Below are 57,671 nucleotides of genomic sequence, written 5' to 3' on the forward strand. Positions count from 1 at the left end.
CCGCGATAAACGGACCGCGTGACCCGCACGGCTATGCCGCCTGTCTGGGTCAGTTGCAGATCCCCTGCCCGCACACACAGCTTTGCGTTTGCCCGCGGCATTTCGGTGCCACTGCAACGCACCTGCGCCCGGCTTCCCAATATCAGCGCCTCGCAATGGCCGCGCTCGGAAAAGGAAAGCACTTCGGCAGGCAACACCATGCCATGCGCGATAAAGGATGCGACCATTTCGCTGGCGGGTTCTTCATAAAGCCTGCGCGGCGTGTCGAACTGTTGCAGCTTGCCGTGGTCAAGCACCGCGATACGATCTGCCAGCGCCATGGCCTCGGCCTGATCATGGGTGATATAGATGATGGTCGTGCCGGTGCGCTTGTGAAAAGCGGCGAATTCATTTTCCATTGATGCGCGCAAATGCACATCGAGATTGGCCAAGGGCTCATCGAACAGCACCAGCGACGGTGCTGCGACGAGGCAGCGCGCGAGCGCCACACGCTGCCGCTGCCCGCCTGAAAGATTGGCCGGGCGGCGATCACCAAAGCCTTCAAGATCGACCAGCGCCAGGGCTTCGTTCACACGGCGTTCGCGTTCGGCCTTGGCTACTTTGGCGACCTTGAGACTATAGCCGATATTTTCCGCCACCGTCATATGCGGCCAGAGCGCGTAATTCTGGAACACTATGCCTACATGCCGCTTTTCCGGCGGCACATTGTCATTACGATCCGACACGCGCGCGTCGCCAATATGAATTTCCCCGCCATCGACTTCTTCAAAACCCGCGATCATGCGCAAAAGCGTGGTCTTTCCGCAGCCGGAAGGGCCGAGAATCGCGATGAATTCGCCATCCTTCACATCCAGCGACACACTCGACAATGCCTGAAAGCCGTTGAAGTTTTTGGAAACACTCTCGATTTTCAGTCGCGCCATGGCAGGACCCCATTTGGCAGACGCCGTGCAAACAGATTTGTAGCAAGCATCAATATGAATGTCACGGCAACGACCAGAACGGAAATGGCCGCCGCATAGGCGGAATCTCCCGCCTGTTCGAACGAAAACATGACTACGCCCAGCGTTTCCGAACCCGAAGCCCATAACAGGGCCGAAACCGTAAGTTCGCAGAACGCGGTCATGAAAATCAGGACCCCGCCTGCAAGTGTCGCCGGAGCCACCAATGGAAATATAATGGTGCGCAGCCGATAAAAAAGCCCTGCCCCCGCAATACGTGCCGCCTCCTCCATGGCCCGGTCAACCTGATGCAGCCCGGCAATGGTCGGGCGCAAGGCCAGCACGAAGAAGCGCGCCAGATAGGCGAACAGGATGATCCAGATCGTATTGTAAAGGCTGACGCCAATGATCGGCAACGGCTTGAGAAATATCAGGAGACACGCAATCGCCAGCACCACGCCGGGCAAGGCATAAGGCATTTCGGCGGCATAATTGAGGATCGGCGTCCAGCGTTTCTTGCGCCAGGCGAGCATATAGGCGAGCGGCACAGCAAGCAGAACCGCAAACAGCGCAGCCGCCAGCGATAATATGATGCTGTTGCTGAAAGCCCGCGCAGCACCCCCATGTTCCAGCAGGACGAAGCGGAAATTCTCAAATGTCGCCGTGGCGAAATTCAGTGGCACGCCGTAGGCGGGAACCAGCGCCGACAGCGTCAGGCCAATGATTGGCAGGACCAGAACGACCACGATCAGCAGCCACGCGATGAATTCCGCAACCACGCGCCAACGGCCCAGCTTGAAGGGAGCAGCAGGAAGAGATGTCGAAACAATACGAAAATCACGCCTGCGTGCAATGAAATCCTGCGTGGCGATGCCTGCCATGGCGATCAGGCCGATCAGCACCGACAATACGGCGACGCTCGAAAGAACGCTTGGTCCCCCGGTGGCAAGCCGCTGGTAGATCAATGTCGGCAGAACCAGATAATTCGACGGAATACCAAGAAAGGCGGGAATACCGAAATTGCCGACGCATGAAACAAAAGCAAGTGCTGCCGCCCCGATGATCGAAGGCGTCATCAAAGGCAGAATGATCGTATGCAATACGGTCCACTTGCTGGCGCCTGAACTCAAGCCTGCTTCAACCAGTTCACGCGGCAGCTTGCGCAGACCCGCGCGCACGATCAGGAAGACCAGCGGGCCATATTGCACGCCTAAAAGCAGAATAATGCCCCAGACCGAATAAAGCGGATTTCGGCTGCCAAGCGGCGGCGCCATGCCAAGCAGCTTCAGAAACTGGCTTGAGGGGCCGAACAGCTGAAGCCAGGCCAGCGCCGTCACCTGCGGCGCGATCATGAGCGGCGCCACATAAAGCAGAACAAAGGCATTACGCCCGCGCATGTCCGACAGGCCGACAAGCAATGCTGCCGAAATACCGAATGCGAGCGCAAGCAGGGTGCCGCCAATGCCGATCTGGAGAGAGTGCCACGTCGCCACCCATGTCGAACGGCTGGCCAGCGTTTCGATCAGGACCGAAACGGATGGCTTGCCTTGCGGGGCCACAAGCTCAATGAGCAGCCGCAGCATCGGCAACAGCGACAACACCGCCACGATCAGGGCCACACCAGCAATCAGGGCCGCATCGCGGCCCTGAATATCTCGGAACATGCGCATCGAGACGCCTTGCATTATCCGCCAAAGAGTTCAGAAAACTGCTTCTTGTCCGCATCGGTTTGCTGCAAGACCTTCTGCGTGTCAATCGACATGATCTTGATCTTCGCATCTTCCGGCAGCCATGCCGGACGGCCTACGCCTTCCTTGGCAGGCAGATAGCCCTGTTCAAGCGCCAGCTTCTGGCCATCGTCGGAAAGAATGAAATCGACGAATTTCTTCGCACCTTCCACGTTCTTGGCCGTCGCCATGATAGCAACCGGTTCGGTAACGGCAGGCACGCCTTCAGGCGGGAAAACAAACTCAACCGGCGAACCCTTGGCCTTGGCGTTGAGCGCCATGAAGTCCACGAGAATGCCATAAGGCTTTTCGCCGCTGGCCACCGATTTCAGCACTGCGCCATTGCCCTTGACGCTGGCAAGCTCGTTTTCTTTCAATTTATTGAAATAGTCCCAGCCCAGATTCTCATTGAGCGCAAAGCCGGTCAGGAGATAGGCCGCAGCACCCGAATAAAGCGGGCTTGGCATGACGACCTGCCCCTTATATTCAGCCTTGCCAAGATCGGCCCAATTTTCAGGCTTTTGTTCGGCAGCCGTATTATAGGCAATGCCGGTGGTGATGAGCTTGGAGCCAAAATAGGTCTTGTCGGCATCATAGGAATCGGCTGCAAAACCATCCAGCTTTGCTTCCGGATAAGCAAGCAGGCGATCGTCCTTCTTGAGTCCTTCCATCGTCACCGCATCGGCGATGAGAAGCACGTCCGGCTGGGGTGCGCCTGCTGCGAATTCAGCCGCAAGCTTGGTGAGGAGATCGCTGGTGCCGGAGCGGAAAATCTGCACTTCCGTATCGGGGTTGGCCTTGCGGAAAGCCTCGACCGTCTTGGTCGCGTCGGCTTCGGGCTGCGAGGTGTAAAGCATAAGCGTATCAGCCTGCGCCACGACAACAGACAGGGCAAGCAGGGCCGAAACGGCGCCAGCGCGCTTGAGCATCTTATTCATGGGATTAACTCCTCGTACATCTTGTTGATTGCGCGCGACCTGTTCGGCAGCGCCGGCATGACCGTGCTGCATACGAACAGAGACCCTGCAAATGCTGTCATAACGAGAAGCGCAATGATTCCTGTTCATAGTTCACCTGTCAAACATCTCTTGTGAAACGCCCTTCCGGCAGAATCACTCTTCCACGGAAAGGCGACTTTCAACCAAGGGATGAGTGACGACCTGCCGCATCCCTTCTTTATACGGAAGAGATGCGGATGCCATATCCGAACTGCACTTCAATTATATGACAGAACGCGCGTCCTCAGACGATAATCTCGGCAACATGCGCAATCTGTGCGCCCGCCTCGTAATAGGCTTCGCGCAAACCGCGCAAATTCTGCTCTTTCGGGTCACTCACCGGCAGAGGAAGATCGGCTTCCGTGATCTCACCCGAAACGACCTGCGCCAGATATTTGCCGAATACAGTTCCCGGTGCGATGCCGCGGCCATTATAGCCCGAAAAGCCCACCACATTGCGCGCCAGACGGTGATATTTGGGCAGGCTGTCATTGGTCATGCCGATCTTGCCGTACCATTCGGCTTCAAATTCCACATTGCCGATCTGTGGAAACAGGCGCTTGAGTGATTTCTTCGCCCATGCACGATGCACCGCAGCACCCGTATTACGCAGCGCTCCGACGCTTCCGAAAACCATCCGGCCCTGTTGATCGAAACGGAAGGACGAAAGAACTTCCTTGGTATCCCACACACCCTGCCGCTCCGGCAGGATGCTTTTCTTCAAATTATCGGAAAGCGGCTTTGTCGCCATGTTGAAATAGGGCAGATGCACCAGCTCAGCCCGCACCTCCGCCCATGGTGCATTGGTATAGGCATTGGTTGCGACGATGACCCAATCGGCGCGCACACTCCCCTTGGCGGTCTTCACCACCCATTTGCCATTTTCCTCGCTTGCGCCGATGACCGGACTGCCCGTAAACACCTGCGCGCCCGCTGCGATGGCCGCATGGGCCAGACCGCGTACATAGGCCAACGGCTGGATTGTACCCGCGCGCAGATCGAGAAGCGAGCCCGCATAGGCTTTCGTTCCCATTTTGGCTTCGGTTTCCTTCGCATCGAGCAGCTTCACATTGGCGCCGCGCCGCACCCATTGCTCATAGCGGTTCTCAATATCCTTCAGGCCCTTCCTGCCGACCGCGCAATGCAGCGTGCCCTGCTTTTCAACCTCACAGGCGATCTTGTGCTTTTCGATAAGCTCGAAAACCAGCTTTGGGGCATTACCCAGCGCTTCGAGCAGCCGGTCGCCATATTTCTGGCCCAGTACGCCCGGCAGATCATCCGGCATGACCCACATGCCCGCATTGACAAGGCCGACATTGCGTCCCGATCCGCCATAGCCGATTTCCACACCTTCCAGAACGACCGCCCTTACACCCTTTTCCGCCAGATGCAGCGCGCTTGAAAGGCCGGTAAACCCGCCGCCGACAATCACCACATCCGCCGTCAGATCGCCTTGCAGCGCGATGGTCTGTGGAGCGGCGGGGGCAGTCTTTTCCCATAGGCCGTGAGAACGTGGATCATTCAGCATGGTAGCAATCACTTCATATAATATTGGCAAAGGCCGATCACACCGGCACCATATCTATGGCATGCGGCACCCATAGCTTGGACAACGATATTTGCGCAAGAGTTCATACCCGTTCGGAATGAACCAGCCCGGAATAATCGGTGTCGCCCACCTGACCGGCAATCCACTGGCAAAACACCTGCGTGAGCGGGTTCTCAAGCTTTCCTTCCGGCACGACCAGATAATAGTCGTTCTCGGTACGCATCGGCTTTTCGAACAACAGCACCAGTTCACCGCTGCGCAATTCCTGCTCGATCAGATAAAGCGGCAAAAGAGCATAACCAAGCCCGGCAGCCGTTGCGCCGATAACCATCGAAAACTGTTCGAAGCGATGGCCGTGATAGGCGGATTTCCCCTCGACCCCGCAGCTTTCAAACCATTGCGCCCACATTTTCGGGCGCGTCGCCAGATGCAGCAGCGGCTCATCCTCCAGTTCTTCGGGAGCCGATGGATGGTGCTTCTGCAACAGGGCCGGACTGGCCACAGGCACAATGACCTCACTGCATAAGAATGTGCAGGTCGCATGGGCCCAGACCGGTTGCCCATAATGGATAGCAAGGTCGAAAGGCTGTTCCTCGAAATCGAAAACACCCGAACGCGAGGCGACATTCAGTGCGATACCGGGATGCTTGCTCACAAAATCAGGCATACGCGGCATCAGCCAGCGCGTACCGAAGGTCGGCAGGGTCGCAATGCTGAATGATGATGTCGACTGCGCCGAAGCCATGGCGCGCAACATCGTATCTTCAGTCTGGTTGAGCAGACGACGCACTTCCGGCAAAAACTTGCGGCCCGCATCGGACAGGAGAATACGCTGGCGAATCCGCTCGAAAAGCAGCACGCCAAGCTGGCTTTCGAGATCCTTGATCTGACGGCTGACAGCGCTCTGGGTGAGATTGAGCTCATGCGCTGCCTGCGTGAAGCTGCCATGCCGTGCAGCACATTCAAACGCCTGTAGCGTCGCAATGTCGGGGATCAATCTCCTGCTTAGCTTCATTCCATTCTCGCATTAACATAGTTGCGTTCGTCGCGATCATAACCGCAAAACCGCTGATATGATACATTTTCATCATAATCCAGGCATGTTCCTCCCACAATTGACATGGCCACCCCAAGATGAACCAAGTTCTACGGAAACCTTCGCAATGAACGCGCACAAATTCGTTTCGCCAGACGTCATCCGCTCTGCTTTTTCGGCAGCAATGTCGGCCATGTACAAACAGGAAGTGCCCGCCTATGGCACATTGATGGATCTCGTGGCAGACGTAAATGCCAAGGTGCTGAAAGATGACAGCCACCTGCATGAGCGCCTGACGCAAACCGACTCGCTTGAGCGTATCTCCGAGGAACGCCATGGCGCGATCCGTCTGGGTACGGCAGCCGAACTTGCCATGATGCGCCGTGTGTTTGCCGTCATGGGCATGTTCCCGGTCGGCTATTACGATCTGAGCGCCGCAGGCGTTCCGGTTCATTCCACCGCATTTCGTCCGATTGACGATGCGGCGCTGAAAATCAATCCGTTCCGCGTTTTCACCTCTTTGCTGCGTCTTGATCTGATCGCCGATGAAACGCTGCGCGCGGAAGCCGAAGAAGTTCTGTCAAAGCGCAATATCTTCACGCCGGGCGCGATTGCACTTGTCGAGAAGGCGGAAGCCGAAGGCGGTCTGGGCGATGAAGACGCCAGAAGCTTCGTCGCGGAAGTTCTCGAAACATTCCGCTGGCATGACCGCGCCAATGTCAGCACTGAACTTTATCATCGCCTGCATGATGCACATCGCCTGATTGCGGACGTGGTTTCGTTCAAAGGCCCGCACATCAATCACCTCACGCCGCGCACCCTCGACATTGACGCCGTACAGGCACAAATGCCGGAACGCGGCATCAATCCCAAGGCTGTCGTCGAAGGCCCGCCGACCCGCAAATGCCCGATCCTCCTGCGCCAGACTTCATTCAAGGCGCTGGAAGAGGAAGTCTCCTTCATCGGCGAAGATGGTGAGTGGACCCCCGGCTCCCATACGGCCCGCTTCGGCGAGATCGAGCAGCGCGGCATAGCCCTCACACCCAAGGGTCGTGCACTTTACGACAAGCTGCTCAACGATACGCGTGCCATTATTCGCCCCGCTCCCGATGGCTCCAATGCGAGCCAATATGTGAAGGCGCTTGGCGACACTTTCACTGCATTCCCGGATAATTGGGCCGATATTCGCGCACAGGGCCTTGGCTATTTTGCCTATTCGGTGAAAAATGCAGCCATGCTTGCAGCTTTCAAGCCGGATACCGATATTGAAACTCTGGTAGAAGCGGGCGCAGTCCAGTTCGATCCCGTAACCTATGAAGACTTTCTGCCGGTCAGCGCTGCCGGTATATTCCAGTCCAATCTGGGCGATGACGACGCGCAGGAATTTGTCGAAAGTCCCAACCAGAAGCGCTTCGAGGAGGATCTTGGCGCAAAGGTGCTCAATGAATTCGAGCATTATGCCCGCATCGAACGCGAATCGATCGAAGCCGTAAAGCTGCATATGCGCGGTCTTGAAGCGGCTGAATGAATGAGAGCGCATCCCGAAAAGTGGAAGCAGTTTTCGGAAAAGATGCGCGCTAAATAAAAAGGCAGAGCGTCGATCTGATGCAATCGGATCGATATACGCTCTAAAAGCAGAGAGGAAAGTCATGAACACTGCTGTCAGAAAAATCGATGTGAAAAAGGAAGCCGCAGAGCTTCTTTCCAAACTCGGCGTCGATGCTGCCATCTATACGGGCGGCGACCTTGCCGGTTTCAGCCCGGTTTCCGGCGAGCAGATTGCAGCGATCAAGTCGCACAATAAAGCAGATGCTGAAAAGATCATCGCGAAGGCCGATGAAGCCTTCCGCGAATGGCGCACGGTTCCAGCTCCACGACGCGGCGAACTCATTCGTCTGCTCGGTGAAGAATTGCGCGCCTCCAAGGAAGACCTTGGCCGCCTCGTTTCGCTCGAAGCAGGCAAAATCCCATCCGAAGGTCTCGGCGAAGTGCAGGAAATGATCGACATCTGCGATTTCGCAGTCGGTCTTTCGCGCCAGCTTTACGGCCTCACCATCGCCACCGAACGCCCCGGCCATCGCATGATGGAAACCTGGCATCCGCTCGGCGTGATCGGCGTGATTTCCGCTTTCAACTTCCCCGTCGCCGTCTGGTCGTGGAACACGGCGCTCGCCATCGTCTGTGGCAATACGGTTGTCTGGAAGCCATCCGAAAAGACCCTGCTCACCGCCCTTGCCTGTGACGCGATCTTCAAGCGCGCACTCAAGCGCTTCGGCGATGCGCCGGAAGGCGTTTCGCAGGTTCTGCTTGGCGACCGCGAAATCGGCGAAGTGCTCGTCGACAGCCCGAAAGTGCCGCTGGTTTCCGCCACAGGCTCGACCCGTATGGGCCGCGAAGTCGGCCCGCGTCTTGCAAAGCGTTTCGCTCGCGCGATCCTCGAACTGGGCGGCAACAATGCCGGTATCGTCTGCCCGTCAGCCGATCTCGACATGGCGCTGCGCGCGATTGCTTTTGGTGCCATGGGCACCGCAGGCCAGCGCTGCACCACGCTGCGCCGTCTTTTCGTGCATGAAAGTGTCTATGATGCGCTGGTCCCACGTCTTCAGAAGGCCTATGCCAGCGTTTCCATCGGCTCTCCGCTCGAAACCAGCGCTCTGGTCGGCCCGCTGATCGATAAGCAGGCTTTCGACAACATGCAGAAGGCCCTCAAGGACGCTTCCGCGCATGGCGGCAAGGTTCAGGGCGGCGAACGTGTCGATACCGGTTATGAGAACGCCTATTATGTGCGTCCGGCGATCGTGGAAATGCCAAAGCAGGAAGGCCCGGTTCTCGAAGAAACCTTCGCGCCGATCCTCTATGTGATGAAATATTCCGATTTCGACGACGTTCTGGCAAGCCACAACGCCGTTGGCGCTGGCCTTTCGTCCTCGATCTTCACTCTCGATCTTCAGGAAGCCGAACGTTTCCTTTCGGTCGAAGGTTCGGATTGCGGCATCGCCAATGTCAATATCGGCACGTCCGGCGCTGAAATCGGCGGCGCATTCGGCGGCGAGAAGGAAACCGGCGGTGGCCGTGAATCGGGTTCGGACGCATGGAAAGGCTATATGCGCCGCGCGACCAACACGATCAATTACTCGAAGGCTCTGCCGCTTGCTCAGGGCGTTTCCTTCGATATTGATTGATCTTGATAAAAGACCAAAGAAAAACCCCGCGATCCGCGGGGTTTTTTATTGGTTTTGTCTTCGTATTCGTTCGATGCATCAATCTGCGGAGATCGAAAATTATCCCATACGCTCCGATGCAAACGACCCCGGCGACGCAGGAAACACGACTGTTCGATTACCATTGAGGAACGAGCGGTGGTGGATATGGGCGTGCACGGCGCGCGCCAGCACCTGCGCCTCGACATCACGCCCGATCGAAACATAATCGGCAGCGCTCTGCGCATGGGTGATGCGGGCGACATCCTGCTCGATGATCGGACCTTCATCGAGATCGGCGGTAACGTAATGCGCCGTCGCACCGATCAGCTTCACACCGCGCTCATAGGCCTGCTTGTAGGGATTGGCACCCTTGAAGGACGGCAGGAAAGAGTGATGAATATTGATGATGCGGCCCGACATTTGCTGGCAAAGCTGATCGGACAGGACCTGCATATAACGCGCAAGAACGACAAGCTCGGTGCCTGTGTTCTCAACAATATCCATAAGGCGCTGTTCTGCTTCCGGCTTGTTGGCCTTGGTCACAGCGATATGGTGGAAGGGTATATCGTGGTTCACCACGACTTTCTGATAATCGAAATGGTTGGAAACCACGCCGACAATATCGATGGGCAGCGCGCCGATTTTCCAGCGATAGAGAAGATCGTTCAGGCAGTGACCAAAACGCGAGACCATGAGAAGTGTTTTGGTGCGATGGGCACTGTCATGAAAATCGAAATTCATCTCAAAGGGGGCCGCAACCGGCGTAAAACCTTCGCGCAGGACATCCAGCGCAACGCCTTCTTCGGAAATGAAGCTCACACGCATGAAAAAGCGGCCCGTATCCAGATCGTCAAACTGGGCGCTATCGACAATATTGCAACCTTTTCCCGCCAGATAACCGGAGATGGCGGCAACGATGCCGCGCGTGGATTTACAGGTGACGGTCAGGACAAAGTTATGCATTGGACTTCCTCTGTTTCGCAGGCACAACCACATTACGTCTTTTAAGACATGGCATGATCTCCGCCATGCCAGAATGCGTAATGCACTGACCGGATTGCGCTATCAAGACGAATTGCCAAAAACTTGCTTCATTTTGAAAAAACTCCGCCTAAACCTTAATCCGCATTGGCTTTTTCGCCCATGCGCCATGTGGCTCTGGCAAATAAATTCTCATCGAGATGCACTGCATCCATGCGCATGCCCGGTTGCAGCAAGCCGCGATCGTCAAGGCGCAGATAGCGCGCGGGATAAAGGCTTGCCATGCGCAGGGCTTCCGCGAGCGAAAGCTCAAGTTCCCTGACACCAAAACGGACTGCGGAAGCCATATCGAGGTCGGAACCGGCAAGTGTACCATCTGCCAATATCAGCTTTGAACAAATGCCGCCTGTAACCCGCGTGACCGGTCGGCCATTGATCTCGAAACCGGCCTTTTGCGAACCAACCGGCGCCATCGCATCGGTGACGAAGAAAAGGTGGCCTTCACCCCGCTTCGCCCGCAAAGCAAGGCGCAGCGCCATAGGGTCGACATGATGGCCGTCGGCAATGATGCCGCACCAGACGGCGGAATGGTCGAGTGCCGCACCGGCCAGCCCCGGCGCCCGATGGCCAATCTGGCTCATGGCGTTGAAAAGATGCGTCACGCTGCGCGCGCCCGCATCAAACAGGCCGAATGCCTGCTCCGCCGTAGCATTGCTATGACCGATACTGACGACCACACCGGCATCCGCAAGACGACGGACCTGATCTGCGGTTATTTGTTCGGCGGCAACTGTTATAACAAGCGCACCAATCTGTTCGGCGATGCGAATATAAAGCACCATATCGGCATCGGTAACGGGTCGCATCAGTTCTGCCAGATGCGCACCTTTACGCGCTGGCGCCAGATGCGGCCCTTCCAGATGCAGGCCAATAACGCCCTTATCCGACCTGGTTGCCTCAACCGCTGCTTCAATCGCCCGGTCACGAACCGCGTCCGCGTCGGTGATCAGCGTCGGCAGCAGGCCGGTTGTGCCATATTGGCGATGCGCTTGGGCGATTGCATACATCGTGTCAGGCACCGGCAGATCGTTGAGCATAAGCCCGCCGCCGCCATTGACCTGCACATCGATGAAGCCCGGCGCAAGAATGCCGCCATTCAGCCGTTCGACTACGTGGTTTGCGCCGATAGCCGCTTCAGGCAGGATGGCTTCGATCCGGCCCTCGCCAAACACAAGCGCACTTGCATCATGAAACCGCTCGCCATCAAAAATGCGCGCACCTGTGATTGCCGACTTGCGTTTCATATTGTCATTGTCACCTTGTTGAGAGGGAGCGGCTTGTCAGGGTCAAAGCTCTTGCGGCGCAACAACACCGGCTTCTTCGTCAGGCTCCGTGATGCGGAACCACGCAACGTAGAGCGCAGGCAGAAACAGCAGTGTAATCGCCGTACCGGCAATGATGCCCCCCATCATGGCATAGGCCATCGGCCCCCAGAAAACTTCGCGCGCAATCGGGATCAGCGCCAGACTTGCCGCAGCCGCCGTCAGCGCAATCGGCCTCATGCGATGCTCACTGGCCAGCACGACCGCATCCCAGGGCGTCATTCCTTCTGCGATATGTTCCTCGATCTGGACAATGAGAATAACGGAATTGCGGATCAGGATACCGGCCAGCGCCAGCACGCCCAATATGGCGACGAAGCCAAGCGGCTTGCCGCTGGGCAGAAGGGCCGCCACCACGCCGATCAATCCAAGGGGCGCAACCGCCACCACAAGGAAAAGGCGCTGAAAGCTTTGTAATTGCAGCATGAGTATGGTCATCATGACGAAGAGCATGAACGGAACGACCGCTATGATCGGTCCCTGGCTCTTGCCGCTTTCCTCGACTGTCCCCGCCGCCCTGATGGAATATCCGGCGGGCAATCTGTCGGCAAAAGCCGCCACCGATGATTTCAGATCGTTGACGATCGTGGCTGGCATCGTTTTGTCGATTATGCCCGCGCCGACGGTTATCGTCGGAATCCGCGAGCGGCGGTAAATGACCGGCTGTTCCAGCTCGTAGCGGAAATTGGCAATGGCCGCGAGCGGAACTGAACTGCCATTGCCTGTTGCTATTTGCAGGCTCTGCAATGTGTCGATGGAATCGCGCTCATGCTTTTGCGCGCGCACGATCACGTCGATCAGGTAGATCGAGTCGCGCACCTGTGTGATGGCAATGCCGCCGACAATGCCATTCAGCGTCGTCGCAATATCCTTGGAGGATATGCCGAGCTTGCGCGCCTTGTCCTGCATTACGTCGACACGGATCACCCGTTCCGGTTCATTCCAGTCATAGCTCACTACGCCAAGACGCGCATCTGCGCTCATAATACCAGCAAAATCCTGCGCAATGCCGCGCAAATTCTGAATATCAGGCCCGGAAATACGATATTGCACCGGACGTCCTACCGGCGGCCCGAGTTCAAGGAATTTCATATAGACATCGGTGCCGACATAATCCTTGCGCAAGACAGTCTCGAATTGTTGCTTCAGCCGATCACGCGCCGCGACATCCCTGGCCACCACCACCATCTGTCCGAAATAAGGATTGGCTGGCTGAATATCGAGGGAAAGAACGAAGCGGATAGTGCCCTGCCCGATATAGCTGCTCCAGTGCCGCACATCCGGATTGTCCTTGAGCACCGTTTCTTCAAAGCGCTCCATCTGCGCTTTGGTTTCGGCAATCGAGCTATTTTGCGGCAGGGTCCAGTCGAGCAAAAGCTCCGGCCGGTCCGATTGGGGGAAAAACTGCTGCTCGATAAAGCCCAGCCCGAAAACCGAAACCGCAAACAGCGCGATTGTCGTGGTGATCGTGATCCATTTGCGCCGCATCGAAACAAGCAGCACGCGCGAGAACAGTTCAAAGGAACGACTGCGTTTTTCTGTATGGTGCTTCATCGTCCGGGGCAGGAATGTCACCCCGAGCAAGGGGGCAAACAAGACGGCCACCACCCACGATACAATCAGCGATACGGCAATAACGACAAAGAGCGTATAGGTATATTCGCCGGCCTGACTTGAATTCAGGCCGATCGGAATAAAGCCTGCGATGGTGACGAGCGTTCCGGTCAGCATGGGAAAGGCGGTATGCGAATAGACATAGGTCGCCGCTGTGTTGATCGGATCGCCCCGCTCCAGCCGCGCGACCATCATTTCCACTGCAATCATCGCATCGTCCACCAGAAGCCCCAGCGCGATAATGAGCGCGCCAAGCGAGACGCGTTGCAGCGAAATATCCATCAGGGACATGGCAAGGAAAGTGATTGCCAGCACCAATGGAATCGAGAGCGAGACGACAAAACCCGCCCGCAGCCCAAGGCTGATGAAGCTCACGGCCAGAACGATGGCAACCGCTTCAAACAAGGCCCTGGTGAAGCCTGAAACGGCTTCCTGCACCACTTCGGGCTGATCCGCTACCTTGAACAGGCCAATGCCGACCGGCAGTTCGGTCATTACCTGCTGCATCAGATCGTCCAGCGCCTTCCCGAAATCGAGCAGATTGCCATTCGGCTTCATGCCGATGCCAAGGCCGATGGCATCAAGCCCGTTGGCGCGGAATATCGACACTGGCGGGTCTGCGTAGCCGCGCGTGATAGAGGCTACATCGGAAAGACGAAAAAAGCGGTCGTTCACGCGCAGGTTGACCGCGCGCAGATCGTCTTCGGAATTGAACTGCCCGCTGACACGCACGCTGATACGTTCCGGTCCGGCCTGCACCACGCCTGACGGCGTAATGGCATTCTGATCCTGCAAGGCCTGAAGAATCGCCTGCTGGTCCAGTCCGAGTGCAGCGATCTGGCGGGTCGAGAATTCCAGATAGATCGCTTCATCCTGCGCACCGATCAATTCCACCTTGCCCGCATCCGCGAGGGTCAGGATTTTGGTGCGCACATCTTCCGCATAGTCGCGAAGCTGCCGCATCGACAGCCCGTCAGCCGTAAAGGCATAAATATTGCCGAAAACATCGCCAAACTTGTCGTTATAAAACGGACCATAGACCCCATCGGGCAGGCTTGGCCGAATATCGTCGAGCATATGGCGCACTTCGGTCCAGGCGTTCGTCACCTCTTTCTTTCGGACGGAATTTTTCAGGTTGACGAAGATGATCGATTTTCCTGCCGTCGTGATGCTCCGCGTATAGTCGAGCACGGCAAGCTCTTCGAGCTTCTTTTCGAGCCGGTCAGTGACCTGATTGATGGTTTCATCGATGGATGCGCCGGGCCAGTTGGCCTGCACCATCATCGTCTTGACGGTAAATTCCGGGTCTTCGGCACGGCCAAGATCAAGATAGGAAAAAAGCCCCGCCACCAGAAAGACCAGCATGAAATACCACACCAGCGAACGATGGTTCAAAGCCCAGTCGGACAGGTTGAAACCCTTTTTCACAGGCCATTTCCTTTCGCATCCAGCCGGACTTTCTGCCCTTGCGAAAGCTCGTGCACCCCGGCCGTCACCACATAGCTGCCAATTCCCACATCGCCAGCGACAAAGCTCTCGCCCCTTTGCTCGACAACCTGAACATCCTGCAGCTTTACAGTCTGCGTTTTGGGGTCGATGACCCAGATCGACGTCTTCCCGTCTTTTTCAAGCAAGGCCTGCATGGGCAGCAGCACATTTTCCTTTTCGGATGTCGCCAATGTGGCCCGGATCGTCGCCCCAAGCCGGAAACCTTCAGGAGGATGATCGAGCGCGACGCGCACACGGCGCGTGCGTGTCCGCGCATCGGCCTGCGGCGCAACCTCGCGCACACGGCCCTGCCCGGTGACGCTCGGGTCGGCCTGCAACTGAACGTTGAACGGCGTTCCGGCTATAAAATATTCCGTCATACTATCGGGTATATCGAGCACCGCCTCACGAATATCCGGCCTTGCAACGCTCATCACCGGCTGGCCTGCGGAAACCACCTGACCGACCTCGGCATTGATCTGGGAAACGACGCCGTCATAATCCGGGCTCAAAATCGCATAGCCACGCTGATTTTGTGCCTTGCGCAATCCGGCCTGCGCTTTTTCCAGATTGGCCTGGGCGCTGTCATGCGCCTGCTTGGCCGCATCATAATTGGCTTGCGAAATGTTTTTCCCTTCCAGCAGGATGCGCTGGCGCTCCTCGCTCGCTGCCGCATTGGCATATTGTGCCTGGGCGCTGGCAAGGTCCGCCTTGGCCGATTGCACCGCAAGGTCGAGCGCGGAAGGATCAAGCATTGCCACCATGTCGCCCTTCTTGACCAGATCGCCGACATCGACCGGGCGGGCAATGATGCGTCCAAGCACACGAAATGCCAGATCAGTCGAATAGCGCGGCTCGATTGTCCCGGCAAAGCCCATAAGCTTTGCCGGTTCAGGCGCGACAATCACATAAAGGACCGGCCTGACTGCCTCTTCATGCCCGGGCCTTTCCTCCTCCTTGCCGCATGCAGCAAGCACGACAAGCACACTCAGAACCACAAACCGGCAAAAGAACCTGATTGCCTGCTTCATGGGCGGTCCGCCTCCTGCAGGCCCTGCACGATTTCGGTCTGCTCACCCGTGCGCAGCAACTGCGCGCCATGCGTTACGATCAATTCACCTTCACCCAGCCCCGCGCCAATAATGACCCGCTCGTTCTCGTAAGCCAGAACCCTTACCGGCACCAGCGTCGCCACATGGGTATCCTTCGTCACCCGCCAGACGGCAGTGCGGCCCGCATCGGACGTCATGGCGCTCCATGGCACGATGATCACTTTGTTCAGGTCCATATGAACCGTACCCGTCACCGTTGCGCCCAGCGCCATGCGCTCGGGCGTTTCGGCAATGGCGACTTTCACCCGGACCGTACCCGTCTGCGCATCGACAACCGGAGAGATTTCGCGAATTCGGCCATCCGCCGTCACGCTTTCATCCGACAGCAGGGCCAATGTCACCCCCATGCCGCTTCTGGCATGGTTGACGAGCGTTTCCTGCATATCGAAAATCGCATCACGCGCGCCGTCTTCCGCAATGGAAAATGCCGTTTGCGCGGCCTGGACGACCTGCCCCGTTTCGATATTGCGTGCGGTGACAACGCCCGATACCGGCGCATGCAGTTCGGTATAGGATAATTCATCACGCGCATTGCCCAACTGGCTTTGGGCATTCACCAGCATGCTCTGCGCCGTGCGAAATACCTGCTCGGCCTGATCATACTGGCTGCGCGTCGTAAAGCCTTGTTCGAGCAAGGTCCGCTGGCGCCTGAAATTGGCCTCGGCCTCTTTAAGCTGTGCGCGCGCCGCATCTTGCGATGCCTGCGCAACCCGTATATTCGCCCGTTGCTCCAGATCGTCGAGCCGCGCGAGCAACTCGCCTTTTTCGACATGCTGGCCGACTTCGACCATGCGTTCCACCACCTGGCCATTGACCCGGAAAGCGACATTGACGAGCGAGCGTGCGGCGATAAAGCCCGATAGCGTCAGCTTGGGCTGATAATCGCCGAATTTGCTCTCCATGACCGTGACGGGAACGATATTAAGCGAATCCGATTGCGCCGGAATGCACGGCAAAACAAGGCCCATGACGCAGAAAAGCGTATTCCTGCCTGCCCGCAAAACAAACGGTTTCAATCCCGCTGACATCGACGTGATTCTCTCTGGTTTAGTCGTCGGCACAATGCAGCGAAAAGATTCGCCGGGAAAGCATCTATTCAAGATATGATGAATCATAGTTGTCGCAGATGAAATTACTACTGTAAATTGAATCTAGCGCCGCACTTCGGCAAGAAGCGTTTCGCCTGCCGGGCTTAATACATAGTGGATCCGCTGGGTTCGCGCATCGCGCTGCCTGATGATGATATAATCGTCCTGCTCGCCAAGCAGGGTAACTTCGCGCAACACAAGCGCATGCGCAACGCCCAGGCGCCGCGCAAAACTACGACTATCAGACGCGACATTAAACGCAAGTGCCGCGATAATCCCCGCCCCCAGCCGCGAGATTTTGTCCGATGTCGCCTCAAGCGCATCGACCAGCGCCATATATTCGGCTTCGTCCATCAGGCGGCTTCTGCTCGCAAGGGACGGAAGGAAACGATGACAGACTTGGATGTCGGCGTGTAGCTTTCATCGCCGGCACTGCCCAGCGGCACCAGAACATTCATTTCCGGGTAATATCCGGCGATGCAACCGCGCGGAATATCATAGGGCACAAAACGGAAATTATGCGCTATGCGCTCCACCCCGTCTTCAAATTCACCGACAATATCAGCCCGGTCGCCCGCTTCCACACCTATATCGGCCATATCGGCGGGGTTCATGAAGACGACCTGCCGCTCGCCATAAACACCGCGATAACGATCATCCATGCCATAGATCGTGGTATTGTACTGATCATGGCTGCGGAACGTCTGCAACACGTAATGCCCCGGCTTGCCACGCGCCTGCTGATGTTCGATCTCGTCAGGCAGCACGCCGGTCCAGAAGGTTGCCTTGCCCTGCGGCGTCACCCATTCCAGTTCGCGCGCGCTGTTGCGCAGATGAAACCCGCGCGGAACCCGCACACGGCGGTTATAATCGTAAAAGTCGGGCAGAACACGCGCGATATGATCGCGAATAAGATCGTAATCATCGGCAAGAGCCAGCCAGTCGACGGGCTTTGGCCCAAGCGTTGCCTGTGCCATGCCGGCAATGATCGCAACTTCCGAGCGCAGATGCGGCGAGGCGGGCTGATTGATCCCGCCCGAGCCATGCACCATGCTCATCGAATCCTCAACCGATACGATCTGTGCGACGCCTTTCGAATTCAGGTCGATTTCCGTTCGTCCCAGGCAGGGAAGGATGAAGGAATCCTGCCCCGGCAAAAGATGCGAATGATTGAGCTTGGTCGCGATATGCACCGTGAGCCGCTGGCCTGACAAAGCCTTGCCGATCATGGGACTATCGGGCGTGGCGCGCGCAAAATTACCGCCAAGTCCGATAAAGGCTTTGGCCGTGCCGTCGAGCATCGCGCCGATTGCGCCAAGCACATTATGCCCCTCATCGCGCGGCGGCTTGAAGCCGAATTCCTTTTCCAGCGCATCCAGAAATGCAGCGCTCGGACGCTCATTGATGCCGACCGTGCGATCGCCCTGCACATTGGAATGGCCGCGCACCGGACAAAGACCAGCGCCCGGTCGACCTATATTGCCGCGCAGCAGCATGAAATTGGTGATTTCACGGATCATGATGACGGAATGACGATGCTGCGTAATGCCCATCGCCCATGTGCATATGACGCGGTGCGAGTTCATATAAATCCGCGCGGCCTGTTCCAGTGCCTGTCGCGTCAGCCCCGACTGATCCTCGATTTCTTCCCATGAGGTGTTGTCGACGGCACGCCGGTAGGCCTCGAATTCCGCCGTGTGTTCAGCAAGAAATTCTCGGTCCAGAATTGATGGCTCGCCTGCCGCAAGCGCCGCATCGTCGGCGGCAAAGACGGCCTTTGACATGCCGCGAAAAGCCGCGAGATCGCCGCCAAGGCGTGGCTGGTAATATTCACTGGCAACGGCTTCACTGCCGCCATGCAGCATTTCAAGCTTGTTTTGCGGATCGGCGAAGCGCTCAAGCCCGCGCTCACGAACCGGGTTGAAAACAACGATATGCGCGCCGCGCTCTGCCGCCCGTCGCAAATCGCCCAGCATGCGCGGATGATTGGTGCCCGGATTCTGCCCCACGACGAAAATCGCATCCGCCTGCTCGAAATCCTCCAGCAGCACCGTACCCTTGCCCACGCCTATGGATTGCTTGAGTGCGACACCGCTGGCTTCGTGGCACATATTGGAACAATCGGGGAAATTATTGGTGCCATAGGCCCGCACAAAGAGCTGGTAGAGAAAAGCCGCCTCATTGGAAGCGCGCCCCGACGTATAGAATTCAACCCGGTCGGCCGTATCGAAACTCTTTAGAATATCGCCAATGGCGCCAAAGGCCTCATCCCATGTCACGGCCTCATATTTATCCGTGGCTGCATCATAACGCATCGGATGCGTGAGACGGCCGGTATGTTCGAGATCGTAATCCGTCCAGCCGCGCAATTCCGTGACGCTATGTTCGGTGAAGAACGTCGGGGTCGTGCGTTTTTCGGTGGCCTCCCATGCGACCGCCTTCACGCCATTTTCGCAAAATTCGAACGAAGAACCATGTTCGGGATCACCCCAGGCGCAGCCGGGGCAATCGAAACCATCCGGCTGGTTGGCCTTGAGCAGCGTACGCACGCCCGATAACGGCGCGCCGCTGGCGAGCAATTGCCTGCCGCAGCTTTTGAGCGCGCCCCAACCGCCAGCCGCGCTGGATTTCTTGCCTATAAATCCGGTTTTGGAAGACTTGCTCATCTCATGACCCTCAAGCGCATATGCCATACCAGCATCGTCGTACCACAGACTTGAGCCGATTATGCCAAATATTAACAGCCATGGCATCCATTATGCGTCATGATTGGTGCAATGGAAGCATAAGGCACAATTCTAATTTCATCGCCGCCTTCCTGTTTCCTCTTGATTTCAGGTGCGCAATCCGTCATGCGAGTGGTAAAGAAAACAGACCAATGGGGTGAAGAATGCCCGATATTCTTGAGATCGCCGACCTGAAACGGCTTGCCCGCCGCCGCGTTCCGAAAATGTTTTTCGATTATGCGGATTCAGGCGCGTGGACCCAATCGACCTATGAAGCCAATGAAGACGACTTCAAAAAGATCAAGCTGCGTCAGCGCGTCTTGGTCGACATGACCAACCGCTCGCTTGAATCGACAATGATCGGCGAGAAGGTGTCGATGCCGGTTGCCCTTGCGCCGACCGGCCTCACCGGCATGCAGCATGCGGATGGCGAAATGCTGGCCGCGCAGGCTGCCGAGGCATTCGGCGTTCCCTTTACGCTCTCGACCATGAGCGTCTGCTCCATCGAAGACGTTGCCTCGGTCACAAGGAAGCCGTTCTGGTTCCAGCTTTATGTCATGAAGGACCGGGATTTTGTAAAAAATCTCATTGGTCGGGCCAGGGCTGCTGGCTGTTCGGCACTGGTATTGACGCTTGATCTGCAAATTCTTGGCCAGCGCCATAAGGATTTGCGCAACGGGCTTTCGACACCGCCCAAATTCACGCCCAAACATATCTGGCAAATGGCAACCCGCCCCCGCTGGTGCATGGGAATGCTGGGCACGCAGCGGCGCACCTTCCGCAATATTGCCGGTCACGCGAAAAACGTAACGGACCTGTCCTCGCTTTCCTCCTGGACTGCGGAACAATTCGACCCTCAGCTAAGCTGGAAAGACGTCGAGTGGATCAAGGAACAATGGGGCGGCAAGCTTATCCTTAAAGGAATTCTCGACGCCGAAGATGCGCAGATGGCCGCAAAAACCGGGGCGGATGCGATTATCGTCTCCAATCACGGCGGCCGCCAGCTCGATGGCGCACCCTCCTCGATCTCCATGCTCAAGCCTATTGCGGATGCCGTCGGCGATAAGATCGAAATCCATATGGATGGCGGCATTCGCTCCGGCCAGGACGTGCTCAAAGCCCGTGCTCTTGGCGCGCAGGGCGTCTTTATCGGCCGCCCCTTCCTTTATGGGCTTGGGGCCATGGGCAAGGATGGCGTCACGCTGGCATTGGAAATCATCCGCAAGGAACTCGACATCACGATGGCGCTCTGCGGGAAGCGCAATATCGAAGATATTGATCCGTCGATCCTTCACTCGGTCGACTTCTGAGTATTGATTGAAACCCGGCCCTGCGCCGGGTTTCTTCAATTTAGTGAAGACTTATTTAAAGTAACTATCGTTTAAGTATATTCGTTTACCCTCTCCTTCAATTGATCATTAATCATCTCTGTTGTCGGTTGGGAAAATGCAGATGAAACATCTTTCAACTTCAATGCTCGTGACATGCGCGATGCTTTTCGGGGCAGGTAGCGCGCAAGCCGCGGACATAATCGTGGAGGAGCCGGTCGCCATCGCACCAGCGCCGCTTCTGAATTCCTCCGGCTGGTATATACGCGGCGATATTGGATACACATTCAAATCCAACACGGACGGCAACTGGAATTTCTGGAACATCGCACCGGAGCCTTATCGCGGTATCGACGACACCTTGCGCTATGATGATTTTAAGCTGAAGGGCGGGGCAAATTACGGTGTGGGTGCGGGCTATCGCTTCAACGACATGTTCCGCGCCGACGCCACGCTGGATTTCTTCCGGGCAGGCATCAATGGGCGCACCAACTGCACCAGCTATGTAAAGAGCAGTCTTGGCCTCAATCCCGTGGAAGATAATTGCCATTATGAGGACAATTCGACGGCCAATATATGGACCGCCATGGCCAATGCCTATGTCGATCTTCCGAAAATGGGCGGTCTGACGCCCTATCTGGGCGCTGGTCTCGGTGCGGCCTATGTCAATTACGATACATGGAAAACCACCGAGGTCTGCACGACCTGCACCGACCCCTATCGCAGCGACAAGGAAGGCCTCGACAGCTGGCGCTTTGCCATGGGGCTGATGGCAGGTGTGAGCTACGATTTGACCGAGCAGCTCAAGCTCGACGTCGGCTATCGCTATCTACGCATCAATGGCGGCAAGGCCTATGGTTATGATGCGATGGACCGCCGGGAGGTTCATACGAATGCCGGGGACTATAACGGCACCGGCCCCGGAGCAACCGGTACGCAGGCCAAGGATAACGGCTTTGATCTCCATACCGTCCGCGCCGGTCTTCGTTACGAATTTCGTTAAAATATCTTCCAGAGATGAAAGGCCCGGTTGATCCGGGCCTTTTGCGTTTCAGGCCCGCACCGCCGGCGTTTTCGACAGCAGCACCGTGCGGATGGCGAAGCTTGAATGAATACGCGCCACACCGGGCAGGCGCGAGAGGATTTCCTTATGAATGATTTCATAGGAAGCCGCATCCTCCGCCTCGACACGCAATATATAATCAGCGTCGCCGGTCATCAGGTAGCATTCCTGCACTTCCGGGTGCCTGCGCACGGCTTCCTCAAAACGGTTGAGATATTCTTCCGTCTGCCGGTCCAGCGTGATGCGGACGATCGCAACCAGCCGCTCATCACCGCCCGATGAGCCGACAATGGCGGTATAGCCGCGAATGACGCCGCCTTCCTCCAATATCTGCACCCGCCGCAGGCATGCGGATTGCGACAGCCCGACTTCGACCGCAAGCTGGCTATTGGTCATGCGTCCGTCCCGGCGCAGGCAGCGGATGATGTTGCGATCGATATTGTCCAGCGTTGCCATGCAGATTATTCAACCAAAAAGTTAAAACATGCGTATTTCTTGCCTAAATTCGCATAAATTGCGAAAAATAGCAAAAACATTCGAATAGTCTTCGACTAATATGGCGCATGACTTCGCGGAGGAGGTTGTCATGACCATACAGGCGAAGTCATATGTTTGAGGGAGGAAAGGGAGCATAATTCCAGTTCCACCGTAAAAAACGGACAGCGCACCCCGAAAAATGTGAAACGATTTTCGGACCAGATGCGCGCAAAACCAACAGATAGAGCGCTGATCTGCTTCAATCAGATCGAAACAGGCTCTGGTGCAGTGGAAATGGCTGAGATGTCGATACATTTTTCCCAAACCGAACGCGACCTTGCAGCGGGTGGCGTATTGACCATCGACCTCGCTGCATTGCGCCATAATTATTCTGCCATTTCGCAGCGCATTGCCCCGACCCGCGCCGCAGCCGTCGTCAAGGCGGATGCTTACGGACTTGGCGCCAGCCGCGTTGCACCTGCATTTTATGAGGCGGGATGCCGCGATTTCTTCGTTGCGCATTTGGGCGAGGCGATAGCGCTGAGGCCATTCCTCAATCCGGACGCCACCATTTACGTTCTCAACGGCCTTCAGCCCGGCAGCGAAGCGGCCTGCGCGCGCGAAAATCTGCTGCCCGTGCTCAATTCGCTCGAACAGGTGGAAAACTGGGCGAGATTGGCCAAAGCTTTCGACCACAAACTGCCAGCCCTGTTGCAGATCGATACCGGCATGGCCCGCCTTGGCCTTTCAGCCGAAGAACTCGACCGGATAGTCGATGAGCCATCGCTGCTCGACGGTATCGACATCAAATTCATCATCAGCCATCTCGCTAGTGGCGACGAACCGGAAAATCCGGCCAATGCCGCGCAGCTTGCCGCAATGACGTCGGCACTTGCGCGCCTGCCCAAGCTTCCCGTCGCCTTTTCCAATTCCGGCGGCTGTTTTCTCGAAAAGTCCTATTATTTCGATCTCGCCCGCCCCGGCGTTGCCCTTTACGGCGTTGGACCTGTACTCAAAGACGGATCTGAAAATCCGATCCGGCCCGTATTGACCCTTTCCGCCCGCGTCATTCAGGTGCGTAACGTGGATAAGGGTGCGGCCATCGGCTATGGTGGCACTTTCATCGCGTCGCAACCCATGCGCATCGCCACCATTGCCGCAGGCTATGCCGATGGCTGGTTCCGTTCGCTCAGCAACAAGGGATCCGCCTATTTCGGCGATACCCGCCTGCCCATTGTCGGTCGCGTTTCGATGGATTCGATAACACTCGATGTGACGGCGCTCCCCGAAGGCACGCTCCAGCTTGGCAGCCTCGTGGAACTCATCGGCCCCCACCAGCGGCTCGAAGATGTGGCCCGTGATTGCGACACCATACCTTATGAAATCCTGACTTCGCTCGGCAACCGATATGCTCGCGTCTATATCGACAGCAGCTCCGCCAGCCAGCAATCATAACAACAGAGGCAAAAATGCAAATCACCGTATTGGGCAGCGGCGTTATCGGCGTAACGACAGCATATTATCTGGCCAAACTCGGCCATGAAGTCACCGTCATCGACCGCGAGGAAGGACCGGGGCTTGAAACCAGCTTTGCCAATGCCGGTCAGGTTTCACCCGGCTATGCGTCGCCATGGGCAGCGCCCGGCATTCCCTTCAAGGCTGCCAAATGGCTGTTTCAGAAACACGCTCCGCTTGTCCTGCGCCTGACCACGGACCCCAGGCAATATGCATGGCTTTTGCAGATGCTCGCCAATTGCACCGAGGGCCGCTACAAGGTCAACAAATCGCGCATGGTGCGCATTTCCGAATATAGCCGCGATTGCCTGATTGCGCTTCGCGCCGATACCGGCATCGAATATGACCAGCGCACGCAAGGCACGCTCCAGCTTTTCCGTGAGCAATATCAGCTTGATGGCATCGGCAAGGACGTTGAAGTGCTGCGGCAGGACGGCGTGCCTTTTGAAGTGCTCGACCCCGAAGGCTGCATCAAGGTCGAGCCAGCACTTGCCCGCGTCCGGGAGAAATTTGTCGGCGGCCTGCGCCTGCCCAATGACGAAACCGGAGACTGCTTCAAGTTTACCAATGCGCTTGCCAAACTCGCCGAAGGTCTCGGCGTCAAATTCCGCTTTGGCGTCGATATTAAATCGCTGCTTATGTCCGGCGGCAAGATTTCGGGCGTTGAGACTTCGGAAGGTATCGTCACCGCCGACCGCTATGTCGTGGCGCTCGGCAGCTACACGCCAGCACTGGTAAAATCGCTTGGGCTTAACGCGCCGATCTATCCGGTCAAGGGCTATTCGCTCACGGCACCGATTGTCGATGAAGCGCGCGCGCCCGTCTCGACCGTCATGGATGAAAGCTACAAGATCGCCATCACCCGGCTTGGTGATCGCATCCGCGTGGGCGGCATGGCGGAAGTATCGGGCTTCAACGCCAACCTGCCCGCCGCCCGCCGCGCCACACTCGATCTTTCCGTGAGCGACCTGTTCCCCGGCGGTGATCTGAAGGCCGCGACCTTCTGGTCCGGCATGCGCCCGATGACACCGGATTCAACGCCGATCATCGGCGGGACCCGTTATGACAATGTCTTCATCAATGCCGGACATGGCACCCTTGGCTGGACCATGGCCTGCGGTTCCGGCAAGCTGCTGGCCGACCTTATTTCCGGCAAGACGCCCGATATTCGCGCCGACGATCTGGGTATTTCGCGTTACGAATAATGTTATAAAGATTCATGGCCTGAATCGCTTTCACAGCAAAGCGATTCAGGCCATTGAATAACTATTCATATTAGAAACTCGGAGGCGTGCAGGCACTGACGATTTCGCAAGCCTCAGGCCCGACACATTTGAAACGATGTGGAAGCTTGCTTGAGAAATAATAGGCATCTCCCGGCCCTAGAATGCGGCGTTCGCTGCCAACCGTCACTTCGATGCGCCCGGAAATGACGACCCCGCCCTCCTCGCCCTCATGCATGAGCAGAACCTTTCCGGTATCCGAACCCGGCTCATAGCGTTCTTTCAGAATTTGCAGCGCACGGGCAAAGAGATGATCGCCCACCTGCCGGTAGGAGATCGGCCCCCTGCCGATTTCCACCAGCTCTTCCGCCTGATAGAACACTTTATGCGGCGCGTCGGGTTCGAGAGCAAAAAACTCCGCCATTCCGATAGGAATGCCGTCCAGAATGCGCTTTAATGCGCCGACGGACGGATTGGATTGATTGGCCTCGATCAGCGATATGGTCGAGTTGGTCACTCCGGCGCGTTTGGCAAGCTCCCGCTGTGACAGATTCTGCCGCAGACGGACATAACGAAGCCGCCCTCCTATATCGACATTCATCGGGCCTCTCCCCTTCTGTTTATGATGTTCGATATAGCATAATTTTTTAAATTCATCGAAGTGTTTTCAATGAGTTAATCCATAGAAGAAAAGGACTTGTTGCTTTGAGGAAAGCGTGCCCTCCTGTTGGTAAAATAGGAGGATCAAATGCTCACCAGAACCAATGCACCCAGTCTTGAAAACTTCTGGATGCCGTTCACGGCCAACCGGCAATTCAAGGCGGCTCCACGTTTGCTGGCCAGTGCTTCGGGCATGTATTACACCGATGTGGACGGCAATCAGGTCCTTGACGGTACGGCAGGTCTTTGGTGCTGCAATGCCGGCCATGGCCACAAGCGCATCACAGAAGCTGTAGAACGCCAGATTTCAACATTGGACTTCGCCCCCACCTTCCAGATGGGCCACAATGTTGCTTTCGACTTTGCCGAAAAGCTCGCAGCAATCGCACCGGGCGGCACGGACGCGAAACTCGACCGCGTATTCTTCACCAATTCCGGTTCGGAATCAGTCGACACGGCGTTGAAAATCGCCATCGCCTATCAGCGCGCCATCGGTCAGGGCACCCGCACCATGGTGCTTGGGCGCGAGAAGGGCTATCACGGCGTCGGCTTCGGGGGCATTTCGGTGGGCGGTCTGGTCAATAACCGCCGTGTCTTCCCGCAAATCCCCGCCGACCATCTGCGCCACACGCTCGATATAGAACGCAACGCCTTCTCCAAGGGCCTGCCTGCGCATGGTGTCGAGCTTGCGGACGATCTCGAACGCCTCGTGCAGCTTCATGGCGCCGAAAAAATCGCGGCTGTCATTGTCGAGCCGATGTCGGGCTCCGCTGGCGTCATCCTGCCGCCCAAGGGCTATCTTGAGCGCCTGCGCGCCACCGCCGACAAGCACGGCATCCTGCTGATTTTCGATGAAGTCATCACCGGTTTTGGCCGTCTTGGAACGCCCTTTGCCGTCGATTATTTCGGTGTCGTTCCCGACCTCATCACTGCCGCCAAGGGCCTGACCAATGGTGCAATCCCGATGGGTGCCGTCTTTGCAAGCCGCAAGGTCCATGACGGGCTGATGACCGGCCCGGAAAACGCCATCGAACTTTTCCACGGCTATACCTATTCCGGCCACCCGGTCGCTTGCGCCGCCGGTCTGGCAACGCTTGAAATCTACGCTGAAGAAGGGCTTCTGACCCGCGGTGCCGAACTTGCCGATCATTGGCAGGAGGCGCTGCATTCGCTCAAGGGCACGCCGAATGTCATCGATATTCGCAATCTCGGCCTCGTCGGCGCAATCGAGCTTTCATCACGCGACGGTGCTCCGGGTGCACGCGCCTACGATGTCTTTGTCGATTGCTTCAAGAAGGGCCTTCTGATTCGCGTCACCGGCGATGTCATCGCGCTTTCGCCGCCGCTCATCATCGAAAAGAAACAGATCGACACGATCGTTTCCATTCTTGGCGATGCTTTGAAACGCGCAGCCTGATTGCCACCCAATCAGGCTGAACTTGCCGCCGCGTTTCCCCTGCGGCGGCATTTTTATTGGATGCGTTATCGGATATTATCTCGTTGCGCTATGATGAGAAAAATCTCTTTTTCGGGAACTTTTTTGTTTCGCATACATCCAATGTACTCCATGGGAACTTTACAGGCCATGGAAGCTTCACAGGAGGATGGGTTATGTGTGCAAAACTGGCAGAGCCAGACGCTTCTCTTCTCTTTCAGGACGACATCGACCTCGCCCGCTGCGCAATAATGCATGACGTGCAGGCGTTGCGGAAAATCATGCAGACCAATAATCGCAGGCTGTATCGTCTGGCGCGGGGCATTGTCGGCAATGAGGCGGAAGCAGAAGATGTGGTTCAGGAAACCTATCTCCTGGCCTTCAGGAACCTTGAGCATTTTCGCGGTCAATCCAGCCTGACCACCTGGCTTTCACGTATTGCTATCAATGAGGCCCTCGGGCGGCTACGAAAGAATAAGCGAAGGCAAAAATTCCTCAAGTCTGCATCCGACGTTCTTTCAACAAATGTGATCCAGTTTCCAGTCAATATGAATAGCGGCAATCCGGAACATGCGCTGGCGCAGCGCGAAATATTGCAGCTTGTCGAACGAGCAACCGACAACCTGCCGGAAAACTTCCGCCTCGTCTTCATTGCGCGCGTCATTGAGGGCCTGAGCGTGGACGAGACCGCCGAACTTCTCGCCCTGCGCCCCGAAACCGTGAAGACCCGGCTTCACCGCGCCCGTTATCTCATACGCAAGCAACTCGATGAAAAAATCGGCCCCGTGCTGCTCGATGCCTTTCCCTTTGCCGGCAAGCGTTGCGAGCGGATCATAACCGCCGTTCTTGAGCGCTTAAATATACAGGCATAGGCCGGAACCTTTTCCGCTCTCCCGCATCCAATAGGCATTCCAGCACAAGCGTAAAACGCTGAACGTCTGGAAATAGAACCAAGGGAGTGTTTCATGTCTATGCGTTCAATCATATCGCTGACGGCAATTTGCCTCTGCGCAAGCCTGTCGCTGGCTGAGGCCCATGATGGAAAATTGCACGATCCGGCAATCGCGCATATCGCCTACACGGCGGGCGTCCTTGATGTGACTGCCGCCAAACAGGCGCTTGAAAAAACCAAGAACAAGGAGGTGCGTGAATTCGCCGAAACCATGGTGCGCGACCACGAAGCCGTCAACCAGCAGGCACTTGATCTTCTCAAGAAGCTCAATGTTACCCCCGAAGACAATGATACCAGCAAGGCCCTGTCGAAAGCAGCTTCCGAGGAACTGGCAAAACTGGGTAAGCTTGATGGCGCGGCATTCGACAAATCCTATGTCGAAAACGAAGTGGCTTATCACAAGCAGGTCAATGAGGCGCTTGAAACGACGCTTATTCCCTCCGCCAGTAATGCCGAGTTGAAAAACCTGCTCGAAACCGGCCTGAAGCTGTTTCAGAGCCACCAGCAGCATGCCGAGCATATCGCTGCATCTTTGAAATAGAGCATTTCCAGCAAAAGTGTGAAACGGTTTTGCGTAGGATAATGCGATAAAACCAAAATTTAGAGGAGCAGTTCGATGCGCAATAAGCGGTACTTTCTGATACTGGCCGGGGTGCTGATCGGCCTCGCTCCGGCAGAAGCGAAAACGATCCACGTCACAATCGAAAAACTCAGCTTCTCTCCTCAGACGATCGAAGCGAATGTGGGGGATGTAATCGAGTGGAACAATAAGGATCCCATGCAGCACAGCGCGACCGTGAAGGGAGGCTGGGACATTCTGCTGCCACCCGGAAAGGTCACGAAACAGATGCTCGACTCCGCCCAGACGGTCAATTATTACTGCCGTTTCCACCCCGACATGGTCGGCCAACTGACCGTAAAACCATGAGCCTCGTGGCCAGTCCGACCCGCGCAATGCGGGCCGGACATCCGCATCAACCCGCACCTGAAATTAACGGTTCCTTTGCCTTGCTGCGCTCATATGGACGCAGTAATACTTTGCACAGCCTTTTCGTTTCAGGATTAATCCCGTCATGACCGTTTCATCCCACGACACCGAGAATCGCGTCACCTACGTGAACGGCGAATATATCGCCGCACGAGACGCCCGTATTTCCATCTTTGATCGTGGTTTTCTGTTTGGCGACGGGATTTATGAAGTCACTGCCGTTCTGGATGGCAAGCTGATCGACAGCGCAGCCCATATGGCGCGCTTGCGCCGTTCGACCGGTGAGATTGGTATTACCCTTCCTTGGAGCGAAGAAGAAATCGTCGCCATCGAGCGCGAACTGATCCGCCGCAATAAACTGACCGAGGGGCTTGTCTATCTTCAGGTTACTCGTGGCGATGGGCGCGACCGTGATTTCGTTCCTTATAAGGGTGTCACCCCATCCATCGTGCTCTTTACCCAGGCAAAAAATCTTACCGACAAGCCTGAGTTCAAAACCGGAATAAGCGTGCTTGCGCTGGATGATCTGCGCTGGAAGCGTCGCGACATCAAGACGGTCTGCCTTTTGCCGCAGGCTCTGGCCAAGGAAATCGCCAAAAATGCCGGCTGCGATGAAGCATGGATGATCGAGGACGGCACTGTCACCGAAGGCGCTTCCTCGACGGCCTATATCGTCACGGACGATGACGCCATCATCACCCGCCCCAACAGCAATCAGGTGCTGCCGGGCTGCACCCGCCATTCCCTGTTGCAGCTCATCGCCCAGACCGGCATGAAGCTTGAAGAACGTGCCTTCACGCTTGAAGAGGCTTACGCGGCCAGGGAAGCCTTCCTCACCAGCGCCAGTTCCTTTGTCTCGCCTGTAACCAGGATCGATGGCAAGCCGGTGGGCAATGGCAAACCGGGGCCGGTGAGCGAGCGCCTGCGCACGATCTATCTCGATTACGCGCGCCGCACCGCCATCTGAACCGATAGGGATATGCTCTAATATCTAATGATTGTCGCGCGGCAACCCGCGCATATGCGCAATATCCTGATATTTGATGGCATTTTCCAGCACCGCGCCGGTTTCCATCTGCCCCACCACGGCGCGCTGGATTTCCTGCCATGGCGTCTGGCTTTCAGGATATTTATATCCGCCCGCCGCTTCCAGCGCCCGGCGTCGCGCCGCCAGTTCTTCGTCGGAAATCAGAATATCCGCCGTCCCGCGGCCAATATCGATACGCACCCGGTCCCCGGTTTCAAGAAGCGCCAGCCCCCCTCCGGCAGCGGCTTCCGGGGAAGCGTTGAGAATGGAAGGGGAGCCGGACGTGCCCGACTGGCGACCATCACCGATGCAGGGCAGCGAGGTGATGCCCCGTTTCAAGAGATAGTCAGGTGCGCGCATATTGACCACTTCGGCAGCCCCCGGATAGCCGATCGGCCCCGCGCCGCGCATGAAAAGCACTGTATGCTCATCAATCTCTAGCGTCGGATCGTCGATACGCTTGTGGTAATCCTCCGGCCCGTCAAAAACCACGGCCTTGCCTTCGAAGGCATTGGGATCTTGCTCGTCAGAAAGATAGCGTTCGCGAAACTCCTGCGAAATCACGCTCAGCTTCATGATCGCCGATGAAAACAGATTGCCGCGCAATACACGGAACCCGGCATGTTTCTTCAGTGGCTGGTCAAAGGGCCTGATGACCTTGTCATCTTCGATAGCCGCAGCCTTGCAATTCTCGCCGATAGTCTTGCCATTGACGGTAAGCGCGTCTTCATTGATGAGCCCCTGCCCCATGAGCTGGTTGATGACCGCCGGAACACCGCCCGCATGATAATAATCCTCGCCAAGATATTCACCGGCAGGCTGAAGATTGACGAGAAGCGGGATTTCCTCGCCATATTCCTGCCAGTCATCGACCGTCAGATCTACCCCCACATGCCGCGCCAGCGCATTGAGATGGATCGGTGCGTTGGTCGAGCCGCCAATGGCGGAATTGACGCGAATGGCATTGATGAAGGCTTGCTTGGTCAGAATATCCGACGGCTTGAGGTCCTCATGCACCATTTCAACGATGCGCCGCCCGGTGAGATAGGCCACTTCCTGCCGGTCGCGATAGGGCGCGGGGATCGCCGCCGAGCCGGGAAGCTGCATGCCCAGCGCTTCGGCAAGCGAGTTCATGGTCGTCGCAGTTCCCATCGTGTTGCAATAGCCGGTCGAAGGCGCTGACGAGGCGACCAGCTTCACAAAGCCCTGATAATCGATCTCGCCCTTGGCAAGCAGTTCGCGCGCTTTCCACACGATGGTGCCCGAACCTGTACGCTCGCCACGGAACCAGCCATTGAGCATCGGCCCGACCGAAAGCGCGATCGCGGGAATATTGACCGTTGCAGCGGCCATCAGGCAGGCAGGCGTCGTCTTGTCGCAACCGATGGTCAGAACCACGCCATCGAGCGGATAGCCATAAAGCACTTCGACAAGGCCGAGATAGGCAAGGTTGCGATCAAGCCCGGCAGTGGGGCGCTTGCCGGTTTCCTGAATGGGATGGACCGGAAATTCGATGACGATGCCGCCTGCCTCGCGCACGCCCTCGCGCACCCGCTTGGCCAGTTCCAGATGATGGCGGTTGCAGGGCGAAAGGTCCGAACCCGTCTGCGCAATACCGATGATCGGGCGGCCCGATTGCAGCTCTTCCTGACTAAGCCCGTAATTCATGTAACGCTCCAGATAGAGCGCGGTCATGTCAATATTATCCGGATTGTCAAACCATGCGCGTGAACGCAGTTGCGGCATTTTCGGAGAAACGGGCTTGTTCATATCAGCGTCCTGTTGGGTGAGCGACCCCGCAGTATCTCACCTGCAAGGGTCTCGGTTCCTGCCAGAGTCCCGGCTTCTGATTGTCGCCTTTACAAAGCGCGCACGGTGATTTTTTCCGCGTTTGCCTTTCCCAGCTTGTTGATGAGCGGATAGCGGAAGGGCTTTGCTGCAATCTCGAATCGATCGCCGGTTTCCGTCTTCACTCCGTCCGAGAAGGACAATGTCGCCGTTCCGAAGAAATGGACATGAATATCGCCCGGACGGCGGAAGAGTTCATATTTGAAATGATGATGTTCCAGATTGGCGATCGTATGCGACATGTTTGCCTCGCCCGACAGGAACGGCTTCTCGAAGATCACTTCATCGCCGCGCCGGATACGCGAAACGCCTTCCACATGGTCGGGCAATGCACCGACATAAAGCTCGGGTCCAAGGGATGCCTGACGCAGCTTGGAATGGGCCAGCCAGAGATAGTTCTGCTTTTCCGTTACGTGATCGGAAAACTCGTTGGCAAGGCAAAATCCGAGACGAAACGGCGTTCCGTCGGGACCGATCAGGTAAATGCCTGCAAGCTCCGGCTCCTCGCCGCCATCTTCGGCAAATGACGGCGACAGAAATTCGTCGCCTGTAGCAATCAGCGCCGAACCGTCACCCTTGTAGAACCATTCCGGCTGCACGCCCGTTTCACCCGGTTTCGGCTTGCCGCCTTCTACGCCCATCAGGAACATGCGCATGGAATCGGTCGGCTTTTCGGCGGCCTGCGCCGCCTTGTGCATCTTGTCACGACCATCGGCGGAGCCAAGATGCGTCAGCCCCGTACCGGCAACGATCATATGAGCCGGATCGGAATGCGTGATGGGAAGGCCGACACGGCCGGAAGCAATCGCTGCATCAAGATCGACCGTTTCACCCTTGCCATTGCGCTCGACCTGTTCGGCGAGACTGATGCCGGAAGCAATCGCCGCCGTGGCCAGTTCGTAACTTGTCCCAACACCCTTGACGATATGTGCGACACCCTCCTCGTCACACGCAGCCACACGCATTTCTCCGCTCTCATCGCGGAATTGTACCAGTCGTAACATTGATCCTCCCAAAGCGCCCTGCATCTGAATATACAAGACCGCTTCACTCATTAACTATGCGTATTGCACTATGTCAAAACCTGTCAGTCCCGACCGGTTTTGACATAATCCATATTGCGCGCGAGCCAGCAGCCTAGCTGCAATCGGGTGATTTCGCCAGCCTCATTGCGGTGAAAAACCAGCTTCCATTCGCCCGGTGACGGCGCATCCATCGAACGCTGAACAGGAAGCAGCCAGACATCCGGCCCCACACCATAAAGCGGATACATATCGCTTTTGCCCAGAAAGCCTTCAAAGGCGCCATAGATCGCGCCGCCTTGCGCAACCAGACGCAAATCTGCATCCAGTTCATCGCAATGATAGCGCCCCGCAATATCCTGCGGCACTTCGCCCGAAAGACGCTTCATATCGAGCTTGAGATTCTCGCTTTCACGCTCCAGGCAAATCATGTCGCCTTGGCGGCTGATCCGGGTAAGATCCGAGCTTGCCCTGTCATGAGCCGTCACATCGAGCATTTCCGGGCTGGTGCCGAACCGGGCCTTGAGTTGCCCCGCACCCGCTTGGTCCAGGGTTAACACCAGTCCCGTTTCCGCATTCAGCCACGAGCCGAACCAGCCCTTGTCGACCTCTGCCCGCTCCAGCTTGTCGCAATCCGCCCCAAGCGCGATTTTCATCATCCTGAACGCAACATCGGACGCGCCGCCTTCAAAATTGAACATCGCAATGGTCGATATGCGCTCATCCGCGCAATGCCAGCGCTGGCAGCGCCAGCCGCGCAAGGCTCCGCCATGGCCGGTCAACCGCGCCTTGCCGATCTGCTCGAATTTAAGCCCGAAACCATAGGGCGCAGGCTTGCCGTCGGAAAAGTCCTGCGGCCCGCTCAGACGCCGGTAAATTCCGTCCTCATCGTCGCGCGTGGCATCGATAAATTGCTCCCATGCGATCATATCATCGAGCGAAGCGCAGATACCGGCATCCCCCGCCCAGTGAATACGGTTTACCGCAGGCAGAAAGCCGCGCTGCGTATCGCCTTCATAGCCGGTGCATTCGTCAAACAATGCCGTGTCCGGAATGAGTTGCGCTGTTTTCATCCCGGCTGGTTCGAAAATACGCGTTCGCAACAATTCAATCAGCGACTGGCCTGTATACTGCTCGATCAGATCGGCCAGAATACGGAAATTGCCATTGCAATAGGAATATTGGGTTCCCGGAGCAAAATGCGTGGTCTGCAACCGCCGCAACAGGCTTTGCGCATCTTCCGGCAAGAAAACGCCTTCCGGATCGGCCCCGCACAAAACCGTCAAGGCCCAATAATCGCGAAGGCCGGACTGGTTGTTGCATAAATCGCGCACGCTCGGGCGCTCACCCACAAACCTGTCGAGATAAGCGCCAAGCGCATCATCGAGCAGTTCCGGTTCGCCAATGGCGTCGAGCAGGACGGCACAGGTGAACTGCTTGCTGATCGAGCAGATCGGCATACGTGTATCCGCGCTCATCGGCTTGCGGGCAGCGAGATTAGCATATCCCCAAACATGACGCAGGATGACCTCGCCATTCCGGACTACGGCAACCGCGCCTCCCGGTCCCTTATAGGTCTGCGGAACAGTGCGAACGAAAGCTTGAAGGGCGGAAAGATCAGGCTGGCTCATCGAAAACTCTGGCGACTCAGTTGATAATCATCGCCTGCCACGAGGCATTATTTAAGACGATCAATCAAGGCCATGGCCGCAGCAGGATTATGCGCCTTGTAGCCGCTGATCACATAAAGATAGACATCGCGGGCCACATTGTCCGAAACGGGCGGCGTTATGGACTTCGCCCCATGCGGAACATCGCCCGCTGCAATTGCTTGCGCGCACTCCGCCCATTGGTCAAGCTCTGCCTCGCTGTAACCCAATGGCTCATTTTCCTTCGTGCCCATGATACGCAAATAGGCAAAGGGCGCGGTCAGATCGGAAAATTGCGGAAATTTGCTGTCGCAGGCGATCACCACCGCCACGCCATGCTCACGCAGCAATGCGATGAAATCGGGCGAGCCGAAACTCTCATGCCGCACTTCAACCGCATGGCGCAGCACCCGCCCCTCGACACTTTTGGGCAGCAGCTTGAGAAAGGCCCCAAAATCGTCCGGGTCGAATTTCTTGGTGGCCATGAACTGCCAGTTGATTACGCCCAGCTTGTCTCCAAGCTCCAGCAGCCCGCCGTTTATAAAGCGCTCGATCCCCTCACCCGCCTCTGCCAGCACCCGGCGATTCGTGGAAAAACGTGGAGCCTTGAGCGAAAAGACGAACCCCTCCGGCGTCTCGTCCCGCCACCGGGCAAATGTCTGCGGCTTTTGCGGCCCATAATAGGTGCTGTTGATCTCGATGGAGGTCAACTTTCCCGACGCATATTCGAGTTGCCGCTTCTTGGGCAGCTTTTCAGGATAAAAGCTCTCATCCCACGGCTCGAATGCCCAGCCGCCTATGCCGGTAAAAATCCTGCCTCGACCTGCATTACCCATTTTTCCCTCCATACCGGCACATCATGAGTTCATCAGCTTTGTTCATCATGTTTAAGCTGTATTCACATGGCCCGCTATGCTGTTATCGTAACGCTTTACTGGAGGAGTAAACACATGTCGGAAACAAAAGATCCAGTCGTGATCGCAAGTGCGGTCCGGACGCCGATCGGCAGTTTTCAGGGTGCACTTAAAGCGGAGGCAGCAACAGCCCTTGGCGCAACGGCTATAAAAGAGGCGGTCGCAAGGGCAAGACTCGCTCCCGATCAGGTCGATGAAGTGATCATGGGTTGCGTACTGCCCGCAGGTCTTGGTCAGGCTCCGGCCCGTCAGGCATCTATCCACGCGGGATTGCCGGTCGATGTTCCCTGCTCCACCGTCAACAAGGTCTGCGGCTCCGGCATGAAATCCGTCATGCTTGGCGCCGATCTTATCGCTGCGGGAAGCGCGCAGATCGTTGTCGCAGGCGGCATGGAAAGCATGACCAACGCCCCCTACCTTCTCGACAAGGCGCGCGGTGGCTATCGCGCCGGGCATGGCAGGATCTACGATCACATGTTCCTTGACGGGCTTGAGGACGCCTATGACAAGGGCCGCGCCATGGGAACATTTGCCGAAGAAACTGCCGGACATTATCAGTTCACGCGTGAACAGCAGGACGAATTCGCCCTGCGTTCTCTTTCACGCGCCCTCAAGGCTACGGACGAAGGCCGGTTTCGCGACGAGATGATCGACATCGGCGATCTTGACCGCGACGAACAGCCCACCCGCGCAAAGCCCGAAAAAATTCCTCTGCTCAAGCCCGCTTTTCGCGAGGGCGGCACCGTTACCGCAGCCAATTCCTCCTCCATTTCCGATGGCGCGGCAGCCCTCACCCTGATGCGGCTTTCCACCGCTCAAAAGCTCGGGGCCGAGCCATTGGCCGTCATTCGCGCTCATGCGAGCCATGCACAACAGCCCGAATGGTTCACCACGGCGCCTGTCTTTGCGATGAAAAAGCTTTTCGAAAAGACCGGCTGGAACGCGCGCGATATTGATCTTTTCGAGATCAATGAAGCCTTCGCGGTCGTCGTTATGGCGACGATGCAGGAACTCGACCTCCCCGCCGACAAGGTCAATATTCACGGCGGGGCCTGTGCAATCGGCCATCCGATCGGCTGTTCGGGCGCACGCATCATCGCAACATTGCTCCATGCCATGAAGCAGAACGACCTTAAACGCGGCATGGCTTCCATTTGCATCGGCGGCGGCGAAGCCACGGCAATTGCACTCGAAGCGCTGTGACGGAAAATAACCGGCTTGAAATGACGGCATTGCCGTCCAAAGAGTTTGAGAACAGGAAATGCACAAGATGACAATAAACGGCAGCAATATGCGGACCGGGGGCCAGATATTGGTGGACGCCTTGCGGATTCATGGTGTGGATCGTGTTTTTTGCGTGCCCGGCGAAAGCTATCTCGCAGCCCTCGACGCCTTTCATGATGTCAGCGAAGAGATCGACCTGATCGTATGCCGCCAGGAGGGTGGCGCAGCCTACATGGCCGATGCTTACGGCAAACTGACCGGAAAACCCGGCATCTGCTTTGTCACCCGCGGTCCCGGTGCAACCAATGCTTCCGTCGGCGTTCACACCGCGTTTCAGGATTCCACACCGATGCTGCTTTTCATCGGTCAGGTCGCCAGCGATCAGGTCGAGCGCGAAGCCTTTCAGGAAGTGGATTATCGCCGCATGTTTGGCCAGATGGCCAAATGGGTGGTGCAGATCGACGATGTGACGCGCGTTCCCGAACTGGTCAGCCAGGCTTTCCATCGCGCCGTCAATGGTCGCCCCGGCCCCGTGGTGATCGCGCTGCCCGAAGATATGCTGACCAGCTATGCCTCCGTCAGTGATGCCCCCGCCTATAAGCAGGTCGAAATGCATCCCGGCGCAGAGCAGCTTGAGCAAGTAAGGGCACTGGTCGAAAAGGCCGAACGCCCGCTGATGATCGTTGGTGGCGGCGGCTGGACGGCGGAAGCCGTCCGCAATCTGCAAAAATTTGCGGAAAACATGACGCTTCCGGTTGCCGCGTCCTTCCGCTGTCAGGACATTTTCGACAATACCCATCCACTTTATGCGGGCGAAATGGGCACATCCATCAGCCCGAAACTGGCCAATCGTGTCAAGGAATCCGACTTGCTTGTGGTGGTCGGCGCGCGCCTGGGGGAAATGACCACACAGGGCTATGAGCTGGTCAGTATCCCTGTTCCCAAACAAAAACTGGTCCACATTCACCCCGGTGCCGAAGAGCTGGGGCGGGTCTATCATGCCGATGTTCCCATCAATGCCAGCATGCCTGCCTTCGCACAGGCTGCGGCTTCGCTTGCGCCCATTGCCGATCCGCGCTGGAAGGATTGGGCCGAAAGCGCCAATGCGGATTATCGCGACAATATCCAGACCCCCACCATTCCCGGCGCAGTGCAGATGGGCGAGATCATGGAGTGGCTGCGCGCGCATCTGCCTGCCGACGCCATCATCACCAATGGCGCGGGCAATTACTCCGCATGGCCGCACCGCTTTTATCAATATCGCACCTATCGCAGCCAATTGGCACCGACCAATGGCTCGATGGGTTATGGTGTGCCGGCAGCCGTCGCAGCAAAACTCACCGCGCCGGAACGTCCTGTCGTGGCCTTTGCGGGTGACGGCTGCTTCCTCATGAACGGCCAGGAACTTGCAACCGCCGCACAATATGGCGCGAACGCTATTTTCATTGTCGTCAATAACGGCATGTACGGCACGATCCGCATGCATCAGGAGCGCACCTATCCGGGCCGTGTTTCCGGAACAGGTCTTGCCAACCCGGATTTCGCAGCCCTTGCCCGTGCCTATGGCCTGCATGGCGAAACGGTGGAGAAGACCGCCGATTTTGCAAGCGCCTTCGAGGCTTGCGAAAAATCCGGCAAGCCGGGCCTCATTGAAATCCGCATCGATCCCGAAGCGCTTTCACCCAAAATGACCTTGAGCCAGATGCGTGAGCAGGGACTGGCAAAGCAGCGTTGAAACTTTAACCCCCGGCGAAATCCGGGGGTTTTTACATATTGGACCTTGGTCTAGTACGGCAGCTTGCAGCAGATATCCGAAAGAGAAGTGCTTTTAAAACAATGCCATAGAATATATATCACTTTTTAGTGAACGCGAATTGCGCGCACGCAAAACAATTATAGGTAGACTTTCGATGGCAAGCCAAGGATAAGCCCCGTTGATTGATAACGGGGGGAAATGGTTTGCGATCACTTAATTTATGGATAATCGGCCTGGGCTTTGTAGCACTGGCTGCAAGCTGCATATTTGCATATCACGGCTATATGTACTGAGTACGGCTCATAAGAGTTCTTCCGCGAGAAATGCGGATGACGCCTTCCGTACCGCCTCTACCATGAAATCGGTAATGACCCTGATGCGCGGCGCGGCCATTACATCCATATGGCAACTCATCCAATATTCGCGCACCAGATGCAATTCCCGGGGCAAGACCGGTACGAGGTCGGGATATTTGCCTGCAATATAAAAGGGCAGGACACACAGGCCATAACCCGCAAGTGTCGCATGCAACTGCGCATGGATGCTGGAACTTTGATAGGTGCAGCGCTGTCCGGGCAAGATCTCACGCATGTAATCGAGGCCGGGCGTAAAAACCATGTCGTCGATATAGCCGATGAAAGGATGCCCCTGCATATCCGCGCGCGATCTGATCGGCGCATGGCGCGCGAGATAATCGCGGTGCCCATAGATAAAAAGCCGGTAAGGGGTGATCTTTTCACTGTGATAAGGCCCCGTTCGCGGCATATGCAGCGTGATTGACAATTCAGCCTCACGCTTCGACAAGGACATGATCTGCTGGATCGTCACCACTTCCACGGAAAGGCCGGGATAGGTCTGCGCAAGATATGGAAGCCGCTCGGCCAGAAAGAAATTGCCGAACCCTTCAAGCGTCGATAGTCGCACGACACCCGACAGCGCCGAAAGATTGCCGGTGGCCTCGGTCTGGAATTTCATGGCCTCCCGCTCCATGATTTCCGCCGGTTCCACAAGCCGATCCCCAACCGGCGTCAAGAGATAGCCGCGCGGGTTGCGCTCAAAAAGCTTGGTTGCCAGCGCCTGCTCCAGACGGTCAATGCGGCGCAGCACCGTCACATGGCTGGTGCGCAATTGCCGGGCCGCGCTCGAAAGCTGACCCGTTCGCGCCACCGCCAGAAAATATTGCAGATCATCCCAGGTAAATTGCCGCACCGAACTGCCCTCCGCGCATCTGTACATTCCCGAACAGACTGTGTTCAAAAATTGTTATTCTTGTACGCATTTGTCAATGCTACGCTTCCTCCGGAATGCTCGGCAGGAGGAAGCTCCGGGCGTCAGACGAAGACTGAATCGGGAGGAGCGCGCGGCACATTGCATCTATGTGAGCGCGAAAAAATTTAGCGGAGGAGTCTTTTATGAAATGTTTCGCACTTGCAACGGCTGCACTTCTTGCTGCAACCGCCATATCGTCAGCGGCCGAAATTTCTGACGGCAAGGTCAAGATTGGCATTTTGAACGATCAATCAGGCGTTTACGCGGATTTTGGCGGCAAATGGTCCTATGAAGCCGCGAAAATGGCGGCGGAGGATTTCGGCGGAACGGTGCTTGATGCACCGATTGAAATCATCACGGCGGACCATCAGAACAAGCCCGACGTGGCGTCCAACATCGCACGCCAATGGTATGATACCGAACAGGTCGACGCCATCATGGAACTGACCACGTCCTCGGTCGGCCTCGCCGTGCAGGCACTCTCGAAAGACAAGAAGAAAATCACCGTCAATACGGGTGCCGCAACCACGGAACTGACCGGCAAACAGTGCACGCCTTACGGTTTTCACTGGGCCTATGACACCCACGCCCTTGCGGTCGGCACCGGCGGCGCGATGGTGGAACAGGGCGGCGACAGCTGGTTCTTCCTCACCGCCGATTATGCTTTCGGCTACTCCCTCGAAGAGCAGACCTCGAAATTCGTAGAATCAAAGGGCGGCAAGGTGCTCGGCGCGGTACGCCATCCACTCGCGACCACCGATTACTCCTCGTTCCTGTTGCAGGCGCAGGCATCCGGCGCAAAGGTCGTGGGCCTCGCCAATGCCGGTCTCGACACATCCAATGCGATCAAGCAGGCGGCTGAGTTCGGCATCGTTGCGAGCGGCCAGCGACTGGCAGCCCTTCTCTTCACGCTTGCGGAAGTCAACGGCCTCGGCCTTGAAGCGGCGCAGGGCCTGACCCTGACCGAATCCTTCTACTGGGATCGCGACGACCAGTCGCGCGAGTTCGCCAAGCGCTATTTCGACCGCACCGGACGCATGCCCAACATGGTTCAGGCAGGCACCTATTCCGCCGTCACACAATATCTCAAGGCCATTAAGGAAGCTGACACCGACGAAACCGAAGCCGTCGCCAAGAAAATGCATGAAATGCCGGTCGAAGACGTCTTTGCCCGCTCCGGCAAAGTCACCCCCAATGGGCGCATGATTACCGATCTCTATCTGATGGAAGTCAAGAAGCCGGACGAAAGCACGGCGCCATGGGATTATTACAAGGTGCTGGCGACCATTCCCGGCGACGAAGCCTATATCAAACCGGAAGAAAGCGGTTGCCCGCTGGTCACTCAGTAAGGCCAGACGCATGAACGCGGCAACAGCATCTAAGGCGGCTCTGCACGAGGCAGAGCCGCATTCCCCCCATCCTTCTGCGCAGGTGGTTCTTTCCGCACGCGGACTTGGCAAGTCTTTTGGCGGCTTCGATGCCGTCAAGAATGTCGATCTGGACGTTGAGCACGCACAGGTCCATGCCCTGATCGGGCCGAATGGTGCTGGAAAGACCACCGTTTTCAACCTGCTTACCAAGTTCCTCCAGCCCACCAGCGGAGAAATAGCCTTTCTGGGCGAGAACATCACCAGATTCGACCCCGCCAGAGTGGCACGGATGGGACTTGTTCGTTCGTTTCAGATCTCGGCGACCTTCCCGCATCTGACCGTTCTTGAGAACGTCAAGATCGCCCTGCAACGCACCAATGGCCTTGCAACGCAGTTCTGGCGCTCCCTTTCGGCCCTCGACCGGCTGAACGCCCCCGCGATCGAGCTTCTTGAGCGCGTCGGGCTTGCCGATGCCCGTCATATACCCGCAGCTGATCTCTCCTATGGGCGCAAGCGCGCACTGGAGATCGCAACGACTTTGGCGCTCGATCCCAAAGTATTGCTTCTGGACGAGCCGATGGCCGGCATGGGCAGCGAGGACGTGCAGACAATCGCCACGCTCATTTCCGATGTGGCACGCGACCGTGCCGTGCTCATGGTGGAACACAATCTCAAGGTGGTGGCCGATATTGCCCATCACGTCACGGTGCTGCAACGCGGCGAAATCCTGGCCTCCGGCAACTATGCAACCGTCTCACAGGATGCGCGTGTGCGCACCGCCTATATGGGAACCGAACATGACTAGGAGCCAGCCGCTATTATCGGTGCGCGCGCTCAATGCATGGTATGGCGAGAGCCACGCATTGCATGGCGTCGACCTCGACATCTGGCCGGGAGAGACGATCACGCTCGTCGGCCGCAATGGCGTAGGCAAGACAACGACCCTGCGCGCCATCATGGGCATTATCCGCAAGCGCACCGGCACCATTACGCTGAACGGCCGCGATATTCTGCATCTGCCGCTTCATCGCATCGCCCATGCGGGACTTGGCTTCGTGCCCGAAGAGCGCGGCATCTTTGCCACGCTCAACGTGCACGAAAACCTGCTTCTGCCTCCGGTGGTTTCCAAGGACGGCATGTCCCTTGATGAAATTTACGAACTGTTCCCCAATCTCTACGAACGCCGCAACAGCCCCGGCACGAAACTTTCCGGCGGCGAGCAGCAGATGCTCGCCATTGCGCGCGTTCTGCGCACCGGCGTCAAGGTCCTGCTTCTGGATGAACCGACCGAGGGGCTGGCGCCCGTCATCATCCAGCGGATCGGCGATGTGCTGGTGGAACTCAAAAAGCGCGGCATGACGGTCCTTCTCGTCGAGCAGAACTTTCGCTTCGCGGCAAAAGTCGCAGACCGCTTCTATCTCATGGATCATGGCGTGGTGACGGAAAGTTTTCCGACCGCCGAATTGCCGGTCCGCATGGCAGCGCTCAACCAGGCGCTGGGAGTTTGACATGACGATGATCTTCGGCATTCCCGTACAGGCGCTGCTCGGACAATTGCTCGTCGGGCTGATCAATGGTTCTTTCTACGCCATATTGAGTCTTGGCCTCGCCATCATTTTCGGCCTTTTGCGCATCATCAACTTTGCCCATGGCGCGCAATATATGCTGGGCGCCTTTGTCGGCTATCTTCTCCTGAGCTGGATGGGCGTGGGCTATTGGTCCGCGCTCATCCTCGCACCGGTGATTGTCGGGCTGGGAAGCGCCATCATAGAACGACTGGCACTGGCGCGGCTTTACAATCTCGATCCGCTTTACGGCCTGTTGTTCACCTTCGGTCTCGCGCTCGTCATCGAAGGCACGTTCCGCTATTATTACGGAGCCGCCGGACAGCCCTATGCGGTGCCGCCCTCGCTGGCAGGGGGGCAGAATCTCGGCTTCATGTTCCTGCCCAATTATCGCGCGTGGGTCGTCGTGGCGTCCCTTGTCGTCTGCATCGGCACATGGCTGCTGATCGAAAAGACCAGGCTGGGCGCCTATCTGCGTGCTGCAACCGAAAATCCCACTCTGGTCAAAGCCTTCGGCATCAATGTGCCGCTGCTCCTGACTTTCACCTATGCGCTTGGTGCAGCCCTTGCAGGCTTTGCCGGAATTCTGGCAGCCCCCATCTATCAGGTCAGCCCGCTGATGGGGTCCAATATCATCATCATCGTATTCGCCGTGGTGGTGGTCGGCGGCATGGGGTCGATCCTCGGCGCCATCATTACCGGCTATTTGCTGGGCCTTGCCGAAGGTCTGACCAAGGTTTTTTACCCCGAAGCATCCAGCATCGTCATCTTCGTCATCATGGCTATCGTCCTTCTGGTACGCCCTGCCGGATTGTTCGGGAAGGAGGCCTGATATGGCTGACACGGCACTCAATACAAGCAGTTCCGCCCATCGCGAAAAGGCGCCTGCGGTCAATAATCTCTCTGTCGTGCTGCTTGCACTGGCCCTGATCGCCCTGATCGCAGCGCCCTTTGCGGTCTATCCGATCTTCCTGATGAAAATGCTGTGCTTTGCGCTTTTCGCATCCGCCTTCAATCTCTTGCTTGGCTATACCGGCATTCTCTCGTTTGGCCATGCGGCCTTCTTTGGCGGGGCTGCCTATATTACCGCTCATGCGGTCAAGGAATGGGGCGTCACGCCTGAAATCGGCATCCTTCTGGGCATGCTGGCTGCGGCGGTTCTGGGCCTTGTTATCGGTTATCTCGCCATCCGCCGTCAGGGCATCTATTCGACCATGATCACGCTGGCGCTGGCGCAGATGTTCTTCTTCTTCTGCCTGCAAGCGCCTTTCACTCATGGCGAGGACGGCCTGCAGGGTGTGCCGCGCGGCCATCTCTTCGGCCTCATCGACCTCAACCAGCCGATGAATATGTATTATCTCATCCTTGCCTTGTTCGTTCTGGGGATCTTCGCCATCTGGCGGATCATCAATTCGCCCTTCGGAATGATCATGAAATCCGTGCGTGAGAACGAGAACCGCGCCATTTCCCTTGGCTATTCCGTCAATCACTACAAGCTTGCGGCTTTCGTCATGTCGGCGGCGCTCTCAGGGCTGGCTGGCGGCATGAAAGCACTCGTCTTCCAGTTTGCAACCCTCACCGATGTCGGCTGGCAAATGTCAGGCGAAGTGATCCTGATGACGCTGCTGGGCGGCATAAGCACGCTGATCGGCCCGATAATCGGCGCAGCCTTCGTGGTGGCGTTGCAGAACTACCTCGCAACGTCCGATTTTCCGGTAACCATCGTCACAGGCCTCATCTTCATGGCATGCGTCCTCCTCTTCCGTAAAGGCATAATAGGAGAGTTTTACGCATCACGGCTTGGAAGGAAGCTCTTCGGATAATCGATATTCGGGAGCAGGCCGCATGCGCACCACGCTCCCCGCATTTTACTGGATGTAGACTTATGACCGACACCTACGATTACATCATCGTTGGCGCGGGGACGGCAGGATGCGCCCTTGCGAACCGCCTTTCCGCCGATCCGCAATGCTCCGTACTGCTGCTCGAAGCAGGCGGAAAAGACAATTACGCCTGGGTTCACATTCCCGTCGGCTATCTTTATTGCATCGGCAATCCCCGAACCGACTGGTGTTTCACCACGCAAGCCGAACCCGGCCTCAATGGCCGCGTGCTCGGCTATCCGCGCGGCAAGGTTCTGGGCGGCTGCTCCTCCATCAACGGCATGATCTATATGCGCGGACAGGCGCGCGACTATGATCTGTGGCGGCAGGCAGGCTGCGAAGGCTGGGGCTGGAGCGACGTGCTGCCCTTCTTCAAAAAATCCGAAGATTATTATGCCGGTGCTGATGAAATGCATGGCGCGGGCGGCGAATGGCGCGTGGAAAAGGCGCGTCTGCATTGGGACATTCTCGATGCTTTTCGTGATGCCGCCGTCGCAGCCGGCATTCCCGCCACCGATGATTTCAATCGCGGCGACAATGAAGGCGTGTCCTATTTCAAGGTCAACCAGAAACGCGGCATTCGGTGGAACGCCGCCAAAGCCTTCCTGCGCCCGGCAGTATCACGCAAAAACCTGCGCGTGGAGACCGGTGCGCATGTGCAGCGCATCGAGATCGAGAACCTGCGCGCAACAGGCGTTACTTTCGACCAGAACGGCGCGACCCGAACGATCAAGGCCCGCCGCGAGGTGATACTTGCCGCAGGCAGCGTCGGCTCTCCCCATATTCTGGAGCTTTCAGGAGTTGGACGTGGCGAAATATTGCAGCAGGCCGGAATTCCGCTCGTTCTGGAGCGCAGGCAGATTGGTGAAAACTTGCAGGATCATCTGCAATTGCGCTGTGCTTACAAGGTCACCGGCATTCCTACGCTCAACGAGAAAGCAAGCCGCCTCACCGGCAAGGCGATGATCGGACTTGAATATTTTCTGCGCCGCTCCGGCCCCATGTCCATGGCGCCAAGCCAGCTGGGTGTCTTTACCCGCTCCGATCCGGCATATGACACCGCCAATCTGCAATATCATGTGCAGCCATTGAGCCTTGAAAAATTCGGCGATGCGGTCCACCCCTTCCCCGCCTTTACCGCCAGCGTCTGCAACCTGCGGCCCGACAGTCGCGGCTCCATCCATCTCACATCTCCCGATCATCGCACCCAGCCTGCAATCAGGCCGAATTATCTCACCACGACAAGCGACCGTCGCGTCGCAGCCGATGCAATCCGCCTCACGCGCCATATCGTGGCGCAGGCCCCCTTGCAGAAATACAAGCCTGAGGAATTCAAGCCCGGCCCCCAATATGAGACACAGGAAGAACTCGAAAAGGCCGCAGGCGATATTGGCACGACGATCTTTCATCCGGTCGGCACCTGCCGGATGGGCAGCGATCAGGACGCCGTGGTCGATCCGCGCCTGCGCGTCAATGGCATTCAGGGCCTGCGCGTCGCCGATGCTTCCATCATGCCCGCCATCACCTCCGGCAACACCAATTCACCGACCCTGATGATCGCCGAGAAAGCAGCGTCGATGATTCTGGCGGATAATCGATAGGGCCTATGGGCCTTGATGGAACAGGATTTTCGTCAGGCGGGATGAAGGGAATTTTCATCCGCCTGCCATGCGAGCAGCGCAATTTCACATTTGCCGCTCTATGGTTTGCGAAATAATTTTCCTTGTTTCTTGCCCCATAAAGGGGAATTATCGGCAGCAAGGTGGGGACTGGGAGAAGATCGTTTCATTGGTTCGCTTTCAGGGCTCGCCACCGGCACTCTCAAGCAAGGAAACAGAAATGTCGTCAGTTCTTTCCCGTTATGCGCTGACCCGCCGCGCGGGTCTTAAAGCTCTTCTCTTCACTGCGGCTGCAATCACCGTTGGCTTCGCTGCTGCGCCCGGCCACGCAGAAGACAAGACCATCAAGGTTGGCATCATGGGCGGCGAAGACGAAGACGTCTGGAAAGTCGTTGCCGAAGAGGGCAAGAAGCACGGCCTCAATATCGAGCGCGTGACCTTCAACGACTATAATCAGCCCAATGAAGCGCTGGAACGCAAGGAAATCGACGCCAACGCCTTCCAGCACGAGCCATATCTGGATGAGCAGATCAAGCAGCACGGCTATAAGATCTCCGTCGCCGGCTACACCGCCGTCTGGCCGATCGGCATCTATTCGCGCAAGGTCAAGAGCCTTGACGAGCTCAAGGAAGGCGCTGTCATCGGCGTGCCGAACGATCCGTCCAACGAAGGCCGTGCACTGCGCGTTCTGGAGGAAAAGGGCCTGATCAAGCTCAGCCCCGATGCAGGCATTCTTGCGACGCCTATCGACATCATCGAGAATCCGAAGAAGCTTGAGATCAAGGAACTCGACGCCGGTGTCGTCGGTCGTTCCGTTGACGATCTGGACGCCGCCATCGTGAACAATGACTGGGCCGCCAAGGCCGGTCTTGAAAAATCCGAGGCGCTTGGCTGGGAATCCAACGAAAACAACCCCTATAACAACTTCATCGCCGTGCGCACGGATGACCTCAATGAAGATTGGGTGAAAAACCTTGTCGCATCGTTCCAGAACGACGCCGTGAAAGCAGAGCTTGAACGCGTCTATAAGGGCACAGGCGTTCCCGCCTGGAACTAAGGCCGTAATGGATCAGGAGCCGCGCCGGAAAGCTTTTCCGGCGCGGCTTTTATTGACGGATGCATAAAAATTGCCCAAAAGCATCCCCCATGGCTTTCAACTGGTCTGGAACCAGCCTTGAGGAACCATTCCGGCATCGTCGTTTATCAAAGCAGAAGCAAACACCGTGACCAGTCAACCACCGAAAACAGCCCCCGGTCCCATCGTCGAAATGAAAGACGTGCGCCGAATGTTCGGGCAGACGGCGGCGGTCAATAATATTTCACTCTCCGTTGCGCGCGGCGAGATTCTTGGCATTATCGGTCGTAGCGGCGCGGGTAAATCGACGCTGATCCGCTGCATCAATGGTCTGGAAAAACCGGATGCGGGTTCCATCCGTATCGAAGGAAAAGAAATCTCCGGCCTTACCGAGAACAATCTGCAACCCTTGCGCCGACGCATCGGCATGGTGTTCCAGCATTTCAACCTGCTTTCGGCAAAGACTGTCGCACAGAACATCGCCCTGCCACTGAAAATCGCAGGCCAACCGCGAACGGAACGCAAAAGGCGCGTGGCCGAACTGCTTGAACTCGTCGGGCTTTCCGACAAGGCCAATCACTATCCCGCCCAGCTTTCCGGCGGTCAGAAACAGCGCGTCGGCATCGCTCGTGCACTTGCCGCCGAACCTGCGGTCCTGCTTTCCGACGAAGCGACATCGGCGCTCGACCCGGAAACCACGCAATCCATTCTGGCGCTGCTCAAAGACATCAACACCAAGCTCGGTCTCACCATCCTGCTTATCACCCATGAAATGGATGTAATCCGCCGCATCGCCGACCGTGTGATCGTGCTGGATCACGGCGGCATTGCCGAAGAAGGCCCGGTCTGGAAGGTCTTCGCCAATCCGCAGGCCCCGGTGACAAAAAGCCTGCTGCATGTGCTCACGCCCGAACTGCCCGCATCATGGCGCGAGCGGCTTGTCAGCGAGCGAAGCGGGCGTGCCGTTCTTCAGGTCAAGCTTTCCGGCCAGGCCGCCAAAAGCCCTTTCTTCAATGATATAAAGACTGCAACCGGCCTTGACGTGCAGCTTATCCATGGCGGCATGGACACCATACAAGGCGAGCCGGTCGGCACGTTGTTCGTGGCAATTCCCGCGCGCAACACCGCCGAACTGGAGGCCGCTATCAGCTATATCAAGACCCATGCGGATGCTACGGAGGTAATCGGCTATGTCTCAGGCGATGCTTGATCTTCTCTGGCGCTCCTTCTGGGAAACCATCATCATGACCGGCTTCTCAAGCCTCATCTCGCTTGTGGTCGGACTGCCGCTCGCGCTCATCATGATCCTGACCGAGCGCGGCGGTCTGGCGCAAAACCTGACCGTCAATACGATCCTGGGCGCGCTCATCAACGGCTTTCGTTCCGTGCCCTTCATCATCCTGCTTGTGGCGCTGATCCCGGTCACGCGCTTCATCGTGGGAACATCGATCGGCACATGGGCGTCGATTGTGCCGCTTTCCATCGCCGCCATTCCCTATTATGCGCGCATTGCGGAAGTCTCATTGCGCGAGGTGGATAATGGCCTCATTGAAGCTGCGCGCTCGATGGGCGCCAATCGCTGGACGATTATTCGCGAAGTGCTCGTCCCCGAGGCCCTGCCCGGCCTCGTTGCAGGCTTTACCGTCACCGTAATCACGCTGGTCGGCGCATCCGCCATGGCTGGCGCCATCGGTGCGGGCGGTCTTGGCGATCTGGCAATCCGCTATGGCTATCAGCGTTTTGAAACCAATGTGATGATTGCCGTCGTGATCATTCTCATCATCATGGTCTGCGGCATCCAATGGATCGGCGACAGGCTTGTGACCCGCCTCGACAAACGCAATCTGCGCGCGTGAAATCAACGGGGACGCTGGCGAAAACCGGCTTCCAGCGTATTGCCGTCGGGATCGAATACGAGGGCGGCAAAATAGCCCATTTCCACCGGCCCCTGATAGGATGGCGCGTCACTCTCCTTGCCGCCGCCTGAAACAGCCGCACGATGAAAAGCCTCGACCGCTTCACGACTGTCTGCGGTGAACATCAGGTGCAGCCGGTTTCCCGGCCTTGCATCGCTCGCCTCATCAACTTTCGATTTTCCATGCACCCATAGGAAAGGCACGGGCGCGCGTTCGCCGCCACTAACGAAAAATCCCTTGTCGGAATGGGCAATAACCGCCAGTCCAAGCTTGGGCATGCAGCTTTCATAAAATGAAAGGCTGCGACGCAAATCCCTGCTTTGAAAGCCGATATGATCGAAAAGCGACATGGGATATATTATATGTCGCGCCGCGATAAAGGAAAGCGGCGTTGCTCTGTTTCATATGACGTTCAGCCGCGCGTACGCGCCAGACCGTCTTTTGCGGGCTGATATTTCGGGTCAAGCTGCACCGCCCGCGCATAGGAGCTCGCAGCCTTCGTCCTGTCGCCGCGCTGCTCGTAGACAAGCGCCTGATTGGCCCAGCTTTCCGCAAGGCTCTTGTCAAGGTTAATGGCCGTATTGAAATCATCGAAGGCGTTATCGTAATCGCCCAGCGCCACATAGGAAAGACCGCGGCCATTATAGGGTTCGGGTGCCGTCGAATTCAGCGATGCAGCCTTGGAAAAATCTTCGATCGCGCTGCGGTGATCGCCTCTGGCCTGATAGATCAGGCCGCGATTATGATAGGCGCGCCCATCCGTGGTTTGCAGTGCAATGGCCTGATTGAAATCATTGAGCGCCTGATCCAGACGGCCTGCCTGCCGGTAGACATTGCCCCGCCCGATATAAGCTGCATCATATTGCGGATTGATCTGGATAGCGCGGCTATAATCCTGCACAGCCCTGCTATCCTCGCCCATATAGCGATAGACGAGCGCACGATTGGCATAGGCTTGATAGAAGTTCGGATCAAGCGCGATGGCCTGATCGAAATCCTTGAGCGCTTCCCGGTGGCGTCCGGCCTTGCCATAGGCCGAGCCGCGCACATTATAGGCTTCAGGATCGCGCGGATTGCTCTGGATCACGCTGGTAAGCGAGCTGATATTCTCAGTCGATCCTTGCGCACGGTCAACAGAACTCAACGCCGTATTGATGGACGAACTCTGGCAGCCGGCAATAGCGAACGCTAGAACCGCCGTCAAAGCCAGCAGCCCGTTACGAGCTGTTGCGGTCCCCGCCACGGCAAAATGTCCAGCGTCGATTTTCCGGGGCGAATACGTCATTTTGAAGCGCATTGGCAATTATTGCGTTCCTCTCTCTGGCCGGAACTGCGGACAATGTCCGACTGCCCTTTATGGATCAAACCCGCCTGATGCGACCTTGCACCCCGATGATTTAGGCACATCCATAGCCGGTAAGGCTACAGGATTTTCCCTATCTGTCGCTAAACTTTAATAAAAGTCTGAAACCAAATAAAGCTGCAAATTCCGCCCCTGCAAAAATCGGAAATGCAAAAACCGGCGCCAGCCAGAAGCCGCACCGGTAAGCAAAAGGACGCTGCCAGGACAGCGCCGATCTCTTGTCGATCAACGTGCTGCGGTACGACCGCCGCCGATCAAGCCTTCACGCTGCGCGCGCTTGCGAGCAAGCTTGCGGGCGCGACGCACGGCTTCCGCCTTTTCGCGGGCGCGCTTTTCGGACGGCTTTTCATAATGGCCACGCATCTTCATTTCGCGGAAGATACCTTCGCGCTGCATCTTCTTCTTGAGAGCGCGGAGAGCCTGATCAACATTATTATCGCGGACGAGTACCTGCACGTGTAATCCCGTTATCGGTTAGAATTTCGGTTAAGCCTGAAGCGGTCGGGGGTCTCTTAACGGTTTCCGGTTAATTGAGTCAACCGGATAACCCCCAAGGGCTCCCAAGCTTCGCAACGAAAACGCTGCAAATTGGTCGTGGCTATTATCAGATTGGCCCTTCGCTGTCCACCTCAAGATACAATTTTGGCGACCGTTGCAGATAAATAATGGCGCAATTGCTATTTATGATGGCTGGCGGGCTTTGGATAGGCTATGCAGCACGCCTCTTCCGCGCATTTCAGCCACAATTTTTCCCCATGGGAAACGCCCGGCATTCCTCGAATCTTTTAGTCCAATCATGCTTCGCAAACGACTCATTATCCAATTTACCGGCTATGAAGGGCTGCATCCCAAAGCAGTGCGTATTCGCCACGCACAAGCCTTGCGGGATTTCGACCGGCTATGGAACGCGAAAACGAAGCTTTCCCCCATGACCGACGAGCCGGACGATTGCGGCAGCCTGCAGGCCAATACACGAGGCAATGGCTGGCAGACGGAGACTGAATTCTGCCAGTTCGGCACGGCGGATATTTTCGATGATTATGCCGCACGTTCAACGCCCGCGCGCATGTTCACGGGCTTTCGCGCCTTCATGAACATTCTTTTCACCGGCACGCTCTGGCGCTACCTGATGACGAGCTGGCGTTTCGTGCTGTTCTTTATGTGGCCCTTTCTGCTTTCTCTCGCCCTGCTCGCCGTAGCAGCGCTCGTGGCCGCAGCCCCTATGCTTGCGGGCCTGTCATTCTGGCACCTTTTATGGTCCGGCCCGCTGGCCATTGCAGGCGCCATGCTGCTTGTCCGCCGCCCCGGCGACAAGATGTTTATGTCTTATCTTCTCGATGACTGGTCCGCAGCCTATGACCGTATCCACCATCACAACGAAAAGCTGAACCAGCGGCGAGAGGCTTTTGCGCAAGCGCTTATAGACAAGCTTGTCAGGACCGATGCGGATGAAGTCATCATCGTCGGCCATAGTCTTGGGACCGTGCCCGCTATCGAAGCGCTCGCCGACGTGCAGCGCCAACGGCCCGAACTTCTGCAAAAGCAGCCTGTTTCGCTGCTCGCCATCGGCTCATGCCTTTTGATGATCGCCTTGCATCCCAGGGCGAAATCCCTGCGCGAAGATGTGCGTGTGGTTCTGAACGAAAGCCCCGTCCTGTGGTCCGAATTTCAGGTTTTGACGGATATTATCCATTTTTATGGCTCTGACCCGGCGAAAGCGCTCAAGATCACGACCACTAACCCGCCGCTTATCCATCGTATCCGCTTCAAGAATGTGCATAGCGCAAATCGCTACAGACGCTCCAAGGGCAACTTCTTCCTGATGCATCTTCTTTTTCTACGAGGCGCGGAAAAGAAGAATTTCTACGACTTCTGCATGTTCCTGCACGGACCTTTCTTCTTCCGCGATCTGATGACCACCCATAAAGACAAAGCCGCCCCTCTGGATGACGAAGGGCGGCTGCAAAATCCGTAAGGCGGGAAATTATGCTTGCGGCGGCTCGACCACGGCAATCGTCAGCCATGTCGCGGTCAGCGCCGGCTTGAGCGAATTCTCGATTTCCAGCGTCACATCATAGTGATTGACCACCCGGCCCGACGGGCGAATATCCGCATTCGCCAGTTTGAAACGCGCACGGACGCGTGAGCCGGTTTTGACCGGCGACATGAAGCGCACCTTGTCGAAACCGTAATTGATGCCCATCGTGGCCCCTTCGAGCATCGGCAAGGCTTCAAAGGCAAGCGTCGACAGCAGGGAAAGCGTCAGAAAGCCGTGCGCAATCGTACCGCCAAAGGGCGTTTCCCGAGCGGCGCGTTCCGGATCCACATGAATGAACTGATGATCGTCCGTTGCATCCGCAAATTGGTTTATCATCGCCTGCGTGACTTCGCGCCACTCGGAACATCCGACTTCCGTGCCGATCGCCTGGCGCAACTGGTCAAGCGTAATTGCGTCTTTCATTCCATGAATCTTTCTGCTGAACTGCTCTGGGAATTAACTTCTACCCGATAGGAGCGACACGGCAAGACCGCCGTTCAAGCCGTAACCAGTATTTCCCTCGCTATATCGTCCCAATGGGCAAAAACGCGGCTTGCGCCCTTGGAAGCGAGCTTTTCCGCATGCCCCTCATAAGTATGGCTGCCTCCAATATAGCCGAATGCCGTCATCCCCGCAGCAACAGCCCCTTCGATGCCAAAGGGCGAATCCTCGATCACCACGCAGCGCGCAGGATCGACGCCCATTCTCTCTGCTGCAAACAGAAACAGGTCTGGCGCAGGCTTGCCGCGCTTCACCATGCTGGACGAATAGACCGCCTCACCGAAATGATGCTCGATTCCGGTTTTCTTCAGGCTGAAAGCGATCCGTTCGGGCTGCGATGACGATGCAACGCAGCGCTTATCCGCAAGCAATTGCAGAAAATCTGCAATGCCTTTGGTGGGCTGCAATTGTTGAGCAAACAACAGCTTCGTTTCCGGCCAGAAATGCGCATCCGCGCCATCCGGCAGGCGGTGGCCTGTCCTCTCCTCGATCATCCGTATAATATCGGCCTGCTTCATGCCGATGCCGCTGGCGACGATTCCTTCGGGCAACACCATCCCGTGATTGGCATAGACCTGCTCGAAAGCCCGGCAGGAAAGCGGCTCGCTATCGACGAGAACACCGTCGCAATCAAAGATGACGAGATCGAAGGGGGATACACTGTTCATGAAAACTCCGGCAGCATGCTTATTTTGTCGCGCTGATTTGGGATGCGCGGCCAACTGGCTTGATATAGAGACTGTTTGTTCATTACGCATCTTTATCAACATGAGCGTGACAAAATTATCGCATTATGACGATGCACGGATTTTGCGGAGAGTTTCATGACGACAAATGTGGCGCTGGTCGGCCTTGCACACGATCTTGCAGCACGGGCGGAAACCGGCAAGCCTATCCGCATCGGCCTTATCGGCGCAGGCGAAATGGGAACCGACATCGTCACGCAGGTCGCGCGCATGCCCGGCATCGAAGTGGGCGCGCTCTCCGCCCGACGCCTGCCAAATACTTTCAAGGCCGTGCATGTCGCCTATGGCGAAGAGGATCACGCACTCGAAGCTTCCAATGAAGCGGCGATGACCAGCGCTATCGAGCGCGGCAAGATTGCCGTTACCGACGACAATGAACTGATTCTCTCCAATCCGCTGATCGATGTCATAATCGACGCAACCGGCATCCCGGAAGTGGGCGCACAGACCGGCATCAAGGCGATCGAGAACGGCAAACATCTCGTCATGATGAATGTCGAAGCCGATGTCACCATCGGGCCTTATCTGAAGGCGCAGGCTGATAAGCATGGTGTCGTCTATTCGCTGGGCGCGGGCGATGAACCTTCATCCTGCATGGAGCTGATCGAATTTGTCTCCGCTCTGGGCTATGAGGTGGTTTCCGCTGGCAAGGGCAAGAACAATCCGCTCAATTTCGATGCGATCCCCGATGACTATCAGGAAGAAGCAGACCGGCGAAACATGAATGTGCGCCTGCTGGTCGAGTTCGTGGATGGCTCCAAGACCATGGTTGAAATGGCGGCGATTGCCAACGCGACCGGACTTGTGCCCGATATTGCGGGCATGCATGGGCCGCGCGCTGCCATCGACGAATTAAGCGGAACACTGATTCCGCAGCAGGATGGCGGCGTTCTGACCAAAAGCGGCGTCGTGGATTATTCGATCGGCAAGGGCGTTTCGCCCGGCGTTTTCGTCGTCGCAAAAATGGACCACCCCCGCCTGATCGAGCGTCTGGAAGACCTCAAGATCGGCAAGGGCCCCTATTTCACGTTTCACCGCCCCTATCACCTGACATCGCTTGAAGTGCCGCTCACGGTCGCCCGCGTCGTCCTGCATGGCAAGACCGATATGGTGCCTTTGCCAAGGCCCGTTGCTGAGGTCTGCGCCGTCGCAAAGAAAGATATGCAGCCCGGCGAACATCTCGATGCCATTGGCCAATATTGCTATCGTTCCTGGATCATGACAACGACCGAGGCCCGCGCCGCACAGGCCGTTCCCTGCGGTCTTCTTCAGAATGGCACAGTCACCGCCCCCATCAAAAAAGGCGAACTCATTACCTATGCAAATGCTGCCCCGCAACCCGGCTCGAAGATTGCCGAGCTGCGCGCTTTGCAGGACAAGATGATCTACGGCTGAACTGAGCATTTCCAGCAAAAGTGCGAAGCGGTTTTGCGTTGGATAATGCGTAAAAACAAATAGATAGAGCGGTTCCAACGATTCCGTTTAAACGGGAACCGCTCTACAACTAATTATCCAATCGAAAAGGGCGGCTCGAAAACCGCCCTTTCTTTTATTTTTAGTGGTCCAGAGCTTTTACAATGCTCTCCACCATCTTCTTGGCATCCGCAAAAAGCATCATTGTGTTGTCGCGGAAGAAGAGCTCATTTTCGACACCGGCATAGCCTGAGCCCATGCCGCGCTTGATGAACAGAACCGTTCCGGCCTTGTCGACATCCAGAATAGGCATGCCGAAGATCGGCGATTGCGGATCGGTCTTCGCTGCCGGATTGGTCACGTCATTGGCACCGATCACGAAGGCGACATCTGCGGTGGCAAATTCCGAATTGATGTCTTCAAGCTCGAACACTTCATCATAAGGCACATTGGCCTCGGCCAGAAGCACGTTCATATGGCCCGGCATACGCCCGGCGACAGGATGGATCGCATATTTGACCTCCACGCCCTCCGCCTTGAGCTTGTCGGCCATTTCACGCAACGCATGCTGCGCCTGCGCCACCGCCATGCCATAGCCCGGTACGATAATGACTTTCGAGGCGTTCTTCATGATGAAGGCGGCATCGTCGGCAGAACCCTGTTTGACAGGGCGCTGCTCCACTTCGCCGCTTCCGGCAACGGCACTATCCCCGCCAAAGCCGCCGAGAATGACCGAAATGAACGACCGGTTCATGCCCTTGCACATGATGTAGGAAAGAATCGCACCCGACGATCCGACCAGCGCGCCAGTGATGATGAGCGCCAGATTTCCAAGCGTGAAGCCAATGCCCGCCGCAGCCCAGCCTGAATAGGAATTGAGCATGGACACGACGACCGGCATATCCGCACCACCGATCGGCACAATGATCAGCACGCCGAAGACGAGCGACAGCACGACAATCAGCCAGAACACGAAATGGCTTTCGGTATTGACCAGCACCACCACCAGCAAGACGATGGCAATCGCCAGCGCCGCATTGATGATGTGACGTCCCGGCAGCATGATCGGCTTGCCGGACATGCGGCCATCAAGCTTGAGAAACGCGATAATCGAGCCGGTAAAGGTGATCGCACCGATGGCGACGCCGAGCGACATTTCGATCAGTGCCTGCGCGTGAATCTGCCCGACTTCGCCAATGTCGAAGGAATGCGGCGAATAGATTGCCGCGGCTGCAACCAGAACCGCCGCAAGGCCGATCAGCGAGTGAAAGGCTGCAACAAGCTGTGGCATCGCGGTCATGGCGATGCGGCGTGCGATGACGGCGCCGATAGTGCCGCCAATGGCAATACCGATGACGATCAGCGCCAGACCGCCAAAACTCGGACGCGCCAGCAGAAGCGTCGTGATGATGGCGATGGCCATGCCGACCATGCCGAACATATTGCCCTGACGGCTTGTGGTCGGATGCGACAGTCCGCGCAGCGCCAGAATGAACAGCACGCCGGAAATCAGATAGAGGAAGGCTGCAACATTAATGCTCATGATGGTTCAGCCTCACTTTTCTTTTTTCTTGTACATGGCGAGCATGCGCTGGGTGACGAGAAAGCCACCAAAAATATTGACGCTCGCCAGAATGAGCGCGATGAAACCGAAGCTGGTTGCCCAGCCGCTCAGCGACAGGCCGACGGCCAGCAACGCGCCGACGACGATGACGGATGAAATGGCATTGGTAACGGCCATGAGCGGCGTGTGGAGCGCGGGCGTCACCGACCAGACCACATAATATCCGACAAAGATCGCCAGAATGAAGATGGCAAAGCGGAAGACGAATGGATCGACCGCGCCGCCAGTCGCGGCATGAGCCGCCGCAGCGGCAGCATCGCCAAGACCGCCCGCGTTTTCAGCAGCCTGTTTTACGGCGTCCGCCGCCTGATTGAGGCTCTCAAGAGCTTTTTCGAGTGCTGTGTCGGCCATTATGCCTCTCCT

Annotated in this window: 51 protein-coding genes (2 of these 51 running past the window's edge); 24 read left to right on the forward strand and 27 right to left on the reverse strand. The window is 56.9% G+C overall.

Annotated elements, in window-relative coordinates; genetic code table 11:
* From DKP76_RS14070 to DKP76_RS14090, 5 genes are all read right to left on the reverse strand, one after another.
* A protein-coding gene (locus DKP76_RS14070; RefSeq protein WP_109707429.1) for an ABC transporter ATP-binding protein crosses the window boundary here: on the reverse strand, positions 1–923 show its 5' portion. 193 nt of this gene lie to the left of the window's left edge; the window shows 923 of its 1,116 coding nt (coding positions 1–923); its start codon is at positions 921–923; its stop codon lies beyond the left edge, outside the window.
* Positions 911–2,611 carry an ABC transporter permease gene (locus DKP76_RS14075; protein WP_109707554.1) on the reverse strand — a complete coding sequence of 567 codons (1,701 nt, stop codon included), beginning with the start codon at positions 2,609–2,611 and terminating at the stop codon, positions 911–913. The genes DKP76_RS14070 and DKP76_RS14075 overlap by 13 nt, the downstream gene beginning before the upstream one ends.
* A gap of 14 nt (positions 2,612–2,625) precedes the next feature.
* A complete protein-coding gene (locus DKP76_RS14080; RefSeq protein WP_109707430.1) occupies positions 2,626–3,606 on the reverse strand; it encodes an ABC transporter substrate-binding protein in 981 nt (326 codons plus the stop codon).
* Positions 3,607–3,910: 304 nt separating this feature from the next.
* Positions 3,911–5,194, reverse strand: a complete 1,284-nt coding sequence (locus DKP76_RS14085) for an NAD(P)/FAD-dependent oxidoreductase (RefSeq protein WP_109707431.1) — start codon at positions 5,192–5,194, stop codon at positions 3,911–3,913.
* A gap of 103 nt (positions 5,195–5,297) precedes the next feature.
* Positions 5,298–6,230 (reverse strand): LysR family transcriptional regulator, encoded by a 933-nt coding sequence (locus DKP76_RS14090; protein WP_109707432.1) that lies wholly within the window; start codon positions 6,228–6,230, stop codon positions 5,298–5,300.
* 148 nt (positions 6,231–6,378) lie between these two features.
* On the opposite strand from DKP76_RS14090, the gene hglS reads away from it, so the two are divergent.
* Together hglS and amaB are read left to right on the forward strand one after the other, a co-directional pair.
* A complete protein-coding gene (gene hglS, locus DKP76_RS14100; RefSeq protein ID WP_109707433.1) occupies positions 6,379–7,779 on the forward strand; it encodes a 2-oxoadipate dioxygenase/decarboxylase HglS in 1,401 nt (466 codons plus the stop codon).
* A gap of 121 nt (positions 7,780–7,900) precedes the next feature.
* A complete protein-coding gene (gene amaB, locus DKP76_RS14105) occupies positions 7,901–9,433 on the forward strand; it encodes an L-piperidine-6-carboxylate dehydrogenase (RefSeq protein ID WP_109707434.1) in 1,533 nt (510 codons plus the stop codon).
* A 99-nt stretch (positions 9,434–9,532) separates the two neighbouring features.
* Here amaB and purU read toward each other — a convergent pair whose 3' ends face one another.
* From purU to DKP76_RS14140, 7 genes are all read right to left on the reverse strand, one after another.
* Entirely contained in the window at positions 9,533–10,417 is an 885-nt protein-coding gene (purU, locus tag DKP76_RS14110) for a formyltetrahydrofolate deformylase (protein WP_109707435.1), read from the reverse strand.
* A gap of 155 nt (positions 10,418–10,572) precedes the next feature.
* Positions 10,573–11,739, reverse strand: a complete 1,167-nt coding sequence (gene nagA, locus DKP76_RS14115) for an N-acetylglucosamine-6-phosphate deacetylase (RefSeq protein WP_109707436.1) — start codon at positions 11,737–11,739, stop codon at positions 10,573–10,575.
* Positions 11,740–11,781: 42 nt separating this feature from the next.
* The gene (locus DKP76_RS14120; RefSeq protein WP_109707437.1) at positions 11,782–14,859 is read right to left on the reverse strand and encodes an efflux RND transporter permease subunit; all 3,078 of its coding nucleotides are present in this window, start codon (positions 14,857–14,859) and stop codon (positions 11,782–11,784) included.
* A complete protein-coding gene (locus DKP76_RS14125; RefSeq protein WP_109707438.1) occupies positions 14,856–15,950 on the reverse strand; it encodes an efflux RND transporter periplasmic adaptor subunit in 1,095 nt (364 codons plus the stop codon). The genes DKP76_RS14120 and DKP76_RS14125 overlap by 4 nt, the downstream gene beginning before the upstream one ends.
* Positions 15,947–16,999, reverse strand: a complete 1,053-nt coding sequence (locus DKP76_RS14130) for an efflux RND transporter periplasmic adaptor subunit (RefSeq protein ID WP_245410245.1) — start codon at positions 16,997–16,999, stop codon at positions 15,947–15,949. The genes DKP76_RS14125 and DKP76_RS14130 overlap by 4 nt, the downstream gene beginning before the upstream one ends.
* A gap of 183 nt (positions 17,000–17,182) precedes the next feature.
* The gene (locus DKP76_RS14135) at positions 17,183–17,473 is read right to left on the reverse strand and encodes a hypothetical protein (protein WP_425349404.1); all 291 of its coding nucleotides are present in this window, start codon (positions 17,471–17,473) and stop codon (positions 17,183–17,185) included.
* Entirely contained in the window at positions 17,473–19,785 is a 2,313-nt protein-coding gene (locus tag DKP76_RS14140; protein ID WP_109707555.1) for an FdhF/YdeP family oxidoreductase, read from the reverse strand. The genes DKP76_RS14135 and DKP76_RS14140 overlap by 1 nt, the downstream gene beginning before the upstream one ends.
* 224 nt (positions 19,786–20,009) lie before the next feature.
* Between DKP76_RS14140 and DKP76_RS14145 the strand changes: the two genes are divergently transcribed.
* Both DKP76_RS14145 and DKP76_RS14150 read left to right on the forward strand, forming a co-directional pair.
* Positions 20,010–21,155, forward strand: coding sequence for an alpha-hydroxy acid oxidase (locus DKP76_RS14145; RefSeq protein ID WP_109707441.1), 1,146 nt, complete (start codon positions 20,010–20,012; stop codon positions 21,153–21,155).
* Between the two features lie 142 nt (positions 21,156–21,297).
* Positions 21,298–22,176: an outer membrane protein gene (locus tag DKP76_RS14150; RefSeq protein ID WP_109707442.1), complete on the forward strand. Its 879-nt coding sequence runs from the start codon at positions 21,298–21,300 to the stop codon at positions 22,174–22,176.
* A 48-nt stretch (positions 22,177–22,224) separates the two neighbouring features.
* Here DKP76_RS14150 and DKP76_RS14155 read toward each other — a convergent pair whose 3' ends face one another.
* A complete protein-coding gene (locus tag DKP76_RS14155; RefSeq protein WP_109707443.1) occupies positions 22,225–22,692 on the reverse strand; it encodes an Lrp/AsnC family transcriptional regulator in 468 nt (155 codons plus the stop codon).
* Positions 22,693–23,007: 315 nt separating this feature from the next.
* Here DKP76_RS14155 and alr point away from each other — a divergent pair, with 315 nt between their 5' ends.
* Together alr and DKP76_RS14165 are read left to right on the forward strand one after the other, a co-directional pair.
* Positions 23,008–24,168 carry an alanine racemase gene (gene alr / locus DKP76_RS14160; RefSeq protein WP_109707556.1) on the forward strand — a complete coding sequence of 387 codons (1,161 nt, stop codon included), beginning with the start codon at positions 23,008–23,010 and terminating at the stop codon, positions 24,166–24,168.
* Between the two features lie 14 nt (positions 24,169–24,182).
* The gene (locus tag DKP76_RS14165) at positions 24,183–25,433 is read left to right on the forward strand and encodes a D-amino acid dehydrogenase (RefSeq protein ID WP_109707444.1); all 1,251 of its coding nucleotides are present in this window, start codon (positions 24,183–24,185) and stop codon (positions 25,431–25,433) included.
* Between the two features lie 70 nt (positions 25,434–25,503).
* On the opposite strand, the gene DKP76_RS14170 is transcribed toward DKP76_RS14165, so the two are convergent.
* Positions 25,504–26,052, reverse strand: coding sequence for a cupin domain-containing protein (locus DKP76_RS14170; RefSeq protein ID WP_109707445.1), 549 nt, complete (start codon positions 26,050–26,052; stop codon positions 25,504–25,506).
* Between the two features lie 147 nt (positions 26,053–26,199).
* On the opposite strand from DKP76_RS14170, the gene aptA reads away from it, so the two are divergent.
* The 5 genes from aptA to DKP76_RS14195 all read left to right on the forward strand — a co-directional run bounded on the left by aptA (position 26,200) and on the right by DKP76_RS14195 (position 30,453).
* Entirely contained in the window at positions 26,200–27,528 is a 1,329-nt protein-coding gene (gene aptA, locus DKP76_RS14175; RefSeq protein WP_109707446.1) for an omega-aminotransferase AptA, read from the forward strand.
* Positions 27,529–27,722: 194 nt separating this feature from the next.
* The gene (locus DKP76_RS14180; RefSeq protein WP_109707447.1) at positions 27,723–28,418 is read left to right on the forward strand and encodes an RNA polymerase sigma factor; all 696 of its coding nucleotides are present in this window, start codon (positions 27,723–27,725) and stop codon (positions 28,416–28,418) included.
* 93 nt (positions 28,419–28,511) lie between these two features.
* Complete coding sequence (locus tag DKP76_RS14185; RefSeq protein ID WP_109707448.1) at positions 28,512–29,039, forward strand: DUF4142 domain-containing protein; 528 nt, start codon at positions 28,512–28,514, stop codon at positions 29,037–29,039.
* Positions 29,040–29,114: 75 nt separating this feature from the next.
* Positions 29,115–29,426 (forward strand): cupredoxin domain-containing protein, encoded by a 312-nt coding sequence (locus DKP76_RS14190; RefSeq protein ID WP_109707449.1) that lies wholly within the window; start codon positions 29,115–29,117, stop codon positions 29,424–29,426.
* A gap of 145 nt (positions 29,427–29,571) precedes the next feature.
* Positions 29,572–30,453, forward strand: coding sequence for a D-amino-acid transaminase (locus DKP76_RS14195; protein ID WP_109707450.1), 882 nt, complete (start codon positions 29,572–29,574; stop codon positions 30,451–30,453).
* Between the two features lie 24 nt (positions 30,454–30,477).
* Here the strand turns inward: DKP76_RS14195 and DKP76_RS14200 are convergent, their stop codons facing one another.
* The 4 genes from DKP76_RS14200 to DKP76_RS14215 form a co-directional block, all read right to left on the reverse strand.
* On the reverse strand, positions 30,478–32,283 hold the full coding sequence (locus DKP76_RS14200) for an IlvD/Edd family dehydratase (protein WP_109707451.1): 1,806 nt from the start codon (positions 32,281–32,283) through the stop codon (positions 30,478–30,480).
* Positions 32,284–32,372: 89 nt separating this feature from the next.
* Entirely contained in the window at positions 32,373–33,365 is a 993-nt protein-coding gene (gene araD1, locus DKP76_RS14205; RefSeq protein WP_109707452.1) for an AraD1 family protein, read from the reverse strand.
* Between the two features lie 83 nt (positions 33,366–33,448).
* Positions 33,449–35,014 carry a D-aminopeptidase gene (locus DKP76_RS14210; RefSeq protein ID WP_109707453.1) on the reverse strand — a complete coding sequence of 522 codons (1,566 nt, stop codon included), beginning with the start codon at positions 35,012–35,014 and terminating at the stop codon, positions 33,449–33,451.
* A 47-nt stretch (positions 35,015–35,061) separates the two neighbouring features.
* Entirely contained in the window at positions 35,062–35,868 is an 807-nt protein-coding gene (locus tag DKP76_RS14215) for a DUF72 domain-containing protein (RefSeq protein WP_109707454.1), read from the reverse strand.
* Positions 35,869–35,982: 114 nt separating this feature from the next.
* On the opposite strand from DKP76_RS14215, the gene DKP76_RS14220 reads away from it, so the two are divergent.
* Together DKP76_RS14220 and DKP76_RS14225 are read left to right on the forward strand one after the other, a co-directional pair.
* Complete coding sequence (locus DKP76_RS14220; RefSeq protein WP_109707455.1) at positions 35,983–37,149, forward strand: acetyl-CoA C-acyltransferase; 1,167 nt, start codon at positions 35,983–35,985, stop codon at positions 37,147–37,149.
* Positions 37,150–37,216: 67 nt separating this feature from the next.
* Positions 37,217–38,905 carry a thiamine pyrophosphate-binding protein gene (locus DKP76_RS14225; RefSeq protein WP_109707456.1) on the forward strand — a complete coding sequence of 563 codons (1,689 nt, stop codon included), beginning with the start codon at positions 37,217–37,219 and terminating at the stop codon, positions 38,903–38,905.
* A gap of 321 nt (positions 38,906–39,226) precedes the next feature.
* On the opposite strand, the gene DKP76_RS14230 is transcribed toward DKP76_RS14225, so the two are convergent.
* Positions 39,227–40,135, reverse strand: coding sequence for a LysR family transcriptional regulator (locus DKP76_RS14230; RefSeq protein WP_109707557.1), 909 nt, complete (start codon positions 40,133–40,135; stop codon positions 39,227–39,229).
* A 203-nt stretch (positions 40,136–40,338) separates the two neighbouring features.
* Between DKP76_RS14230 and DKP76_RS14235 the strand changes: the two genes are divergently transcribed.
* The 9 genes from DKP76_RS14235 (at position 40,339) to DKP76_RS14275 (ending at position 49,563) form a co-directional block, all read left to right on the forward strand.
* Entirely contained in the window at positions 40,339–41,544 is a 1,206-nt protein-coding gene (locus tag DKP76_RS14235) for an ABC transporter substrate-binding protein (RefSeq protein WP_109707457.1), read from the forward strand.
* Between the two features lie 10 nt (positions 41,545–41,554).
* A complete protein-coding gene (locus DKP76_RS14240) occupies positions 41,555–42,370 on the forward strand; it encodes an ABC transporter ATP-binding protein (protein ID WP_109707458.1) in 816 nt (271 codons plus the stop codon).
* The gene (locus tag DKP76_RS14245; protein WP_109707459.1) at positions 42,363–43,073 is read left to right on the forward strand and encodes an ABC transporter ATP-binding protein; all 711 of its coding nucleotides are present in this window, start codon (positions 42,363–42,365) and stop codon (positions 43,071–43,073) included. The genes DKP76_RS14240 and DKP76_RS14245 overlap by 8 nt, the downstream gene beginning before the upstream one ends.
* A gap of 1 nt (position 43,074) precedes the next feature.
* A complete protein-coding gene (locus DKP76_RS14250) occupies positions 43,075–43,962 on the forward strand; it encodes a branched-chain amino acid ABC transporter permease (RefSeq protein WP_109707460.1) in 888 nt (295 codons plus the stop codon).
* A gap of 1 nt (position 43,963) precedes the next feature.
* Positions 43,964–44,953 carry a branched-chain amino acid ABC transporter permease gene (locus tag DKP76_RS14255; RefSeq protein WP_109707461.1) on the forward strand — a complete coding sequence of 330 codons (990 nt, stop codon included), beginning with the start codon at positions 43,964–43,966 and terminating at the stop codon, positions 44,951–44,953.
* Between the two features lie 62 nt (positions 44,954–45,015).
* Positions 45,016–46,614: a GMC family oxidoreductase gene (locus DKP76_RS14260; protein ID WP_109707462.1), complete on the forward strand. Its 1,599-nt coding sequence runs from the start codon at positions 45,016–45,018 to the stop codon at positions 46,612–46,614.
* Positions 46,615–46,852: 238 nt separating this feature from the next.
* Positions 46,853–47,689, forward strand: coding sequence for a MetQ/NlpA family ABC transporter substrate-binding protein (locus tag DKP76_RS14265; protein WP_109707463.1), 837 nt, complete (start codon positions 46,853–46,855; stop codon positions 47,687–47,689).
* 211 nt (positions 47,690–47,900) lie between these two features.
* Entirely contained in the window at positions 47,901–48,917 is a 1,017-nt protein-coding gene (locus DKP76_RS14270; protein ID WP_109707464.1) for a methionine ABC transporter ATP-binding protein, read from the forward strand.
* Positions 48,898–49,563, forward strand: coding sequence for a methionine ABC transporter permease (locus DKP76_RS14275; protein WP_109707465.1), 666 nt, complete (start codon positions 48,898–48,900; stop codon positions 49,561–49,563). The genes DKP76_RS14270 and DKP76_RS14275 overlap by 20 nt, the downstream gene beginning before the upstream one ends.
* A gap of 2 nt (positions 49,564–49,565) precedes the next feature.
* On the opposite strand, the gene DKP76_RS14280 is transcribed toward DKP76_RS14275, so the two are convergent.
* The 3 genes from DKP76_RS14280 to rpsU all read right to left on the reverse strand — a co-directional run bounded on the left by DKP76_RS14280 (position 49,566) and on the right by rpsU (position 51,442).
* On the reverse strand, positions 49,566–49,973 hold the full coding sequence (locus DKP76_RS14280) for a VOC family protein (protein ID WP_109707466.1): 408 nt from the start codon (positions 49,971–49,973) through the stop codon (positions 49,566–49,568).
* Positions 49,974–50,035: 62 nt separating this feature from the next.
* Positions 50,036–50,908 carry a tetratricopeptide repeat protein gene (locus tag DKP76_RS14285; RefSeq protein ID WP_245410239.1) on the reverse strand — a complete coding sequence of 291 codons (873 nt, stop codon included), beginning with the start codon at positions 50,906–50,908 and terminating at the stop codon, positions 50,036–50,038.
* 303 nt (positions 50,909–51,211) lie between these two features.
* Positions 51,212–51,442 (reverse strand): 30S ribosomal protein S21, encoded by a 231-nt coding sequence (rpsU, locus tag DKP76_RS14290; RefSeq protein ID WP_007876315.1) that lies wholly within the window; start codon positions 51,440–51,442, stop codon positions 51,212–51,214.
* A gap of 337 nt (positions 51,443–51,779) precedes the next feature.
* Between rpsU and DKP76_RS14295 the strand changes: the two genes are divergently transcribed.
* A complete protein-coding gene (locus DKP76_RS14295) occupies positions 51,780–52,961 on the forward strand; it encodes an alpha/beta hydrolase (RefSeq protein ID WP_109707558.1) in 1,182 nt (393 codons plus the stop codon).
* A 9-nt stretch (positions 52,962–52,970) separates the two neighbouring features.
* On the opposite strand, the gene DKP76_RS14300 is transcribed toward DKP76_RS14295, so the two are convergent.
* Positions 52,971–53,447, reverse strand: a complete 477-nt coding sequence (locus DKP76_RS14300) for a MaoC family dehydratase (protein WP_109707468.1) — start codon at positions 53,445–53,447, stop codon at positions 52,971–52,973.
* A 74-nt stretch (positions 53,448–53,521) separates the two neighbouring features.
* A complete protein-coding gene (locus DKP76_RS14305; protein ID WP_109707559.1) occupies positions 53,522–54,193 on the reverse strand; it encodes an HAD family hydrolase in 672 nt (223 codons plus the stop codon).
* Positions 54,194–54,349: 156 nt separating this feature from the next.
* Here DKP76_RS14305 and DKP76_RS14310 point away from each other — a divergent pair, with 156 nt between their 5' ends.
* Positions 54,350–55,666: a 1-deoxy-D-ribulose 5-phosphate reductoisomerase gene (locus tag DKP76_RS14310; RefSeq protein ID WP_109707469.1), complete on the forward strand. Its 1,317-nt coding sequence runs from the start codon at positions 54,350–54,352 to the stop codon at positions 55,664–55,666.
* Between the two features lie 160 nt (positions 55,667–55,826).
* Here the strand turns inward: DKP76_RS14310 and DKP76_RS14315 are convergent, their stop codons facing one another.
* The 3 genes in view from DKP76_RS14315 to DKP76_RS14325 are tightly spaced (at most 12 nt apart) and all read right to left on the reverse strand, a layout consistent with a single transcriptional unit that may run on beyond the window.
* The gene (locus DKP76_RS14315; RefSeq protein WP_109707470.1) at positions 55,827–57,227 is read right to left on the reverse strand and encodes an NAD(P)(+) transhydrogenase (Re/Si-specific) subunit beta; all 1,401 of its coding nucleotides are present in this window, start codon (positions 57,225–57,227) and stop codon (positions 55,827–55,829) included.
* Positions 57,228–57,239: 12 nt separating this feature from the next.
* Positions 57,240–57,659, reverse strand: coding sequence for an NAD(P) transhydrogenase subunit alpha part 2 (locus tag DKP76_RS14320; protein ID WP_109707471.1), 420 nt, complete (start codon positions 57,657–57,659; stop codon positions 57,240–57,242).
* A protein-coding gene (locus tag DKP76_RS14325; RefSeq protein ID WP_109707472.1) for a Re/Si-specific NAD(P)(+) transhydrogenase subunit alpha crosses the window boundary here: on the reverse strand, positions 57,659–57,671 show its final stretch. It continues 1,262 nt past the right edge of the window; the window shows 13 of its 1,275 coding nt (coding positions 1,263–1,275); its start codon lies off the right edge, out of view; the stop codon is at positions 57,659–57,661. The genes DKP76_RS14320 and DKP76_RS14325 overlap by 1 nt, the downstream gene beginning before the upstream one ends.

The sequence above is a fragment of the Falsochrobactrum shanghaiense genome, from assembly GCF_003149535.1.
GTDB lineage: Bacteria > Pseudomonadota > Alphaproteobacteria > Rhizobiales > Rhizobiaceae > Brucella > Brucella shanghaiense.

What these genes read in the sequence shown, in the direction of transcription:
- aptA (WP_109707446.1), top strand. Translation starts at nt 26,200, where the DNA reads ATGCTCACCAGAACCAATGCACCCAGTCTTGAAAACTTCTGGATGCCG.
- DKP76_RS14255 (WP_109707461.1), top strand. Translation starts at nt 43,964, where the DNA reads ATGGCTGACACGGCACTCAATACAAGCAGTTCCGCCCATCGCGAAAAG.
- DKP76_RS14085 (WP_109707431.1), bottom strand. Translation starts at nt 5,194, where the DNA reads ATGCTGAATGATCCACGTTCTCACGGCCTATGGGAAAAGACTGCCCCC.
- DKP76_RS14265 (WP_109707463.1), top strand. Translation starts at nt 46,853, where the DNA reads ATGTCGTCAGTTCTTTCCCGTTATGCGCTGACCCGCCGCGCGGGTCTT.
- DKP76_RS14280 (WP_109707466.1), bottom strand. Translation starts at nt 49,973, where the DNA reads ATGTCGCTTTTCGATCATATCGGCTTTCAAAGCAGGGATTTGCGTCGC.
- hglS (WP_109707433.1), top strand. Translation starts at nt 6,379, where the DNA reads ATGAACGCGCACAAATTCGTTTCGCCAGACGTCATCCGCTCTGCTTTT.
- DKP76_RS14150 (WP_109707442.1), top strand. Translation starts at nt 21,298, where the DNA reads ATGAAACATCTTTCAACTTCAATGCTCGTGACATGCGCGATGCTTTTC.
- DKP76_RS14140 (WP_109707555.1), bottom strand. Translation starts at nt 19,785, where the DNA reads ATGAGCAAGTCTTCCAAAACCGGATTTATAGGCAAGAAATCCAGCGCG.
- DKP76_RS14090 (WP_109707432.1), bottom strand. Translation starts at nt 6,230, where the DNA reads ATGAAGCTAAGCAGGAGATTGATCCCCGACATTGCGACGCTACAGGCG.
- DKP76_RS14300 (WP_109707468.1), bottom strand. Translation starts at nt 53,447, where the DNA reads ATGAAAGACGCAATTACGCTTGACCAGTTGCGCCAGGCGATCGGCACG.
- DKP76_RS14185 (WP_109707448.1), top strand. Translation starts at nt 28,512, where the DNA reads ATGTCTATGCGTTCAATCATATCGCTGACGGCAATTTGCCTCTGCGCA.
- DKP76_RS14245 (WP_109707459.1), top strand. Translation starts at nt 42,363, where the DNA reads ATGACTAGGAGCCAGCCGCTATTATCGGTGCGCGCGCTCAATGCATGG.
- DKP76_RS14180 (WP_109707447.1), top strand. Translation starts at nt 27,723, where the DNA reads ATGTGTGCAAAACTGGCAGAGCCAGACGCTTCTCTTCTCTTTCAGGAC.
- DKP76_RS14080 (WP_109707430.1), bottom strand. Translation starts at nt 3,606, where the DNA reads ATGAATAAGATGCTCAAGCGCGCTGGCGCCGTTTCGGCCCTGCTTGCC.
- DKP76_RS14135 (WP_425349404.1), bottom strand. Translation starts at nt 17,473, where the DNA reads ATGGACGAAGCCGAATATATGGCGCTGGTCGATGCGCTTGAGGCGACA.
- DKP76_RS14215 (WP_109707454.1), bottom strand. Translation starts at nt 35,868, where the DNA reads ATGGGTAATGCAGGTCGAGGCAGGATTTTTACCGGCATAGGCGGCTGG.
- DKP76_RS14200 (WP_109707451.1), bottom strand. Translation starts at nt 32,283, where the DNA reads ATGAACAAGCCCGTTTCTCCGAAAATGCCGCAACTGCGTTCACGCGCA.
- DKP76_RS14240 (WP_109707458.1), top strand. Translation starts at nt 41,555, where the DNA reads ATGAACGCGGCAACAGCATCTAAGGCGGCTCTGCACGAGGCAGAGCCG.
- DKP76_RS14155 (WP_109707443.1), bottom strand. Translation starts at nt 22,692, where the DNA reads ATGGCAACGCTGGACAATATCGATCGCAACATCATCCGCTGCCTGCGC.
- araD1 (WP_109707452.1), bottom strand. Translation starts at nt 33,365, where the DNA reads ATGTTACGACTGGTACAATTCCGCGATGAGAGCGGAGAAATGCGTGTG.
- DKP76_RS14305 (WP_109707559.1), bottom strand. Translation starts at nt 54,193, where the DNA reads ATGAACAGTGTATCCCCCTTCGATCTCGTCATCTTTGATTGCGACGGT.
- DKP76_RS14075 (WP_109707554.1), bottom strand. Translation starts at nt 2,611, where the DNA reads ATGCGCATGTTCCGAGATATTCAGGGCCGCGATGCGGCCCTGATTGCT.
- DKP76_RS14130 (WP_245410245.1), bottom strand. Translation starts at nt 16,999, where the DNA reads ATGGGCCTTGTTTTGCCGTGCATTCCGGCGCAATCGGATTCGCTTAAT.
- DKP76_RS14210 (WP_109707453.1), bottom strand. Translation starts at nt 35,014, where the DNA reads ATGAGCCAGCCTGATCTTTCCGCCCTTCAAGCTTTCGTTCGCACTGTT.
- DKP76_RS14235 (WP_109707457.1), top strand. Translation starts at nt 40,339, where the DNA reads ATGAAATGTTTCGCACTTGCAACGGCTGCACTTCTTGCTGCAACCGCC.
- DKP76_RS14190 (WP_109707449.1), top strand. Translation starts at nt 29,115, where the DNA reads ATGCGCAATAAGCGGTACTTTCTGATACTGGCCGGGGTGCTGATCGGC.
- DKP76_RS14195 (WP_109707450.1), top strand. Translation starts at nt 29,572, where the DNA reads ATGACCGTTTCATCCCACGACACCGAGAATCGCGTCACCTACGTGAAC.
- DKP76_RS14250 (WP_109707460.1), top strand. Translation starts at nt 43,075, where the DNA reads ATGACGATGATCTTCGGCATTCCCGTACAGGCGCTGCTCGGACAATTG.
- DKP76_RS14225 (WP_109707456.1), top strand. Translation starts at nt 37,217, where the DNA reads ATGACAATAAACGGCAGCAATATGCGGACCGGGGGCCAGATATTGGTG.
- DKP76_RS14220 (WP_109707455.1), top strand. Translation starts at nt 35,983, where the DNA reads ATGTCGGAAACAAAAGATCCAGTCGTGATCGCAAGTGCGGTCCGGACG.
- alr (WP_109707556.1), top strand. Translation starts at nt 23,008, where the DNA reads ATGGCTGAGATGTCGATACATTTTTCCCAAACCGAACGCGACCTTGCA.
- amaB (WP_109707434.1), top strand. Translation starts at nt 7,901, where the DNA reads ATGAACACTGCTGTCAGAAAAATCGATGTGAAAAAGGAAGCCGCAGAG.
- DKP76_RS14260 (WP_109707462.1), top strand. Translation starts at nt 45,016, where the DNA reads ATGACCGACACCTACGATTACATCATCGTTGGCGCGGGGACGGCAGGA.
- DKP76_RS14165 (WP_109707444.1), top strand. Translation starts at nt 24,183, where the DNA reads ATGCAAATCACCGTATTGGGCAGCGGCGTTATCGGCGTAACGACAGCA.
- DKP76_RS14125 (WP_109707438.1), bottom strand. Translation starts at nt 15,950, where the DNA reads ATGAAGCAGGCAATCAGGTTCTTTTGCCGGTTTGTGGTTCTGAGTGTG.
- DKP76_RS14170 (WP_109707445.1), bottom strand. Translation starts at nt 26,052, where the DNA reads ATGAATGTCGATATAGGAGGGCGGCTTCGTTATGTCCGTCTGCGGCAG.
- nagA (WP_109707436.1), bottom strand. Translation starts at nt 11,739, where the DNA reads ATGAAACGCAAGTCGGCAATCACAGGTGCGCGCATTTTTGATGGCGAG.
- DKP76_RS14310 (WP_109707469.1), top strand. Translation starts at nt 54,350, where the DNA reads ATGACGACAAATGTGGCGCTGGTCGGCCTTGCACACGATCTTGCAGCA.
- DKP76_RS14320 (WP_109707471.1), bottom strand. Translation starts at nt 57,659, where the DNA reads ATGGCCGACACAGCACTCGAAAAAGCTCTTGAGAGCCTCAATCAGGCG.
- DKP76_RS14285 (WP_245410239.1), bottom strand. Translation starts at nt 50,908, where the DNA reads ATGACGTATTCGCCCCGGAAAATCGACGCTGGACATTTTGCCGTGGCG.
- DKP76_RS14270 (WP_109707464.1), top strand. Translation starts at nt 47,901, where the DNA reads ATGAAAGACGTGCGCCGAATGTTCGGGCAGACGGCGGCGGTCAATAAT.
- DKP76_RS14315 (WP_109707470.1), bottom strand. Translation starts at nt 57,227, where the DNA reads ATGAGCATTAATGTTGCAGCCTTCCTCTATCTGATTTCCGGCGTGCTG.
- DKP76_RS14145 (WP_109707441.1), top strand. Translation starts at nt 20,010, where the DNA reads ATGCCCGATATTCTTGAGATCGCCGACCTGAAACGGCTTGCCCGCCGC.
- DKP76_RS14275 (WP_109707465.1), top strand. Translation starts at nt 48,898, where the DNA reads ATGTCTCAGGCGATGCTTGATCTTCTCTGGCGCTCCTTCTGGGAAACC.
- purU (WP_109707435.1), bottom strand. Translation starts at nt 10,417, where the DNA reads ATGCATAACTTTGTCCTGACCGTCACCTGTAAATCCACGCGCGGCATC.